Genomic DNA, 57671 nt, shown 5'->3' on the forward strand with positions numbered 1-57671 from the left:
CACCTTTGATATCGGACTGCACCATATGCTGTACAGCATTACCGCCACCACCGCCTACACCAAATACAGTGAAACGGGCCTGACCGTTGCTATCGCTTGGTTCATCTTCTATTAGTTCAAATGAGGACAACATGACCTTTAGATTTCCTAATTAAATTGTGGCAGTCACTTTAGCCCGTATACTGCCTTGATCTGTAAAAAATATTTTTTAGAATGCTGTGCAATGCTCACCTTGTCAAGTACACGGCTTTTCACTTACAACTTCCTAACAATATTCCCAAAAAACCCATACATCCTAGAAGATCGATTTTAGTTTGCTATTCAGGTTAGTCCATCCATTGGCAACCCGACTCCAGAATGGGCGCTTCTCTGTTTCTTCCGGCTCATCAACGGTTGCCTGCATTTCACTTTGGCTAAAAAGTAGCAAGCCTGAAGCAGTGGCATACATTGAGCGACGCAAAGAAGCCTGATGCTGTTCTTCTGCATACACCTGTAAAGGCGGATTACCTAAATGGGCGGATACACCTAACATACGGCGCGCCAGATTTACCATGCCTTCGATCTGGCATGCGTCCCCTGTAAGCACGACACCATGATACAAGCCATGAATTGCACCACTTCGTTCTAGTTCTTCTCGAATTTTAGAAAAAATTTCTTCATAGCGTGCAATAATAATTTCTGCAAGTTCAATGCGACTAATCGTTTGCGGACCATCAATCCCTTGTACCTGAATCATATGATCAGGCTTTACTGCATGCAAATCAACACAACCATGTAATATTTTAATACGCTCGGCTTCCTCAGTCGTTGTTTGCAGCACAGCAGCAATATCCCGGGTAACATGCTCCCCTCCTCGCTGCAAGGTATGAACCAGTGCTAAATGACCATCAAGATAGACCGCCAGATTGGTGGTACCTGCGCCTATATCGACCAGACAGACGCCATATTCTTTTTCATCTTTCAACAGGCTGCCTTCCGATGTTGCCAAAGAAGATACCACCATCTTCTCGACCCCAATATTTGCACCTTTCATGGCCCGGTCAAGATTTTGCATAGTGCTGATTGGCATCATCATTAGCTGATAATGTCCGGTCATACTTTGTGCTGACATGTTAATCGGATTTTGCACCCATTCTGGCGTGTCATCCAGTTCAAAACCTAATGGTACAGCACTGGCCAGATAGTAGTCTGCTGTTACATGGCTTGCCTTGGCTAGTTCCAGCGCACGCACCACTTCATTGGTGCTGATAATACGTTCCGGATTTGTAACAGGGGTACGGCCAGCCGCATAGAAACTTTTTAATTCTGTACTTGGTATAGACACCCAGGCCGAGTGGATACGGCATTCCGCCATATTTTCTGCTTCTGCGACAGCATTTTTTATTGCGGCAATGACTTTATCGAGACTGACAATTTTTCCTTTATTCATACCCCGGTTGCGAGCACTCGCCATACCAATGACCTGAATATTATCCGGAGCATGGACCTTACCAATTAAAACTGAAACTTTGTGCGTCCCAATATCAATCGCAACAACCGAGGGAACAGCTTCACTCATTACTCACTACCATTTTATGTTCGTTGTTTATATTTGGCCCAATGCCTCAATCTTATAAAGCCACGTATTATGGCTTTGCCCTTATTCCGCCTGCAATGCTTGTGTCATCAAACGTTACAACAAACTGACTATTTATAATTTTAGGTGGTGCTGCACTTTTCCACTGAATAGCCAGGCCATTACGATAACGCAGGTCAATTGCCGAGATTTTGTTCCACACTGGTTTTAAGTCAGTTTGTGCCAGATGACTCAAACGTTGCAGTTTACTCATAGTCTGATCTTGGTCCACGATAATACGAAGTCCAGAATCAAATTGCATAAACCAAGTCATACGTTCTGTTAAATAAAGTTCTTTTAAACGCAAATTGACTGGTCGAAATAATTGATTGATCTCATTGTAACGGCGCATCATCACCTTGGACTGACTGGCCGGACCATGAAGTAAGGGCAATTGCTGATGACTGCTATACACCGCCTCAGTAAAAATATCCCCACTGTCACTAAGCAGTCGTCCTGTTCCCCAACGGGCAATTGCGTGACGTGGCATAACACGTACCCGGATGGCATTTGGCCATGCACGTGATACGACGACTCTATCTACCCAAGATATTTCCAAGGCTTCGTCCCGGATCTGTTCCAGATCAGAGGTAAAATAGTTAGCCTGAATTACCGGGTCCAGATGTTTGACCAGCTGCTGCTGTTCAGCATCGGAGCGTGCTCCAACTACCTGAAGTTCAGCTACAGTAGCATCTGTCATAACCCGGTATAAACCATAAACTCCTATAACCAGCACCAAGCAGGCAATTACCAGCATCAGCCACCCACCCAGATTAGTAAGCTTTTCCTTCCGAGTTGGTGGTTTTTCATGAATAGAAGTAATTGCTGCCCGCGGTTTACGGCGCATAGAAGTCGGAAGCTGAGCCATGGCTTACTGGTCTACTCCATGATATTGCAGTGTTTGCTCCAAAATCGTGACACAAAGCTGGTCAAAATCATAACCCACAGCCTTGGCTGCTTTAGGAACCAGTGAATGGCTGGTCATGCCTGGTACAGTATTGACTTCAAGCAGCCAGAAATTACCCTGTTCATCCTGCATGGCATCAATACGGCCCCAGCCTTTACAGCCCACTGCCTGAAATGCACGCAAGGCCAGCTCCTGAAGCGTCTTCTCTTCAGCTTCACTTAAGCCGCAAGGAATACCATATTGCACATCATTACGATTATATTTAGCTTCATAATCATAAAACGCGACATCTTTTGGTGGCTCCAGACGGATAACTGGCAGGGCCTGGCCATTTAGCAATACGATCGTGAACTCACGGCCATTAATCCATTTTTCTGCCATGACTACAGCATCATGTTCAGTGGCCTTGGCCAAAGCTTCAGCAAAGTCTTCAGGTTTTTCTACCTTACTCATGCCAATACTTGAACCTTCATGTACCGGTTTAATGATGAATGGCAAACCAAGACTGGCAATTACCTCATCAGCATCGGCATCTTTGCTCACAATACGGTGTGGGGCTGTCGGCAGTTCACTGCCCTGCCAGACCTGCTTGGTTTTGATCTTGTCCATACCAATCGCAGAACCTTGTACCCCTGTGCCGGTATATGGAATATTTAACCACTCCAGTACACCCTGAATCTGTCCATCTTCACCGCCACGACCATGCAATACAATAAAAGCGCGGTCATAATTCACCAGTTCAGTGACACAACGTTCTTGTGGATCAAAGGCCTCGGCTTCCACCCCTGAACGTATCAATGCTTCAAGCACAGCACGACCACTATCTAACGAAACTTCTCGCTCTGCTGATTTCCCGCCAAGCAATACTGCAACTTTGCCGAATTTTAAAGCATTTGACACGTTGATATCCTTAAAGTTTTATCACTAATATTTTTTAAATGACCCAAAAGTCCTATTTCAGATAGAGCTGGTGATGAGCGAGTTCAAGTGAAATAGCCCCCACGTTACCTGCACCTTGGGTTAATAACAAGTCATTCGGTTGTAACACTTTTTGTATAACATTCTGCAGATTGCCTTCGACCGGATCGATCAGGATTGGTTCAACCTCGCCACGCAGACGGATGCTGCGTGCTAGCGATCGGCTGTCCGCACCCACTATCGGCTTTTCACCAGCAGGGTAAACTTCAAGTAACAGTAACTGGTCAACCTGTGAAAGTACATCGACAAAGTCATCAAAACAGTCTCGAGTACGGCTGAAGCGGTGAGGCTGGAACATCATAACCAGTCGACGGTCAGGGTGGCTCTGCCGTGCAGCCTTGATGGTAGCTTCTACCTCTTTCGGATGATGTCCATAGTCATCGACCAGCTTGACTGTACCCTGTTCCAGCCCAAACTCACCCTGAACCTGGAAACGGCGCCCCACGCCACTGAAACCTTCCAGTGCACGGCCAATTGCCGCATCGGATACACCTTCATCTGTTGCAACACCAATAGCTGCCAGTGCATTTAATACATTATGCAGGCCGGGCTGGTTAATCGTCAGGCGTAATGGCTCACGATCTTTACGTAATACCGTAAAGTGACTGCGCATGCCATCCTGTTCAACATCGACAGCGCGAATGTCATTGTCTGGATTGAAGCCATAAGTTAATAATGGACGCGCGATCCGCGGCATGATTTCACGAATATTGGCATCATCACCGCATACAACTGCCAAGCCGTAAAATGGCAGCTTGTGAAGGAACTGGATAAAGGTATCTTTCAGTACATCAAAACTACCGCCATAAGTATCCATATGGTCAGCATCGATATTGGTCACAATGGCTGCCATTGGCTCAAGATGTAAAAAGGATGCATCTGACTCATCGGCTTCAGCTACAATATAACGACTTGCTCCTAATGCAGCATTTACACCAGTACGGTTCAGCAAGCCGCCAATAACATAAGTAGGATCCATACCTTCTTCTGCCAGCATACAGGTCAGGAGACTGGTAGTTGTGGTTTTACCATGAGTCCCTGCTACTGCAATTCCATGACGGTAACGCATCAGCTCGCCCAGCATCTCGGCACGGCGTACCACTGGAATACGCTGTTCGATCGCGGCTTTGACTTCCGGGTTCTCAGGATCAATTGCGGTAGACACTACCAGTACACTGGCACCTTTAATATTATCAGCCGCATGGCCAATAAATACTTCAATACCATTTTCTTCGAGCTGAGCTGTGGTCTTCGAGGCCTTAATATCTGAGCCTGAAACGCAGTAACCCTGATTTTTAAGTACTTCGGCAATACCACACATACCTGCCCCACCAATTCCGACAAAATGAATTTGCTTGATACGGCGCATTTCAGGAATTTTAATTAATTCTTTAACTTGTTCAGCAGGAATAGAAGGAGACATAATAAACTCTATATTACAATTTTTTAATTAAATCAACCACGTGCTGAGTTGCATTCGGTTGTGCCTGTTGCCGCGCTTTGACTGCCATTTCAGTCAGTAACTGGCGGTTAAGTAAGGGCGCTAAAAGTTCTTTTAAATATTCAGGGCTCATGACGGCTTGCTGACAGATTTTGGCAGCACCCAAATCTGCTAGAAACCGGGCATTGGCAGTCTGATGATCATCTACAGCGATAGGTAAAGGTACAAATATGGCAGCCACCCCAGCAGTTGCGACTTCAGTAACAGTAAGTGCGCCAGCACGACAAATAATTAAGTCAGCATCACTATAAGCTTTGGCCATATCGGTAATGAATGGCTGTACTTCAACTTGTAAACTCGCTGGTGCTCCCTGATAGGCAGACTGGGTAAGTTCCAGCTGTTTTTGTCCACACTGATGAAATACCTTTAAAGGCATATCAAACTGTTTTAATACGGCAGGGACTCGCTCATTTAATGCTTGTGCACCTAGTGAGCCTCCCACAATTAAAATATTTAGCGGTGCCTGTGCAGCTGCACGCTGATCATAGCGCCATTTTGGATTTAGAATTTCAGCAATTTCTTTACGAACCGGATTACCGGTTGTGACCACTTTGGACTGTGGCGAAAAAGTTTCTGGAAATGCCTGACAGACTATTTTTGCAATACGAGAAAGCTGTATATTGGTAAAACCGGCTACGGCATTCTGTTCATGAATAATGACAGGTATACCCAATAAACGAGCAGCCAAGCCACCAGGTCCTGCAACATATCCACCAAAACCAGCCACCGCATCAATTTTTAGCTGCTTCATATAACGCATAGCACTAAAAGTTGCCTTTAAAATTTTAAAGGGGGCCATGAGTTTACGAAGTATGCCATTACCACGTACCCCCTGAATATCAATCTGGTAAATTGGAATTTTCTGATCTTGAAGCAGGCGGTTCTCCATACCCTGAGGAGTTGCCAACCATGAAACCTGAGCACCTTCTGATTGTAATTGTTTGGCAACAGCAAGCGCAGGAAAAACATGGCCGCCTGTGCCGGCAGCCATAATCATGACATGTTTGGAAATACGTTGTTGTGAGTCAGACACGGCTTAATTCTTCAATACTAAAATAATTCGACTGGGAACCAGTTTTTTGACCGCTAATTGTAATCACAAAGTTTAAGCTTCGAAAAGTTTATTTACTTTTTTTCACCAAGCATGTCATCGTTTTTTTCTTGGAATTTTAAAGTTTAAACTAGTTTTATTATTAACCCTATATAAATTCGTATAATTATCGAGAGTTTAATTTAATTAAAGATAAAATATCCCTTCTCGTTCTTTATTATGATTTTTCTCTTGAGTAAAGTTTTGTATAAGAGCTTTACTGATTCAAATATAAGATTAATAAAAATTAAAATTATCATATTATGCAAAAATTATAATTTTTTTATAGAATCTCATTATAAACTATAAAAAAATTCTCTTAATATTCAAAAAAACTCCAGTATTTTCATGGATGAAAAACGTGGCTCTAGCTTCTTTAAAGACTAATTTTTGCATCATTTTCGCAGGTTACCTAGCCGCTATTCACGTAGGTAAACTATCTGCGGGTTTACCCATTCTACAGCAGGAAATTGGCCTGAGTTTAACTCAGGCAGGTTTAGCGCTTTCGCTGGTACAAGCAGCTGGTATGTGTTTTGCTCTAAGCTTGGGTGGGCTTTCACAATATTTTGGTTTAAAAAGATGTCTTACATTGGGTTTAGTCATTCTAGGCTGTGCAAGCATGGGCAGTTTATGGATTAACGATCTTTATAGCCTGTTTATTTTCCGTTTTATTGAAGGTATTGGCTTCCTTTTTATCACTTTATGTGCTCCAGCTTTGCTTAAACAGCTGAGTACGCCTGAATCACTTAACCTGAAAATGGGGTTGTGGGGATCCTATATGGGATTAGGTGTGGGTCTCGCCCTGCTGTTTATACCATTCCTGTTAGAGTTCTGGAGCTGGCAGCAGATCTGGAATATGCTTGGCTTATCTTGCCTGCTGCTGGCGGCTGTCGTGTACCTACAGTTACCGCCTATCAACAAAATACAAAATAGCTCCTTCCCTTTATTCATTAAGCTTTTGAGAACAACCTTAAGTCATCCGCCTGTACTGATCTTGGCTCTTATTTTTGCCTGCTATACCAGTCAATGGCTGACAGTAATTGGCTTTTTACCGACATTGTATCTTGATGAGCAAATTAATCTAAAAGTTGCCGGAACACTGACTGCTCTTGTTTCAGTCTCTAATATTTTAGGCACGTTTACTTCCGGTTTTTTATTACATCGTGGTCTGGCACCTGCACGGCTCATTAGTACAGGTTTTATACTTATGGTCATGATGTGCTGGCTGGCTTTCTCTACTTATTTTAATTTGTCTTTTGGTCTGAAATATCTGGCTATCATGGTGTTTTCAATATTGGGAGGTTTTATTCCCACTACTATTTTTGCCATTAGTCTGCATTATGCACCACAGCCAAATACCACAGCAACCAGTATCGGGTTAGTCCTACAAGTCTCTGCTTTTGCACAACTTACTGTTCCACCACTGACTGCAGCCTTAATTTCTTATACTCAGCTCTGGAGCATGATCGCTTGGGTCAGTACGATTCTCTCTGTACTTGGTCTGATCTTGACCATACAATTATTTCAGCGCTATCCCTATAAAATATAAAGAAGCCCAGATCTGGGCTTCTTTATATTTCCAGTTTTAAGCTGAGGAGCTGTTTTCCAGAGCTTCAAACAGATCATCTGCAATTGAAGTACCAAACTGGTTATCAATTTCGCGAATACAGGTTGGACTAGTAACGTTAATTTCAGTCACATAATTACCAATAACGTCAAGGCCTACAAAGATCAGGCCCTTCTCCCTCAGGTAAGGTCCAACTTTAGCTGCAATTGCTTTATCATTTTCAGTTAAGAGACGGGCCTCACCCAAACCACCTGCTGCCAGATTACCGCGTATTTCACCATTTTGTGGAATACGCGCCAAGCAGTATGGTACAGGCTCTCCGTTGATCATTAAAATACGTTTATCACCATCAACAATTTCCGGAATATAACGCTGTGCCATAATTGGCTGTTGTCCGAGTTGAGTCAGCATTTCTAGTGTGGAACCAATATTGGCTCCTGTCGCACTTAAGCGGAAAATTCCAGCGCCGCCCATACCATCAAGTGGTTTGACAATCACATCCTGATGTTCTGCAATAAATTCACGAATCAGCTGTTGCTGTGAGGTCACCAGGGTTGGCACCTGCAATTCTGGAAACTGAGTTGCAAACAGTTTTTCGTTACAGTCGCGCAGGCTCTGCGGTTTATTGACAATACGTGCACCTTCCCGCTCTGCCTGCTCCAGAATATAAGTTGTATAGACAAAGTTCATGTCAAATGGCGGATCTTTACGCATCAATACCACATCATAGGCTGCGATTGATTCTTTTTGTTTTTCGCCTAACTCGTAGTAATGATTATAGTCTTCAAATACTTTTAAAGGAGAAATCAGGCCCCAGGCTTTACCCTGATCAATGTATAAGTCTTGCTGTAATGCATAACCGAGTTCATGGCCACGACGGCTGGCTGCCCATAGCATGGCCATGGTTGAGTCCTTTTTCAGATTTACATTTTCGATCGGATCCATCACAACAAGTACGCGCATCTGTCTTTGCTCTATCAATTTTTAATCCAGAAAAGTATAGCGGAGATTAACTGTGCTTTTTTCTCAATTTTAGTAAAGCTTTTATTTCATGTTAAATATCTTTATAAAAAGGGTCAGTATATAAAACCCTGTCAGACCTTAATATTATTGATTATTTTTAGATCCTCTATATAGGCTGATTTTTCCAGGTGATCAAAACGAAATAAAGAACTCAAACTGGTCAGGAGTTATAACTTTATTTGATTGAATAGAAGAATAAAGCCCTATTATAAATAGGGCTTTAAAAGGCTTAAACTGTTCGACCGAATATCAGATCCCATATTTCACTCGATAGGCTTCCATTTTTGAAAGTGCCGCCTTATCGCCCTTCGTTTCTAGATAATTCATCAAGTCTTTCATCGTAATCAGTGCATGTACAGGAATCTCCAGCTCCTTCTGCACTTCCTGAATTGCAGAGAGTTCACCCTGTCCTTTTTCTTGGCGATCAAGTGCAACCAGTACGCCGGCAATTGATGCACCCGCATTTTTAAGGATAGTTACTACTTCACGGATGGCTGTGCCAGCAGTAATCACGTCATCAATAATCCAGACTTTTTTTCCTTGTACTGAAGCACCTACCAGTACTCCACCTTCGCCATGATCCTTGGCTTCTTTACGGTTAAAGCCCCATGGTACACTTACACCATGATTTTGTGATAAAGCCACAGCTGTAGCGGCCACAAATGGAATCCCTTTATAGGCTGGCCCGAAAATTACTTCTACCTGATTGCATTCTGTCAGCTTGTCAGCATAACCTGCTGCCAGTAATGACAATGCTTCGCCATCATTAAGTAAACCTGCGTTAAAAAAATAAGGACTCACACGGCCTGATTTTAAAGTAAACTCACCAAATTTAAGCACACCACGTGATAAGGCAAGTTCGATGAAAGCTTGCGGGTTAAATTGCACAGGCGTTGTCATGAGGTGCTCCAAATTTTTAGATTGAGGTAAGACTTGCGCATGATACCAAAGAGTAGCTATCCAGGTGATCAAAAAATTCTACGTGTAGTTTCAATTAACGTAAACGGTTTACGTTCCTCAGTGACTAAAGGCCTGCTGGAATGGTTGGAACAGTCTGATGCTGATGTAATTTGCATGCAGGAGAGCCGGATTACCCATGCGCAGTGGACCGATAAATTTAAACCAGAAGGCTGGTACACGCATCTGTTTCCAGCTGAGCGTCCAGGCTATGCTGGAACTGCGATCTATAGCCGCCTGCCTTTTATTTCAGTTAAAGATGGCCTAGGTTTTGAACTGGCTGACAGCCAAGGCCGCTTTGTTACAGCTGAATTTGATTTAGGACTCGGCTATCCGGTTTATATCTGTTCACTTTACTTACCATCAGGTTCATCTGGTGATGAAGCACAGGCACGTAAAGATCACTTTTTAGAAGAGTATCAAAAAATCCTTAAGCAGTGGCGAGAGGAAGGCAAATCTATCATTATCTGTGGGGATTATAATATCGTACATAAACGTATTGATATTAAAAACTGGTCAAGTAACCAGAAGTCCTCCGGCTGTCTACCTCATGAACGGGCGTGGCTGGACCATATCTATGATGAACTGGGTTATGTAGATACATTCCGTGAAGTTCGTCCAGAAGCAGAACTTTATTCGTGGTGGTCCAACCGTGGTCAGGCCCGTGCTAAAAATGTAGGTTGGCGAATTGATTACCAAGCTTGTTCACCAGACTGGAAAAACCGTACAGTCAATGCCTGGGTATATAAAGAACAATGGTTTAGTGATCATGCACCAGTCATAATCGACTATAAAATAAACTAAATTAGTGTACACTTGTAAACTCAATGTGAGTTTTTGTCCTACATGATTTGTAGTTATTGTTTCTTTTTATTACAGCTGCTTAAGCGCATTATACCGCTACGGCACAAGGATGGGTCAGGATGACACGAAAAGGATCGGAAGCCGTAGGATGAAGAAAATAATCTAAATGATTTAGCTTATTTTTTAAGGACATGACAATGGACGTTAGCTTGAGACCCGCATGATCAGGATGATTAAATGTGGGTTTTCTCTATTTTAGGACCCTCATTTTGTAAAACCCTCTTGATTTATATATTTTTAAATCTTACTTCTTTATTAAATTATTTTAAGTCTTTCATGTGACAGTCCTGTGTCACTTTCATAAAACTTTAATTTCAATCGAATAGCCAATACTAGTAATTTTAGCTAACCTTTAGTCTTGTCGAAAAGGTTAAAAAAGATAGTAATATGCTGAAAATTTATGGAATTAAAAATTGCAGTTCAATGAAAAAAGCGTTTGATCTGCTCAATGAACTAAACTTGCCCTATGCATTTCATGACTATAAAAAACAGGGAATAGATAAAGAAACTCTCAAGGAATGGCTGGACCAGATGGGAGCTGATGTAATTCTTAATAAAAAAGGAACCACCTGGCGAAAACTTTCGGAAACAGAGCAGCAGAAAGCCCTAGAGAGTGAAGAGCAGCTGCTTCAAACCTTAATCACCCATACCAGCTTGGTCAAACGTCCGGTATTAAAAACACCACAAGGCTATGTAGTAGGTTTTGATGAATTTTCTTATCGAACGCTTGCTGAGAGAAGCTAAGTTTAAAATATAAAAATCCCGGCAATTTTGCCGGGAGTTTTATCGAATTTGACTTTAATTCAAGCTTAGTTAGCGCGAACCCAAGTCTGGTTACGGCCTAGAGCTGATACACCGATATAACCACGCAATTTCAGTTTTTTACCACCTTCAGCCAGCTCACCTTTCAGTTTATAGGTTTTACCTGACTGCGGATCAAGAATGGTACCGCCATCATATTTGTTGGTACCTACACTTTTCAGGTTATGAACAATGGTTAAACCTTTAAGTGACTTGTTTTTGTATGGACCTTCACATTTCGTACAGGCATTTTCCTCACCTTTGGTGAGTACATTCTGAATAGATGCTGTCAGAGTTCCATTTTTCTGTTCAGTAAACTTGACTAAGGCTTTCGCTTGATTAGTCTGGTCGTCTATCGTTTTCCATACTGTACCATTAAGCGGATCAGCTGCATTTGCCAAAGCAGTCACACTGAACAGTCCTAACACAATTGCGATTTTTTTCATTTTTCTAGCTTCCCTTGTCCTGCACTAGTCGACCACCCTAGTATTAAAGAAGTCACAACAAGAATTCAACTTTTGAATGTGACCGTTTAGTGTACGCTTGTAAAAACTGTCGGTAAATACACTTCAATAAAAATAGTAAATCACCATAATGGAAAAAGTATGAAGATTGACCCAATTTTTAAACAATTTTTAGCCGAGTCACTGCTGAAATCGCTGGTACGTAAACCAAGCCAATTTGCTCTTCCTCTTCCTGTACTGCGTACTGCGTTTAATCAGTTGGGCCGAGTCTTTCCCAAAAATCCTGAAGTCGAGATCCGGGCACTCCGGTTAGCCGGTGTTCGCGCAGAAGAAATCAAGCCCCAACCTAATGCTACCCAGATGATTCTACATATTCATGGTGGTGCTTTCTTTTTAGGAGGTTTGGCTACTCACCGGTCTTTTATGACTGAGCTTGCTGCCCGAACCCAGATGCAGGTCGTTCATATTGACTATCCTTTGGCACCAGAGCATCCATACCCCGAAGCTCTGGAAGCTGTATATGATATTTACCAGACTCTACTCGACCAAGATATTCAGCCCAAAGATATTATTTTGTCAGGTGATTCTTGTGGAGCTAATCTTGCATTAGCACTGATTTTACGACTCAAGCAGAATGAACAACCATTGCCGAGTGCACTGGTACTTATGTCACCATTTCTGGATCTGACCTTGACCAGTGAATCCTTACGCTACAACCGTAAACTTGATGCATTATTATCAGTCGAATTACTGGAACGGGGTATTGAATACTATGTACCGCCTTCAATAGATACAGCAGATCCACAGGTTTCACCCTTATTTGGTGACTTCAGCGGTTTACCCCCAACTCTGGTTCAAGTCGGTTCTAAAGAAATTCTGCTAGATGATGCACAGCGTTTTAAGGAAAAGGCCGAAGCTGCTGGAGTTGAGGTAGATTTTAAAATTTATACGGGTATGTGGCATAACTTTTCAATGTTCAGCGCCTGGTTTGATGAAAGTAAACAGGCACTCGCTGACCTGTCTGAATTTGCACATCGAATTGATCGCAGCTGATTTTTAATAAAATCAGAAAGATAGTGTCATTTTATTATTCAACAGGACAGTCAATATAGTTTTATATTCTGTTTATTAATAATAACTAATATCAAATATCAGCAGAAGCCGGCATTTAAATAAATGCCGGCTTTTCACTAATCTTATCTGTATTACTTCCTAAAACAGGTAAGAAATACCTAAACCACCCTGATAATCCGGTGTGTCTCCTGCAAGGCCGACCCCGACGCTAGCATCCAGCTGGGTACGATTATTAACCTGATACATCAGGCCTGAAGCTAGAGAGGTTTCATCTGACCGGCTTTCTGCCTTACGATAAACGAATTCAGAAAAACCGGACAACTTGCCAGCAATCTGATATTCAAATGTAGGTACAGCAGTAACTGCCCAGTTACCATCTTGTACTTCATAACGCATTGTGATTGAAGTATTAACCAGATCATTATAAACATAGGCAACAGCAGAACTCAGACTATAAATATCATCTTCATTACTAAAACCACTATTACCGGTTGCCAGAACAGCTTCTGCCAGAATTGCCATCGATAGACGCTCATCACCTAAGTCTATGGCTTTTTTTACACCAATACTGATATCACCCAAACCGTCATCTTCTGTTGTTTTGCCATTATATTTAGTCTGGGTCCAGGCTGGTCCTTGCCAGCCTAGTTGTAATTCCAGGTCAGGCATTAAACCGGTCCGTAAAAGTGTATCGGCATTTAAATTTAATACTCTCTGTTTTTCGCCAGCCTGATAACTTTTATCATAACTTACTGTCGGTAATCCCTGTTCCCATGCAAGCTGGCCTACCGGTGTAATACTGGTGCCAAAACCTGTACCTGGACGGTCAAAAGAAAAATCGGCAGCCATCGTATGTACGGCTACAGTAGAAAGCATAACAAAAGATAAAGTTTTAGATAAATTCATAAGATTACTCAAAATCAGATTAATTCTTTCGACATTTTTGCGCCATTTTGACGTAGCAGTTCCAATGCATTTTTTTCTTCAGGTAGTGACTGTGTCCAGTCTATTTTATCAAAATCGCAGTCAAAGAATAATTCGCTGATCGATGTGAGAATAGTTTGACCTTCCTCATCACGAGTATTTGGATCTACTTTATGGTCAAGTAAACGTTGTATAGCAGGAGTACAGGCAGCACTTGCAGCATCCCAGAGTGGACCATAAAACTCTTCGGCATCCCATAGGTGTAAATTGGCTTTAGCTTCAATTAAAGCATCAAGTATCGCCAAATGTGGTTGTAATTTTTGCTGTTTTTCCTGCTCTGTCAAAGGTTGATCAGAAGCATAAGCTTCTGAAACGTCTTCCCACCATTGAAACAGGCCATCGCATACTACTGAAATAGGAGGACCTTTTTCAGGATCAATAAAATTCGGGTCGAGCCCCTCATTTAAAAGACGCTGTACCTGCTCCAGATCTAATTCTTCTATGGCCTGGATCAAGGCTTGTTGTGGGGCAGTTAACATATCTTGGCACTCTACAGGAAATTTTCTCCTATTATGCCGAAGAATTATTTATTTGTTGAAAGGAAATTGTTGAATAAAAATAATAAGCCATAAAAAAGCCCCTAAGGGGCTTTTTTTCTTACTCAGGTAATTCATCTGGTATTTCGAGAGTACCACCACGCTGAGGTTCATTTTTTTCAATTAAATGCTCGAGACTACGTTTCAATTTGTCTATAGCTCCATGAATGGCTAAATCGACACTCGGTGCTTTATGCTTGACTGCAACAGGTTTTAATCCGGAAGGACGGGCTTCGATCATACAACGGATATCGTCATCTCCACCTTTTAAGCCGTTCTCATCGGTGATATGAACTGAAAAATGAGTAATTCGCTCATTGTGGCGTTCGAATTCTTGGTTTAGTTCTGCACGCACATAGCTAATCAGACGTTCACTGTTTTGAATATTTTTATCTGTACGGATTTCAATGTTCATAATCTCATCCTCTTCTTTCTGGTCGAATCTTACCTGTGCAAAACTTGTTGGAATTGACACATTATTACGGGTGACTTAAACACAATACTTAATGATTTGCCGAGCAGTTTTTTGTGCCTATCCTCCTGTTTTAGCTCAATTCTCGCTAAAATTTTATTCATGCTGTTATCTTCAATATCGGGCTAAGTTTAAAAATATGCAAGTGAATTCTGTAAAAATTTCTAAAGCATACACAACGGTAACAACACATCACGCTTTTCCCTACAAACCTATTTAGATATATGCATAAATCCTGCTTTAATAAGCCATAGTGGTTTTTGAAGAACCTTCTGCTATATTTTCGAACCGGTTAGACATGCTCCCTTTATAAGAAGATTCGTTTTGAGTTCATAGAATACAGAGATTAAGGTTGCAACTTGTTTTATAATCGGTATGATCTAAATATATAATTTTTCAGACCTATTCCAGATAACTAGAGAAGGGCCAGTTTTTTAACCAGAGAGTTTCAGTAAAATTTCAAGAGTTCCGCTTAAAATTCTTGATGCATTCAGTTTCAGCTTTAATTCCGGGTTTATCTTATATTTGTTTTAGCGCGTCCACTTCGGTGGACTTTTTTTCTTTACTGCTTAAATTTTGTCTTTATTTTTAAACAATAGTGTGTATTCTTTATGCCGTCTACGGGGGAGAGACTGACATGAAATTTAAACATATCGCACTGGCATGTGCTCTAGCAGCAACTGCGTCCATGGCTCAAGCCAAACCAGTCTGGCAGGATTTTAGTATTACCGGACTGTACGGTGAAAACTATGAACTTACTACAGAGCCGGAACAAACTACTGTAACCTTTGAATATGCAGCCAAATTACAATATGGTGATGTATTTGCTTTTGCAGACCGTACTGAAAGCGGCGGTAATAAAGGTACCTATTTTGAATTTTCTCCACGCTTAAGCCTGGGCGAAGTTTCAGGTAAAAAACTGTCTGCCGGCCCAGTTAAAGATGTACTGATTTCAACCACTTGGGAAGGTAATAGCGGTGATGGAATTGAGAGTTTTAACAACTATCTCTACGGTATCGGTTTTGATTTAGCTATTCCTTATACTCAATATGCCAGCATCAACTTTTATCGCGCAAATAATGAAATCCAGAAAGATGACTGGCAGATGACACTCACTTATGGAGTACCGTTTAAATTAGGCAGCCAAGACTTCCTATTTGACGGATTTTTAGACTGGTCAACTGCAGAAGATGACGAAGTAGCTCATGCAAGTGAACTGAACTGGACCAGCCAGCTTAAATGGAATGCCGGTAAATATATTTCACCTGAAACCCGTCTTTACCTAGGTATTGAATATTCTCTCTGGAACAATAAATACGGTGTACCAGATGTACGCGAAAATAACGTAAGTGCGTTAGTAAAATACCATTTTTAAACAACGATTAAATGGTTAAAGCAGAGCCACGGCTCTGCTTTTTAATACTTTGATTTTTTAACTTATATCAAAGTTCTACATTGGACAGATTTTTCTTGGCCTACACTACAATATCAGCCAGATTCCCTTTTTGTTCGAGCCAGTGCTTGCGGTCACTAGAACGCTTCTTGGCCAGTAATTTGTCGAGCAAACCCGCTGTCAGTTGAATATCGTCCAGATCAAGTTGTACCAGACGACGGGTATTTGGATCCATGGTGGTTTCACGAAGCTGGCTGGCATTCATTTCACCCAGACCTTTAAAACGGGTAATCTGTGGAGTCTTGGTTTTGGTCTTTTTCAGGATGGCTTCAAGTTCATCCTCATCCAGAGCGTAATGCACATCCTTACCATCATCAATCCTGAATAAAGGTGGCATTGCTACAAATAAGTGACCCTCTTCAACCAGTGCTGGAAAGTGTTTAACAAATAAGGCACAAAGCAAAGTGGCAATATGCAGGCCATCCGAGTCAGCATCAGCCAAAATACAGACTTTCCCATAACGCAATTCGGACAGATCATCACTGCCTGGATCGACCCCGATAGCAATTGCGATATCATGGACTTCCTGAGAGCCAAGCACTTCATCGGAAGATACTTCCCAGGTGTTCAGAATTTTTCCCCGAATCGGCATGATTGCCTGGAAATTTTTGTCTCGCGCCTGTTTGGCACTACCGCCAGCTGAGTCCCCTTCTACAATAAACAGCTCACTATCTTCACGGGTCAAGCCGGCACAGTCGGCCAGTTTTCCAGGTAAAGCCGGACCCGAAACAATTTTTTTCCGCTCGACTTTTTTAGCCGCCTTCAGGCGCCGGCCAGCTTTAGAGATTGCCATTTCTGCCAGTTGCATGGCAATTTCAGAATTCTGATTCAACCATAGGGTAAAAGCATCTTTAGCAATATTTTGCACAATCGATGATGCTTCACGGCTTGATAAACGTTCTTTGGTCTGACCAGAGAACTGCGGTTCCTGGAATTTTAAAGACAGGATATAATTTACCCCATCCCATACGTCTTCAGCCGAAAGCTTGAGATTACGGGGCAATAGATTACGCAGCTCACAGAATTCCCGTAATGCATCGGTAATGCCTGAACGCAAGCCATTTACATGCGTTCCTCCCTGAGCTGTTGGAATCAGGTTGACATAACTTTCCTGAATCTGTTCACCACCTTCGGTATTCCAGCAGATTGCAAATTCAGCACTGGCTCGTTCTGCCTCACCTGTTGCTACAAAAGCAGGCTGTGGAACAATCTCCCGCTCCTGCAGTTCATCCATAAGGTAATCGACCAGACCGTTTTCAAACTGCCATTCTATTTTTTCATTATTAATTTCATCAATATAATTAACTTTCAGACCAGCTGCCAATACTGCCTTGGCCTTCAAATTATGTTTGAGCGCCTTCAAGGCAAATTTTGGGCTGTCAAAATATCTGGTTTCTGGCCAAAACCGAACTGTGGTTCCACTGGCGCGCTTAGGTGCTTTACCTTCTAGAACTTCTAAGGGTCCAACCGGCTCTCCATGTTCAAAAGCCATTTTGTAAAGATTGCCCTGCCGTTGTACTTCAACCTCTACCCGGGTTGAAAGAGCATTCACTACAGAAATACCTACACCATGCAGACCACCCGAAAACTGGTAGTTATCGGTACTGAACTTACCTCCGGCATGCAGTTTGGTCAGAATAATTTCAATGCCACTCTGACCGTATTCCGGATGAATATCAACCGGCATTCCACGCCCATTGTCCTCAACCGACAATGAGCCATCCTTATAGACCTTAACCGTAATCTGGTTAGCATGTCCTGCCAGTGCTTCGTCTACAGCATTATCAATCACTTCCTGTGCCAGATGGTTAGGACGTGTGGTATCGGTATACATCCCTGGACGGCGACGGACCGGATCCAGACCAGAGAGAACTTCAAGTGATTGAGCCGTATATTGAGACACGTTGTACAATTTCCTTTATTTTATGGAATATGATAAAAATTCAAGCACCATGGGAAGTTTTTCTGCAAAATTGTCCATCCCATGGCTGCCATGCGCTTCAGTCATAATTAATGATGAATGTGCAGGCGCACTATAATAACGCTGAGCCTCTCGATAATCCAAAACTTCATCACCTTGTTGCAGTAATACCAAAATTTTTTCGGCATGCCGGGCAAAAGGAATTGCAAGCTGTTCAAGCTGCTGTAACTGGGCATTATCAAGCGTCCAGTGTTCGGTCACTGGATAAGGAACGGATTCTACAGCAAATAGTTTTCGAAAGAGTAACCATGGTCGCATAGCCGGATTAATCAGTACAGCTGGAATATTATGCTTAGCGACCAGTTGTGTCGCATAAAAGCCCCCCAGACTGCTTCCTACCAAAGCCACATCTTCTAAAGCCTCAATCAGCTCAGAAATTTGTTTTAATGCCTCGACAGGCGGCATATTTAAGTCAGGCAGATGGATCTTGATGTCTGGTAAATGCTCTGCACAGTACTGTTTAAGCAGCCGCCCTTTAATAGAGTCCGAATTACTTTTAAAGCCATGTAAATAAATGATATTCATTAAAATATTTATTATCTCTTAATGTGTCCGAAATTTTAGATCCGAGTGTCTTCCTAAAAATTGATCATTACAGGAAAAAGCAGATTGTTGGACAAAAAAATGCAGCTCATCTCTCTATTCACAGTATGTTTAGCTCATCAGGGATGCGTAGTTTTTATACTCTTAAATATTTAAAAAATAAAGAGCTGGCTACATGTAACCAACAGGCTATCAGGACTATAAATATGCCAAGTTTGACGCCACTGCATGAAACCTATTGTAGATGGGACCGCACGCCACCCAGTCAGGCAGATCTCTTAGAGGGACTGGCACAGCTGGCATCCACCAGTTTAAGCGGTATACATGAACTGGTGCAGATGATTCACCGTGAATTATTATTAAACACATTAGGCATGAGTGAACAGCAGTCCAGATATTTTCAGGCCCTGCCCCGTGTAGAAAAGATTTACCAGTTTTCTTACCGGGCCCTGCAACGCTATGGCCATTATTTTCTTGCACCTGGTTTACGTCAAGTTATTGAGCACTTTCCCGGCCTGCATCGCAAAGACCTGACACCGCAATTACATTCTCTAATTGGTATATTGAACGGTGTATTAGGTGATTATCTTTTAGCACAGCAAAATCCGCTCGCACTTCCTATGGTTCTGTATGAACACCATGGTCGGGTACAACAGGGCCGGCTTAAAGGTAAAGTGGTTATTTTTGTACATGGACTCTGCATGAACCACCTGACCTGGGCCAATTCAAATTTTACAGGTATTGGTGCGCATCTGCTGACACAACCGCATCCCGGTACTATGCTTTATTTAAACTATAATACGGGACGGCGAATTTCTGCCAATGGGCGCAGTTTTGCCAATTTACTGAATGACTTGATCCAGCGTAACCCTGACATTAGCCAGATTGACCTGATTGGTCATAGTATGGGAGGATTAGTGTCTCGTAGTGCCTTATTTTATGGCAAGCAAAATATGCAGGGCTGGTTGAGTAAAGTAGGGAATCTGGTTTGTCTGGGGTCGCCGCATCATGGCGCGGTTCTAGAGCGTTTTGGTTTTACCTTGCAGGAAAAGCTCGGACGTTTCCCCCTGATTAATATGATTGGTAACCTGGTAAATATTCGTAGTAATGGAATTATTGACTTGCGCCATGGCAGTGTTCGTGATGACGACTGGGAATATTTAGATGCGCGTATTGGAACAATGGATGACAGCCGTAAACCTGCGCCCCTGCCTTCACATATTCAGGCCTTTTTTGTAGCGGGTACAGTTGAAGCAGAACATATTAACAGCCGCGCTTTAAAGATTATTGGTGATTATTTGGTGAGTATTAAAAGTGCCTTGGGAGAACATCCCAATCCACGTTTCCAGCTCAAGGTACCTGAACACCACAAGGCAGTATTTTTCGGCTTGAACCATTTTGAGATCCAGTATCATACTCAGGTTGCTCAGCAGATTGTACAGTGGTTCTATCCTGATCCTCTGCTTGAAAATACACGTTTAGATTACTACATTCTGCACACAGAAAATATAAAACTTGAAGATATTGCTGAGACATAAAACATTAAAAGTATAAAATAGCCACTGCTACTCTTAAATAATTTATGGCTCATAAATTATTTAATTATCTGAATTTGAAAGGCCAGCTTGATATATTCCAAGCTGGCCTTTCGATATCTTATCAGGTAGAACCAGATTAATATTTTTTCTTGACTGCTTTGCTATAAGGATAATTACGTACCAGCTGCCATAAGCATAGCATTAACAAGATACAGAAAAATACCAGTGACCAAAACGGTAGCGACTGACCTAAAAATGTCCAGTCTACCATGGCACACTCGCCCGAACCGGTCAGAACCTGCTGAAAAACGGTTTTCAATGGCAGGGCATCTACCAGATAGTCCAGTCCCGGCCCACAGCTTGGCACTTGATCTGGTGGTAAATGCTGCAACCAGACGTGTCGCGCAGCAACACCTACAGACCAGATCATGGCTAAGGTCGCCAAAAAAGCGTAAAGACGTTTGACTATATTCGATACCGGATTATGAATTACTGCCACCAAGGCAACCAAGCCCATCGCAATCAGGCCAATTCGCTGGAAGACACATAAAGGGCAAGGTTCCAGGCCTTTGACATGTTCCAGATAAAGTGCAAATGCCATCCCTACAATACTGGCAATCAGCAATAAACCATTTACGAAGCGATAACTACCCCATTGCATGGATCAACCTCTTGTTATTTTCACTATTGATAATGGGCAAGATAATCTTCAAAACTGATACGGGTATCGGCTTCAAGCTGCTGTTGCTGCTCTAGCGATGTCTGTGCAAGTTTTGTAAAGTATTCCTGCTTCTCTGGTGTAAGTGCATGCTGTTCATAAAAATTGGCATGTTCTTGTGCAAGGTGGCTACCCAGATTCCAGGTTCCACCCCATTTTATCGTATCGGCAATTACATGGGCTGATAAGGTCTCATCAACCTGTTGAATACGCTGTTGCATCAGTTGCAGGGCATGGCTATACAGCTGGGTGTGATAGCCCTCATCCAGCAATACCGCCAGAGGCTGCATGGCCACAACATGTGCCTGAGCCCATTGCTCCAAAGATTGTTCCTGGCCACGTTCAGTGATGTGACTGTTGGGAGCACGGCCCCGGTTGACCACTTCAGCCTGATTATTTTCAATCTGGTCCTGTTCTTCTGGCAGCAGGTCTGGACTGTCTTTTAGCAGACAATATAAAGCCAGCACTTCAAGGAAACCAGCAGTATTTTCGTCAATACCAATCGGATTATAAGGATTAATATCGACGGCCCGCAGTTCCACATAACCGACACCACGGTTTGCTAAAGCCTCAGATGGTGTTTCTCCATCTCTTGGTACTTGTTTTGGCCGGACCAGACTGTAATATTCATTTTCAATCTGGAGTACATGATCATTAATCTGGAGCGGTTCACCATCTGCGTCTTTTAGTCCCAGACGGCTAAACTGAGCGTAAGGGGTTTTCACAGCTTTTTGTAGACCATCCAGGTAGCCAGACAGATTGTTATAGTGAATACCAAGTTGTTTTTGTGCCGAATTCTGGTAGCCAAAACGCCCCATGCGTAATGCGGTAGCATATGGAAGATATAAAGTTCCTTTAACCAGTGGCAGCAAGTGATGTTCGCGACCTGTTAAGAAGCATTGACATACTGACGGACTAGCGCCCACCAGATACATTACCAGTGGTGTCAGGCGGATGAAATTGCGGATTAGGCCAAAATAACGATGGCTGCGATAATCTTGCAGACTTAGCTGTGTTAAGGCTTTGTCTTGCTCATGCTGCTGTAACTGTTCAAAGAGCTCATCGGGAAATGAAAGATTATAATGGACGCCTGCAATAGTCTGCATACGCCGGCCATAACGCACCCCTAAGCCACGGCGATATAGGGTTTTAAACCGGCCGATATTAGATGAGCCATATTGTGCCAGCTGAATACTGTCTTCTTCACGGTCCAGCATACACGGCATTGAAAGCGGCCAGAGTTTTTCCTGATGTTCAAGATGCTGGTAAACCAGTGCATGAATATCTGTCAGTTCAGCCAGCATGGCCTGAATATCGGGTTGAGGGGCCGTAATGAATTCCATCAAGGCTTCAGAGTAGTCAGTGGTAATATGCGGATGAGTGAGCGCCGCCCCCAGGCTGTGTGGATGCGGACCTTGAGAGATAAACCCATTACTTTGCATGCGCAGGCCTTCCCGTTCTACCCCGCGCAACATGCCTTTGAAGAGCGAAGAATCTACCCATGTTGGTATCAAAACTTGAGAGATTGATTCGGGTTGACTCATACATGGCTCACTTTTAAAAACTATTAATTCAAATCATCTAAGTCATGCAGTATAACGCGATTTACCCGCTCTACTGTGACAGTCAACTGATTTTCCGGCAATTATACTGCGTTTATCCCGGCAAATATTTATCACAATCTTGCTGTATAAGACACGGAAAATTTGTGATTTTATTGAAAAATAAATCTTGATAGGTATTAAAGCTTATGAATTATCAGGAGATCCTCGATTTCTGGTTTAATCCTGAGCACCAGTCACTATGGTTTTCAAAAAGTGATACTTTTGATCAGAAAATACGGCAGAACTTTAGCAAAGTTCATGCACAAGCAGTTCAGGCAGAGCTCTGGTCATGGCGCAAAACAGCCGATGGACGCCTTGCCGAGATTATTGTTCTAGATCAGTTCTCCCGCAACCTTTATCGTGACCAGCCGCTGGCTTTTGCACAGGACGGGTTAGCTCTGGCTCTGGCCCAGGAAGCGATCAGCCTGAATCTGGATGCCCAGCTCAATCCTGAACAACGTTCTTTTTTATACATGCCATTCATGCACAGTGAATCAAAAATGATGCATGAATTTGCATTAAAGCTCTTTCAGCGTCTGGGTAATCCGGTTAATCTGGATTATGAAAAACGTCACAAGAAAATTATTGAACGTTTCGGGCGTTATCCGCATCGCAACAAAATTCTGGGCCGTGAATCAACTCCGGAAGAACTGGAATTCCTAGATCAGCCAGGAAGCAGCTTTTAACCTTCCTGCACTCCCCAGCCATTGTGCTGTCCTTCCTGATAGGAGGTGTATGATGAAAAATTTATCTATAGGTTTTGCTCTCGGTACAGCTCTGCTGCTTGGCGGTTGTGCTACTACCCCGCACAAGCCTTTGACATTTGACCAGTTGGGACAATTCTCAAGTTATGCTTTAAATGCGCAGACCTATCGTATCAGTTACCAAGCTCGTGACAATATCAGTTATGGGACTGCAGAAGAAATTACCCTGGTTAAAGCGGCACAGACCACAGTACAAAACGGTTTTCGCTATTTTAAAGTACTGGATGATCCGAGCAACCGTACCCAGCAGCCACCCCGTCAGGCAGTCGTCTATCCAAGCCGGTCCTATTATCCTTCTGCTTATTACCGGCGTTATCCCGGCTTCTGGCCAGATCCGTTTTATGATATGCCACAAGTGGTAAATATTGACCCGGTTCAGGTTTCCTATACTATTGAATGTTACAAGGAGCAGAAAAATGTGCCTCAGGAGGCCTTTGATGCACGCCTTATTCTGTCATCTATTGGACAGAAATATGGAGTCAGTCCAACTGGTCAGCTCCTACAACCCCAGACTGCACCAGCCCAGGACACAACCAAATGATAAAAACAAAAATTAAGGACAAATAAAATTTTATGGCTGAACCTGTGACTTCTCCGAGTCTGAACCGTAGTAAACGTTATGCCACAATCGCTCTGGTTGTGGCGGTTATAGCCTGGCTCATACTCATTGCCATGGCCAAGCTCGTGCCAGAGTATGCCTGGCTAATCCAGATCCTGATGCTTGCTGCTGAAGCTGGAGTAGTGGGCGGGCTTGCTGACTGGTATGCGATTACAGTTCTGTTCCGGAATCCTTTTGGTCGTATTCCTATTCCGGCATTTTTAAAAGACCATACGGAAATCATTCCACGCAACAAGGATCGGATTGCCGTATCTATGGGCCGCTTTGTACAGGAAAACTTCCTGTCTCCATCAGTGGTAGAACGCAGTCTGCAAGATACTGATCTGGCCATGGCAGCCGGACGGTGGCTGGCTCAGCCAGATAACAATCTGCAAGTGGTACAGATTATCCAGCAGACTGTACCCAAAATTTTTGAATTTGTCGGGCAGGAGCAAATTGGCCGTTTTATCCAGAATAATAGTGTGCAGTGGGTACGTAATACCCAGATCAACACTTTGGCCAGTGAAATGTTGCGTGCTGTACTGGAAAATGATTTTCACCAGGATGTATTGCAGTGTGGGCTGGATCTAGCTCAGGACTGGATGAAGTCACATCCGGAAGAGACACGTGAGCTGACCCGTAAGCTGTTTAAGGAACTCGGTGTCTGGAAACTGGCAAGAGGCGCCAGCTGGATTGGTATTGATGTACAGCAGCGGACTGTTGATTCGATGCTTGGCCGGGTCGAGTCCATGCTGGCTGATCCCGAGCATCCGTGGCGACAGAGCATTGAACAATATGCAAGCCAGCTTATGCTGGAACTGACAGATGAAAATAGTCTGTCGAGTCAACGTCTGAACAGTGCCAAGGATGCCCTGCTCGACAGTCCGCAAGTACTTAACTTTATTAGTGGCGCGGTGGCTATATTGTGTAATGCTGTCAAGGACGATTTAGAAAAACCGGATTCAGGAATTGCTCTGAATTTAAGAGTTGCCATTCAGCAGGTGGGTGAGAACCTGATGCAGAATAGAGAAGTCCGTCACTTGCTGAATCAGCGGATGAGTAGTTTGGCTGTTAGCTTTAGTGACCAGTACAGTGACCGGGTGATTCATTTTATTAGTGAGCGGATTCATGAATGGGATTCGCGGGAAATGATTGACAAAATTGAGAACGAAGTGGGTGGCGACCTGCACATGATCCGTGTCAACGGCGTAGTCGTAGGCGCTTTTATCGGACTGACTCTCGGCATTATTCGCGCGCTGGTGGACTTTGCTTTTTAAGCTTGAGTTAAATTTAAAACGAGGTTTACGATATGTTTAAAGTAGAGTCTAAATTTGCCACACAGAACGTGACCATATTCAGTGTGATGACAGAAATGGCACAGCGCCTGAATGCACTAAACTTGTCTCAGGGTTTTCCAGATTTTCCAGCACCACCCGATCTGGTCGAGGTATTATGTAAAGCCAGTCGTGACGGCCATCATCAATATGCTCCCGGTGATGGCTTACTGACCCTTCGTGAACAGCTGGCTGCCCAGTTTTATAAACGGGACCAGATCAATATTGATCCACGGGCTCAGCTTACCATTACACCAGGCGCTACAATTGCTATTTTTTGCGCTATTCAAGCAATGATTCGTCCGGGTGATGAAGTAATTATTTTTGATCCGAGTTATGACAGCTATGTACCCAGTGTACAGATGATGGGAGGAAGCTGTAAGCGTATAGCCCTGCAAGCGCCAGAGTTCAAGGTTGACTGGGAGCATTTAAAACAACAGGTCAACTCTAAAACACGAATGATAGTCGTCAATACTCCACATAATCCGAGTGCTACTGTTTGGACACGTGAAGACTGGCAACAGTTGATTAAACTGGTGCAAGACACCAATATCGTGATTCTCAGCGATGAGGTGTATGAGCATCTGGTATTTGATGGCCGTCCGCATTTGAGTGCCCTCAGTTTTCCTGAGCTGGCCGAGCGCAGTTTTGTGATTGGTTCATTTGGTAAAACCTTTCATGTGACAGGTTGGAAAACAGGTTATTGTGCGGCTTCACCGCATCTCATGCGCCTGTTTCGTCAGGTTTATCAGTTTGTAAATTTCTGTGCGAATACTCCCTGCCAGGTAGCCTTGGCCAGCTATATGCAACAGCATCCGGAACATATTGAGCAGCTCGGCAGTTTTTATCAGGCCAAGCGAGACCTGTTTATTGAAGGATTAAAAGGTTCACGCTTCCAGTATGAAGTTCCTCAAGGCACTTATTTTCAGAATCTGGACTACAGCCAGATCTGCCCAGAACTGAATGATATGGAAATGTGTAAATTTTTGGCTGAACAGCATGGTATTGTGGCTATTCCTGTTTCTGCCTTTTATGAAAAACCGCCCTCTGAACTACGTTTGATCCGGTTCTGCTTTGCTAAACAGGAATCTACATTGCATAAAGCCTGCGAAATTTTACGCGGCTGCTAAACAGATACCACTATATTTGGCAGGAAGTTACTTAATTCATAGCGTTTTTCAGGTCAGCCCTATGTTAAGGTTATTTTAAAGATAATACTAAAAACAGGGAGAGTGCGACGCACTGTTATGGCACCACATCAAACTACTATACAGCAGCAGAAACTCTGGAAAACTTTTTTAGTTTTTCTTTTACCGTTAATTGCAACCAATATTCTGCAAAATCTGTCCGGGACAATTAATACGATCTTTGTCGGGCAGATGATGGGCGTCGAGGCAATTGCTGCCGTTTCCGTGTTTTTTCCAATTTTATTCTGCCTGATGGCATTTGTAATTGGGCTTTCAGCAGGAGCCACCGTACTGGTTGGCCAGGCTTGGGGTGCTCAGAATATTCAGAAGGTACGCTGCGTAGTTGGTTCTACCTTATTTATGACATTAATCGGCGGGATTATTGTGGCGTTACTGGGGGTTATATTTGCCGAGCATATTTTGCTTGCACTGGGTACAGACCCGGCTGTGATGCATTTATCACTTCCTTATGTCCGCTGGATGCTAGCTGGTAGTCCCCTGCTATTTATTTATATTATTTATACATCTATTTTACGGGGTGTCGGTGACAGTGTAACGCCACTGATTGCATTGGGTATGACCAGCCTGATCGGCTTAATGATCACTCCTATCCTGATCGCCAGTTATTTCGGCTTACCTAAAATGGGGATTATTGCACCGGCTATTGCGACTATTGTGGGCTATCTTGCGGTGCTGGGCTTTCTTGCAGTTTATCTGAATAAAAAACATCATCCTTTACGTCCAGACCGGGAGCTGTTCAGTTATATCCGTCATCAGCCAAAATTAAGTAAAATTATTTTAAGGCTAGGTATTCCTACTGGCATCCAGATGGTAACCACCTCTGTAGCTGGCCTGGTCATTGTGGGGCTGGTTAACCGTTTTGGTGCCCATGCTACAGCAGCTTATGGTGCAGTTAACCAGGTTTTAAACTATATCCAGTTCCCAGCACTCTCTATAGGTATCGCAGCTTCAATTTTTGCAGCCCAAGCGATTGGGGCGGGTAGAAACGATTTACTGTCACGGGTGAGCCGTACTGCGCTCGGCATGAATTTTGTCATCACTGGCATTCTGGTAATATTAGGCTATCTTTTCTCGAAGTATCTGATGGCACTTTTTATTACCGATCCGGAAGTAGTCGAGCTGGGTCAGCAGTTACTGTTTATTGTACTGTGGTCTATTCTGTTTTTTGGAGCCAGTGCCATTTTCGCCTCCATCATGCGTGCCAGTGGCACCGTAACTGTACCGATGCTCATCAATATCTTTGCTATTTTAGCGATTGAACTGCCATGCGCTTACTGGTTTAGTCAAATCTGGGGCCTTAAAGGAATCTGGTATGCCTATGCACTTGCTTTTGTAAGTCTCTGTATTTTACAAGGTTTGTATTACCAGTTTGTATGGAAGAAAAAAACTGTAGAGGTATTAATTTAAAATAATACCCTCTTCTTTTAGGTATTAAAAAGCCCAGAACCGATAATAGGATCTGGGCTTTTTTTATTTAGTATATTAATAAACAGTTATACGATCTGGTTACGTGGTTTTTTATTCATGCCAGTCAGCAGACCAGTAATATATTGGTATTTGGCCGGCATAACGCGCTGCAAGGCATCCAGAAATTTTGCATCATTACCAATCAATAGACGGCGCTTGTCTTTCAGTACTGCATCCAGAATTTGGCGAGCAGCCTCTTCTGGTGGAATACGGAGCAGTTTGTTGAATGAACTGACTGATTTTTCGGGATGCATGCCTAGTGATTTAAGACTTTGATTGACTTTAGCAGCATTGGCAATATTGGTACGAATACCGCCTGGATGCACACATAAGGCACTTACCCCACATTTTTGCAGGTCCAGTTCCTGACGTAATGATTCAGTAAAACCACGCACTGCAAATTTGGTCGCATTATAGGCAGACTGAGTAGGCTGAGCTGTCAGACCAAATAAACTGGAAATATTGACAATATGCCCATCACCACTCTTTTTCAGATAAGGCAGAAATTCTTTAGTGCCATATACTACGCCCCAGAAATTAATTCCGACAATCCATTCCAGCTCATCATAATTGGCACCTTCGACTGTTGAAGCTAAAGCAACGCCGGCATTATTAAAAATCAGATTTACCGACCCATGATTTCTGACAGTTTCTTCAGCCCATGCTTTTACTGCTTCACGATCTGCCACATCCACTATCTGGGTCGTGATTCGTACATTACTGTCTTTTAACAGTTCGACAGTCTTTTGCAGGCCTTGCGCATTAACATCACTTAAAGACAAATGGCAGCCCTGTTTAGCCAGCAAAACCGCCAGCTGTTGGCCAATCCCTGAGCCTGCACCTGTAATGGCAGCAACTTTATTTTTAAAATTCTTCATGCATGTTCCTTTATTTTTCTCTCTGCAGTGGCAGATAGATAGCAAATTTCCTTTTCAATATAATTTTGACAATTCATATTGTCAATATTTCTTTAAAGTTAAAAATGCATGAAAAATAAACGGCAGTATCTGACAGCACCTTCGTTTAAAAAACTTGTTAAAATGGCTGCCATAGAATTCTATAGATAATAGGTAAAGATGAGTCAGTCAGAATATGCTCAGGAGCCACAGGCAGATACAGTTGCCAGTTCGAGGGAACGTCAGTTCAAGGGATTATCTCTGTCAGAACGTAAACTTGCACGTCGCACCAAGCTGATTGAAGCCGGAATTGAGGCTTACGGTACTCAAGGTTTTTTTTCAGTTACGGTTAAAGATATTTGCCGTGAAGCCGGACTGACTGAACGTTATTTTTATGAATCTTTTAAGAAAAGTGAACAGCTGTTCCAGACTATTTTTCTCCAGCTGATTGAAGAGCTACAGCAAAGGGTAATGCAGGCTATTATGCAGGCTTCGCCTAATCCTGATAAAATGATTGAAGCCGGCTTACGGGCTTTACTCAACATGTTAAAAGATGATCCACGGGTTGCACGTATCATTTATGTGGATGCCATGCTGGTTCAGGAATTGCATAACCAGGCTACCATTCAGGAAACCATGCTGCGTTTTGATCGAATGATTCAGGCTTTTGTGATGTTAATGATGCCGCATCTAAGCCGTAGCCAGCATGAGGTTTCACTGATTGCGACTGGCCTGAACGGTTATGTCACACAGCTGGCAATTCGCTGGGTTATGGGCGGTTTTAAACAGAGTCTTGAAGATATACTGGCAGCAGCCCAAGTGGTATTTATGGCATTATTAGAAAAATTTGAGAAATAGTCTTTCTTTAAATTGTGAGCTGATCGCTTATCTTTCTTAATTTAATATTGTGATAATTTCTGAATTATTAATACCATACTTTCGCAGAGCTGCTATTTGAATGTAATATTTGTCACAAATAATTGCTAAAATAGAGTTTGTCTCCATTTTTGCAATGATACTGTCATAATTTATCTTTGTAATAAGCCTGTCATAAATAAAAACGGTTCACCGTTAATAACGAATAGGGTATTGCGCTGTGAAAGATGATTATATTTTAATTGTAGATGATGAATTACCGATCCGTGAAATGATTCATACCTCTCTGGACATGGCAGGTTTTCAATGTCTGCAAGCTGAAGATGCCAAGCAGGCTCATCAGATGATTGTTGATCAGCGCCCGGCCCTGATTCTTCTGGACTGGATGATGCCAGGCGGCATCAGTGGTGTTGATCTGTGTCGCCGTCTGAAGCGCGATGAAAATCTTTCTGAAATTCCGGTAATTATGCTCACTGCCCGTGGCGAAGAGGACCATAAAGTACAAGGCCTTGATGCCGGTGCAGATGATTACATGACCAAGCCATTCTCAACTCGTGAACTGGTTTCCCGAATTAAAGCTGTACTGCGCCGTGCCAATGCCTTGAGCGGTGAGAAAACAATTGATGCAAATGGCCTGCTATTAGATCCGGTCAGTCAACGTGTCAGCTTTGGTGATTCCATTCTGGAAATGGGGCCAACCGAGTATCGCTTACTGGCGTTCTTCATGACTCATCCAGAGCGTGCTTATACCCGTGCCCAGTTACTTGACCAGGTCTGGGGCGGAAATGTATATATTGAAGATCGTACCATTGATGTACATATCCGACGTTTACGCAAGGTGCTTGAGCCTTATGGTGCCGACCGCTTTGTACAGACTGTACGTGGAACCGGTTACCGCTTCTCGACCCGTGCTGATGTCGCTCTAGGTTAAACTGACTTTATGTATGAACCATATCCGGTTCCTGAGCTGGCCCGGGACTACAAAAAATTCCGATACAGCAGTTTGTGGACTTTTGCTAAACAGGACTTACGGCTGCTGGTCTTTCTACTGCTCGTTGCCAGTCTGATCGGTTTCGGGATCGGCTATTTCTGGAGCTGTATTTTCATTGGCTTTGTCGTGTTTTTTGCTTTTCAACTACGGTCCTTATATTTAGTAAATGAATGGATTTCTAACCGGCCTTATGATGCTCCACCTAATTTAAACGGTATCTGGGGAGCACTCCTGTTTAATGTATACCGGGCCCAGCGTCAGGAACGCATCGTGCAGGCAGAAATGGTCGGACTGATTGACCGGGCGCAATCTTCATTAGTCGCACTGTCTGAAGCAGTAATGCTGATTGATGATCTGAACCAGATAGAATGGTTTAATCCGGCTACTGAAAAACTGCTTGGTATACAGCCCCTAGATCGTGGTCGTAATCTGCTCACGATACTACGCCAGCCTATTTTTATTGAATATTTTCAAAATATTGATCAGGCGCCAGATGGCATCAAGATGAAGTCGCCCGTGCATGAAGACCACTATGTGCAAATCAAGCTAACCCGTTTTGGTGGCGAAAGTCATTTGCTGGTGGCTTATGATGTTACTCGCATGCAAAACCTGGAACAGATGCGTAAAGATTTTGTCGACAATATTTCGCATGAATTACGCACCCCGCTCACTGTATTAAGTGGCTACATTGAGACTTTTACCGATCAGGAAGATTTGAATCCACGCTGGAAACGGGCATTTGACCAGATGCAGGCACAAACCAAGCGCATGAATTCTCTGGTTAATGACTTGTTGCTGTTATCACGTCTTGAAAATAACAAGAAAATTGCCAAGAACCAGATTGTGGAAATGCCCGGTCTAATGAACCAGCTTTTTGATGATGCTCAGGCCTATAATGTCGATTATGGCCATACGCTTAATCTGGACATAGACAGCCATTGTGACCTGATCGGTTCAGATATGGAACTGGCTAGTGCCTTTAGCAACCTGATTACCAATGCCATTAAATATACGCCCAAGGGCGGTACAATTACTATCGGCTGGCATGATGATGCTGAACATGGCTATTTTACCGTACAGGATACAGGCATCGGAATTGACCCACGGCACCTACCAAGACTGACTGAACGTTTCTACCGGGTGGATAGTGCCCGCAGCCGGCAAACCGGCGGTACCGGATTAGGCCTTGCGATCGTCAAGCATGTACTCATGCAGCATAATGCCTATCTGGAAATTGAATCCAAGGAAAATGAAGGCTCGACCTTCAAAGCTGTCTTCCCTAAAGAACGCCTATATCATTTAAACTAGAACTATAAAAAATGCGCCTCAAGGCGCATTTTTTATTATTGGTCTTCTAAAGAGCCTGACCCAGTTTCTGTCCCATAGTCACCACAGAATTAGCCTTAAATTCCGCATCCCAAGCCATTTTATCCTGTTCAAATAAAATTACAGCAGTTGAGCCCAAGTAAAAACGTCCCAGTTCGGCACCCTTTTCCAGTACCACGTTATGCTGGTTCAGCTCAAGACGACCGGACGGTTTTACTTTTCCAGTAACCACTGTTTCAATTCCAGCCACAATCATGGCACCTACCATGACTACCGCCATGCGTCCCAGTTCGGTATCGAACAGACAGACCATACGCTCATTACGTGCAAACAGGCCAGGAATATTCTCGGCAGTAATCCGGTTAACTGAAAACAGCTCACCTGGAATATACAGGGTTTCAGTTAGTGTACCCGTTATTGGCATATGGACACGATGATAATCCCGCGGAGAAAGATAGACCGTAGCAAACTGGCCATGTTTAAATGGCTCTGCCAGTTGTGGATCACCGATGAGTTTCTCGACAGAAAAACTTTGTCCTTTCGCCTGAAAAATATCACCGTCATGGATCGTACCCAGCTGTGAGATAGCGCCATCGGCTGGTGAAACGATACTCTTAGGATCAGCATCTACCATACGCACACCTTCGCGTAGGGCACGGGTAAAAAACTCGTTAAAAGATTTATATTTTAAAGCATTAACCTGCTCGGCAATTGACATATCTACGCCATAGCGGGTTTTAAAGGTCTGAATGACCGCCGCACGTACCAGCGGGTTCTCACTGGCAGCAATTTTACCGACTACCCGGCTTAGCTGATGCTGGGGAACCAGGCGCTGGGCCCGAATAAAGATATTTTTTTTCAGACGTGATGTGAGGCTCAAAACGGCAACTCTCCGGTAATAATAGGGCTGTCGAGGCGATTGCCCCATTCACTCCATGCACCATCATAAGCCTGTATTTCCCAGTCGAGAAGTCGGCCCAGTATATAAGCCAGCCCAGAGCGATGATGCGATTGACAATACACCACGACAGGCTGGTCCAGCTGAAAACCTGCATTCTGCAGATTTTGTCGGGTGCGTTCTAGCGGATGCAATTTTAGATGATTTTGTCGGTCAAGGGCAGTACTCCATTCAAAATGGCGAGCACCTGGAATATGTCCACCACGACGGGCGGCAAGACGCAGGCCTGTATACTCATCAAAGGTTCGGCAATCCCATAGCTGGGTGCTATCTTCTTTAATCATTTGACGAAGCAGATCATATTTTACCCGATATTTCTCAATTTGGCCAAGGTCAACCTGTACCAGTGTATCAGCGGCTTTAATAACCACCTGTTCAGATGAAGTAGGTAAACCGGCAGCCAGCCAGCCATGAATACCACCATTTAGCAGACTGGTCTGTTCAAAACCCAAGCAATGCAGGTTCCAGAGCAAGCGTCCTGCCCATGCCCCGCCTTCATCATCGTAAGCAACTACATGATGTTCTGGAGAAATTTGTAAATATTCAATTAGTGCCTGCAGGCCCAGCTCATCTGGGAGCAGGCCAGAGGCTTGCTCTTCATGACGCACTAATAATTTAGGTTTTAAATGTAAAGCGTGCGGAATATGCAGTTGCTGATAAACCGATTCTCGGCTCAAGTCGACAATACGCAGTTTCGGATGACCCAGCTGTGGCAAAAGTTCCTCGGCTTCGATCAGTAAACCAAAGTTAAAATCAGGTGTCATCATTACACTTATTTCAGGTTATTTTTTATCTAAAGCCAATTTTAGCATAGTCTAATTTAAAGCCATTGCGGTTTTTTATAGGGCCTTTATAAAATAACTGCTATATAAACCAGCTTAAATTTCAGGTTCCTGAATCTCAAAAACCTGTCGTAAATAGGCCAGGAAGGTATCGTTATCGGTCATGGTTTTACCCGGACTGTCTGAAATTTTGGCAACCGATTGTCCATTGCATTCCACCAGTTTTAAGACAATATTTAAGGGTGTTTGGCCCATATCATTAGTCAAATTGGTTCCAATACCGAAACTGACCTGAAAGCGGTCTTTAAAGTACTGATGAAGTTTCCATGCTTTTTCCAGATTGAGGCCATCGCTAAAGGTCAGCATTTTAGTCCGGCTGTCAATTTTTAGCTTGCGGTAATGCTTATAGGCTTTGTCACCCCATTCATAAGGGTCGCCACTATCATGCCGCAGACCATCAAACAGTTTGGCAAAATACAGGTCAAAATCACGCAGGAAGGCATCCATACCCACAACATCAGTTAAGGCAATGCCCAGATCACCACGATACTCCTGTACCCAGGTTTCCAGTGCAGCTTTCTGAAAATTGCGCAGCCGTACATCCAGTGCCTGAAAAGCCTGCAAGAATTCATGTGCCATTGTACCGATAGGAGTAATACCCAGCTCTTTTGCTAATAAGACATTACTGGTACCACGGAAAACACTTGGACTGGCCTTATGGAACTCTTCAATTACATGCTTTTGCCATTCAAAACTGTAGCGACGGCGTGTACCAAAGTCTGACACCAGAAAAGGAGGATCATTTGGCTGCTGTCCACGCTCATAACTCTTGATCAGTTCCAGCTTGGCCTGCAAACGTCGTTCACCTTCAGCCAATACTTCTTCACTGCGAATACGGCGAAAATATAGTTCGTTAACCAGTGCCAGTACAAAGATTTCAAACATCATGGCCTGAACCATTGGGCCTTCAATCCAGACATCCAGTCGGCCTTCTGCATCTATACTGGCTTTAATAAAACGACGCTTGAGCTGAAACAGTTCCAGATAGTCGACAAAATCACTCTTGATAAAACGCAGATTGCGCAGGTACTGTAACTCATCTTCTTTAAATGTGAGCTGGCATAAATAATCTAGTTGCTGATTGAGCTCATCCAGGATATCTGACAAAGGATATACAGTATCTTCCAGATTCCGGCAACGAAAATGATAGACACTGTCAGTTTGCGGAAACTTATGTAATACCACCTGTAGCATGGTGAATTTATATAAGTCAGTATCAAGAAGGGAGTGAATAATTGCAGACATATGCAGAAAATTTTTGCTTTAATCTTTTAATTAAAACATATTTTGATGAGCTATAAGCCAAGTTTTTCATGTAGATACGTAAAGCAAGACTATGGTCTTATACTGTTCAGAATCTACTTGCAAACAGTCCGCTAAATTTTTATCTATATTTTAAAAACTTAGCCAGTATATATTATTCGTTCGATAGCTCTTTAAGAGCCTGTTCCTGTCCAATCACTTTAGCAAATTCTGCTACAGTTTTTTGTCCGGTCTGCTGTGTATTCATATCACAGTCGACCTTACGCAGCTGTCTGGCAATTGCCCATTCCATTTTAAAAATAGCACCCATCAAGGCTGTATTACCTTTATTGTCTCTGGCACAGCGGTCAGCCCCGGATGCCAATAATGTGCTGACAATATTTTGCTGGCCATAGTAAGTTGCCATCATCAAGGGAGTAAAACCTGCATGATTTCTGCTATCGACCGGAAATCCATATTTTAGGAATTCATCAATTACTTCTTTATTTCCTGTTTTTGCAGCAGCGAAGAAAAGATCAACCAGTTCCTGCTGGGCTGGCAGCTTACTGTCTTGCACAGGAGACTCAGCTACTTCGGCCATCACGACGGTACTGCTCAGGCAAAATAGTGAAATCAGGAAAGTGCTTTTTAAAAAACTCATCAGGATTCCCCTTAGTCTTCAAAATAATAAAATATCTCTAACATATTGCTGTAATCACTCCACTTTAAAACTAGTGCACCGTATGAGGTAAAGGTGATTAAGTTAACTCACCTTACCTCACTGAAGGACTGACCGGACTTAGTCTTGCAGTTGCTCTGCTTTTGCCTTAACAGTAGCCAGGTTACCTTTTACCGCCTGGGTCAGCCGTGTACCATACTCTGCATCTGCCTTATAAAAGTAGGACAGCATGATGTGTTTGGTTTCGGTATCTTTTACTGCACCCAAATCAGCTGCCAAGTTACGGATCAGGTCATTTTTTTCAACCGCTGAATAGGAGCGATAGAGTTCACCGGCCTGTTTGAATGATTGCTCTTTCTTGATTGCCTGCTGTAATACACTTCCTTCAAGTGGTGTCATGACTGCTTTGGCATGTGTGGTTGAAGGTTTAGGTTCCTTGCGGCTTGGTTCATAGTTCACATCTGAATCACGTTCAGATACATTCATGAAGCCTTCCTGGTTATTGTTATTGACTTTGACCAGAGGACGGTTTACTGGAATCTGCTGATGGTTTGCACCTAAACGGTACATCTGGGTATCTGAATAAGAGAAGATACGGCCCTGTAGCAGACGGTCCTCAGAAGGCTCAATGCCTGGAACCAGATTACCTGGTGCAAATGCCGACTGTTCAGTTTCATTAAAGAAATTCTTCGGCATACGGTTTAGCGTCAAAGTACCTACTTTAACTTCTGGAATCAGGTGAGTGGGCCAGATTTTAGTAGCATCCAGTGGATTAAAGTCGAATTTGTTCAGATCTTTCGGGTCAAGTACCTGAATATATAAATCCCATTTTGGATAGTTTCCGGCATAAATATTGTTGTACAGGTCATTGGTCAGATGATTAAAGTCCTTACCTTGCATCTCACGAGTCTGTTCCATGTTCATGCCTTTAAGCCCCTGTTGAGTACGGAAATTGAATTTCACATACTTATACTCGCCTTTAGCATTGTACAGTTTGAAAGCATGCACACCGAAGCCATCCAGGTTACGGTAGCTGACTGGAGTACCGAGGTTAGAATACACGTAGGTCAGCATATTTACAGCCCAAGGCTGACTTTGCAGGAAGTCAAACACACGGTTTGGATCCTGAACATTTGTCACCGGGCTTGGCTTCATGGCATGAATAAAGTCGGGAAATTTAATAGCATCGCGAATAAAAAATACAGGCAGGTTGTTGCCGACCAGGTCCCAGTTGCCCTCCTGAGTGTAAAACTTCAGGCCAAAACCGTGCGGATCACGTAATGTCTCTGGTGAACCTTTAGGATGGATTACGGTAGAGAAACGCAAGAAAACCGGTGTTTTGATTCCTGCTTTAAATAGTGATGCAACCGTTAAGTCCGATAAGTCTTTTGTCGCAATAAACTCGCCATATGCTCCTGTACCACGTGCGTGTACTACACGCTCAGGAATACGCTCACGACCAAAACGCTGCAATTTTTGAATCAGCTGTACATCCTGAAGCAAAGTTGAGCCATTCTCGCCGGCAGTGATTGAATTCTGGTTATCCCCTACAGGTGCTCCATTGTCTTTGGTCAAAGGCGCTGCGTAACTTGCTGACATGGTAACACCCAGCATGGCGGCCAGTAATGAACGCTTAAACATAACATCATCTCTTTAATTTTCTGCAGCGGCACTTTACTAGAGTCTTTCAAATAGTTAAAAATGATAATAAAAATAAATATAATCGATTATTCAAATATTTAAAAATAAGATGTTGTATAATATGAATAAAATATATATTCAAGTTTAGAAATCGAGTTCTGATACACTATTAACCCAGTCTTTAAATAAGCAAAAAAGAGAGTGAGATGCGGGCATTATTACAGCGTGTACTTGAGGCCAAAGTCATAGTGGAAGGCAAAACTACCGGTGAAATTGGTCATGGGATTCTGGTATTTTTAGGATTAGGGAAAGAAGACACGCTGGATACGGGTAAGAAATTAATCGATAAAATTTTAAAATATCGGTTTTTTGATGATGAGCAGGGAAAAATGGGTTGGAATGTCAGTCAGGTAGGGGGTGGTATTTTACTGGTTTCCCAGTTTACCCTGATGGCTCAAACCCAAAAAGGGTTACGTCCGGACTTTGGACCAGCGATGCCACCGAGTGAAGCTAAAGTACTTTATGAAGACCTGGTTGCCTACACGAAGTCTCAATTTGAGAATGTACAAACCGGTATTTTTGCAGCAGATATGAAAGTCCATCTGGTAAATGATGGCCCGGTTACCTTCAATCTTGAAATAGAGTAATTTTTAAAAAAATATAAAGAAGCCCTCTATTTTAAGAGGGCTGGGTTTTACTATTTACCCGTTTTTTCCTTTAAAAACTGGCGAGCCATTTTAATTTTTTCTTTAACCGGCTTTGGCAGTTTAGGTGGAAGCAGTTTTGCTACCTGGTTAAACCAGACCAGTAAACCAAAATCACCTTCCATTTTAATACTGCCATTTTGCATCCCTGTCATAAAAGCAGTTGGATCACCTTTAAGCAGCGTCTTCACCCCCTGCTCACTATCTGCAAACTGTAAAATAAAGTCAGCTTTTTCAGCAGAACCAGATACAGTTTCTACTTGCCCATGATTAATGACAAACTGACGTGCCATCCCCTGTTCTGTCCCAATCTGGATACGGAACTGGCGATCATGGGTCAGTTCAATAAACTTTGGACTGGTACGGGCCAATTGCTTCATACGTAGAGCTAATCCCATCAGGAGTAAATCGAGAGGATCAGTACTCAGGTCAACCAGAGGCAAGTGAACAACAGGAATTGAAGAGAGTTTCATGACATGCGCGCCTATTATATTCTTATAAAAAATAATCTTATGATCGTAGCATAAAAGCTTATTTTTAAATAAAGTCTTTGTATATTAAAAATTATCAAACGTAAAAAAAGGTGTACGGACAGGTACACCTTTTTTGTTAAGTCAGCTTATTTTTAGCGACTTGAACACTGTTGCTGGTCGTCTTCATAAACTGGAGTATGCTCAATGTACTGGCGTTTAGCCAAGGCTTTTTGTGCACGGTGGTCTTCACGCAGCAAGAGCATGGTAATCGCCAGCATGGCCAGGCTGAGTGCACATAAATAACTGTAAGTGAGTGGAATAATAAAAACTGATTGAATACCAAAACGTACCATTTCCAGTAGACCCCAGAATACCATACCGGCAAGCATAAAACTCAGCCAACGACGGTAAGGCGAAAAGAAAACAGCAACAAGTGCAGCAACAATTAAACCAAATCCCATGATGGTTGCATAATTCGCTGTCCACATACCAATCTCCGTCATTAATGATGTCGTTAGGCCCTTTCTTAGACCATCATGTTATTCCCCAAATGCCCTGCAAAATTGATTATTCTGCTTAGCCTGTTTTGTACTTGTTGGCATTATGAAGAGTTTTCTATAGAAAAAAAGCCCTGAATTCCGATTACACGACATACCTTGTCGCAACATTCTTTTGTCATTACATTAAAAAAAAATATAGAAATGTCTTATCCCAAGCTGTATCAATCTTGGCGCGTCATTACAAAAAAATATGTTGCTTTTTTGAGCAAAAAATAATTTTTTTAGTTTAATCTACACATATACAAACCAAGATTATTTTTTATTAACTATCTGTTTATCAGAAGTTTACCAACAAAAAGTGCGACTCCTGAGTCGCACAAGTTGTAACTGTATTTACGCATCAGGCACGATTCAAGTCCTTATCGTGTACACCCAGTAAATAAAGAACACCATCTAGGCCTACACTCGAAATTGCCTGATTAGCATTTTGCCGTACTAGAGGTTTGGCACGAAAAGCCACCCCTAAGCCCGCGATTGAAAGCATAGGCAAGTCATTAGCACCATCTCCAACAGCAATTGCCTGTTCCAGGGAAATACCCATTTTTTCTGCCAGTTCACGCAGTAAGAAGGCTTTGCGGGCACCGTCGACTATATGTCCTTTCACTTCACCAGTGACACGGCCATTTTCTACATCAAGTATATTGGCATGTACTTCGTCAATCCCGAGTTTGGCCTGTAAATATTCTGCGAAATACTGAAAACCACCCGAAAGAATAGCAGTTTTATAACCCAAAGCTTTTAACGTTGAAATCAGACGTTCTGCACCCTCTGTCACTGTCAGTCGCTCAGCAATTTTTGGTAGAACTTCGGCATCTAGCCCTTTAAGCAGAGCAACCCGTGCACGGAAACTCTGCTGGAAATCGAGTTCACCCTGCATGGCACGCTCGGTAATTTCAGCAACCTGTGCACCAACACCAGCTTCTATTGCCAATTCATCAATGACTTCCTGTTCAATCAGGGTGGAATCCATATCAAAACAGACCAGGCGTCGGTTACGCCGATAAGCATTATCTTCTTGTACAGCAACATCAACATTAAGCTCAGTTGAGAGCCTCAGACAGGCAGCTCGCATAGCTGCGGCATCAAGCATTTGTCCGCTCAAGCCAAACTGTATGCAACTACGCTTAGGTTCTACCTGTTCATGATTCAGATGAGGCCGTCCCGATAGACGGGTGACTGTTTCGATATTAAAGCCTTGCCCTGAGACAATATTCGTAACAGCTTGTAAATGCGAAGCTGACAGTTCAGGTGCTAAAGCCGTGACAATATAACGGGTTCGGCCACCTTCATTCACCCATTGTTCGTATTCTGTGCTTGAGATTGGTTTAAAGCGCACAGTTAAACCAATATCATGTGCTAAAATCAAAATCTCTTTCATTGCCAGAGCTGTTGCAGTCTGGTCGTTTGACGCGACTACAATACCTAAGGTGAGCTGATTGTGAATAACGGCCTGCCCCACATCCAGAATTTGCAAGGAATGTACGGACAATACCTGCATTAATCGCGTAAACTGGTTGGGTTGATCAGGTCCTAAAAATGATATAAGAATGATTTCTCGCATGAATTGACTCGGGTCTGAGCTACAACTATTGTAAGAATCATAATCGAAATCAAATATAATTGCCTTGGAAGTTTACGTTGAATGCGCCTAGACAAGGGCTATTTGCTAGCCTGCTGATAATAAGTTTTGCATTGCATACCTTTTTACTGGTTCTTGCAACAACCCATCAACTCAATGAGAATCGGGCCAGCCAAGGCCAGCTGATGACCAGTCAACTGGTCAGCGACTCTCTGGCAGAGCTGGACCCCCCCAACCCGGTTTCGCTGGCATTGGTCGCCAACCGTTATGCGACCAATCCGAGTGTGGCATCTATTCGCATTCTGGATGCCAATAACCAGCTTTTAGCATCAAGTGGTATGGCTAAAACCCGTCAGGGTGAAGTATTTGTGCGTGATGCGCTGCAGAATGAAAAGAAAGTGGGCAGTATTGAAGTCAGTCTGATTAAACCCAGTATTGGTGAAATTTTACGGACCCAATGGCTGGCAATTCTGGCATCACTGTTTATACATATGCTGTTATGGCTGGCTTACCGGGCAGTTGCGCGTCCAAGCCGTAGCGAATATCTGGCACGGATCAATAATGAGTCACGCCTGAAACATGAAATTCAGCAGTTGACCCAGGCCCTTGAACTAGAGAAACATAATTCTGCCCTGATGGTGGCCCAAGTCCAGCAGCAGGCTAAAGCCCAGCCATTACCTAAAGCCAGAACTGCCGAAACAACCTCAGATAATGATCAGCGAGTGGCTTTAAACATTCAGTTCTATGATCCAAAACAGTTGCTTAGTAGCGTAAACCAGTCCGTTTCTGTGCCTTACTTTAAGCTTTGTCAGATTTTTTTGAATAAAAGTATTGAGCTGTGTGCACAGCAGTATCATCTACGCAGTAGCAATCTGGAAATTCGACAGGAATTTAACCAGAATGGTGCAGTCGTTTCTGTCTCTGCTGACTCCAAACCGGCAGTTGAGTGCCTGCTTATGGTAGGTACGGTATTCCAGTTACTCTCAGATGTACTGTATAAACGTTACCGTGAAGACAAACGCTTTGCCCTGCAAACACGGAGTGCGGTTGCAACCGCGGTTGAGGCAATGCAGCTCAACGCCCAGCAAGCTGCTGAACGTCTGGCCCAGCAGCTCAACGCCAAGGAAACTGCTTTATATCTCAATAATGAACAGCTTAAAGACATCAGCCAGAATTACCAGCTGATGCCAATGCCAAATCCGAGTAATGTCCTTACCCGAAATGCATTTATGCTCAATGGTTTAAATATTGAGTCTGCTGAACTTGCACAGCAAATCCGTACTGAAATCCTGATGGGTAAAAAAGTACGTTCAGAACAAGTCTAGTTTCTCTGAAAACACAAACCTGATCTGTATATAGGTCAGGTTTTTTTATTTCAGTCTAAAACCCTTGGCACACTGGCCCAAAATCTTCCAGGTGAGCAAAGATTAAGCATATTCAGCTCTGTTTTAAAATCTTCACTCTTTTCAAAGGGCTATTAGGGTGTGTATAACAGAGAACCGGAACATCCATACTATAAGCATAGGCAAATATAGTTAAAACACGTTAGACTATGGCTTATCAATGCAATTTATTGTCAGCAAGACAAAAAAAGAGGGTCTAGATAGATGCCGCTCAATACTGTAGAAGAGCTCGTTGCAGATATCCGTGCAGGAAAAATGGTCATCCTGATGGATGATGAAGATCGTGAAAATGAAGGCGATTTAGTGATGGCCGCCACGCACGTACGCCCTGAAGATATTAATTTTATGATTACGCATGCGCGTGGTCTGGTTTGTCTGACTTTAAGCCGCGAACGCTGCAAGCAGTTAGATCTGCCACTGATGGTGGATTCTAACGGTGCCCAGCACGGAACAAACTTTACGCTGTCCATTGAAGCGGCAGAGGGTATCACAACCGGTATTTCAGCAGCTGAACGAGCTCATACGATTCGTACTGCCGTAGCTGCCCATGCCAAACCAAGTGATATTGTCCAGCCAGGGCATATTTTTCCATTAATGGCTCAACCGGGAGGTGTTTTGCACCGCGCCGGACACACAGAAGCAGGCTGTGACCTGTCAAGACTGGCAGGACTGGAACCAGCTTCAGTCATTTGTGAAATTATTAAAGAAGACGGTACAATGGCACGCCGTCCGGATCTGGAAATTTTTGCTGAAAAACATGGGCTGAAAATCGGTACAATTGCAGACCTGATTCATTACCGCATGACCAATGAACAGACTATCGAACGTATTGACCAGCAAAGTATCGACACTGAATATGGAACTTTTGACCTGTATCGTTATCGTGAAATCGGTAACCCGGATATTCATCTGGCGCTAGTAAAAGGTGAGCCTAAAGAAGGGGTCACTACGGTTCGTGTGCATGGTTTTAATCCAGCTCGTGATCTGCTGAAACTTAACAAGCAGGAAGGCGAGCCGGCCTGGAATCTGGACCGTGCCTTAAAAACCATTGCTGATAGCGAACGTGGTGTACTGGTCTGGATCGGACAGCGTCACTTGCAGGACTTGGGCCCTGCGCTTGAAAGCCTGAACAAGCCTAAACCGATAAAATCGAACGCAGCGTTATCGCAGCAGTATCAGACTATTGGGGTAGGGGCACAAATTTTACGGGATCTGGGGGTAGAGAAAATGCAGCTACTTAGCTCGCCATTACGCTTTAATGCCCTGTCCGGCTTTAATCTGGAAGTGGTGGAATATATCACCGCAGATCAAACTTTAGTTAAATAATCGAGGTTGCTATGGCGATTCGCCGTATTGAAGGTTTATTACATCTCGCGAGCGAAGGCCGTTACGCGATTCTGGTCGGCCGTTTTAACAGCTTTGTTGTAGAACATCTGTTAGAAGGTGCGATTGATACACTGAAACGTCATGGTGTATCTGAAGAGAATATTACTGTTGTTCACGCACCGGGTGCTTGGGAACTGCCAGTAGTTGCAAAAAAACTAGCTGCAACAAACAAATTTGATGCGATTATTGCGCTAGGCGCAGTGATTCGCGGCAGTACACCACATTTTGACTTTGTAGCCGGTGAATGTGCCAAGGGCTTGGGCGTAGTTGGACTAGATACTGGCTTGCCAGTGATCAACGGTGTATTAACTACGGACAGTATTGAACAGGCGATTGAACGCTCTGGTACAAAAGCAGGTAATAAAGGTAGCGAAGCTGCCCTGACTGCTATTGAAATGGTTAACTTGTTAAAGGCAATCTAAAAGATGTCGCAAACTCTTCAAGCAACTTATGCAGCAAAACGCAAAGCACGCCGTTTTGCTGTACAAGGTATATATGAATGGCAAATGAGCCATAATCCAGTGCATGAAATTGAAGCTCGTACCCGTGCTGAAAATGCCATGCATAAGGTCGACCTTGGCTATTATCATGAGCTGCTTACGCAAGTTGTTGCCCAGCATGAAGCACTCGATACCTTATTGGTTCCGGTACTTGACCGTGAGCTTGGTGCACTTGATGGTGTAGAACTGGCTACGTTACGTCTGGGCGCTTACGAGCTACGGGATCATCTTGAAATTCCTTACCGGGTCGTACTGGATGAAGCGATCGAACTAGCCAAGCATTTTGGTGGTGCAGATAGTCATAAATACATTAATGGTGTACTTGACCGTCTGGCACAAAGTCTGCGTGCGGCAGAAAAACAGCAAACTGAATAAAAGCTGTTGACGATGGCCGAGTTTTCCTTAATTCAGACCTACTTTAACCGTGATCATCATAGTCAGGTTGATTTAGGTATTGGAGATGACTCGGCTCTGGTCTCCCCTCCTCCTGGCCAGCAACTGGTCATTTGTGCTGATACACTCGTGGCCGGCCGTCATTTCCCGCTCTCGACCTCTGCCCATGCCATTGGCTGGAAAAGTGTCGCGGTAAATCTTTCTGATATTGCTGCCATGGGTGCCAAACCACACAGTATTTTACTGGCATTAACTTTGCCACAGGTAGATCACAAGTGGTTGCAGGCCTTTAGCCAAGGCCTATTTGACTGCTGCCAGCAGTTTGGTGTCAGCCTGATTGGTGGTGATACCACTCAGGGTCCACATCTAACTATCAGTATTACTGCATTGGGCTGGGTTGAAGCCGGACAGGCCATTACACGTAGCGGAGCCCAGGCAGGTGATTATATCTGTGTAAGTGGGCAGGTTGGAGATGCAGCTTATGGTCTGCAACATCCCGGACATCCTCTGCAAAAACGGCTAGATTATCCAACACCACGCTGTGAACTTGGCCAGCAGCTTAAAGGCATGGCCTCAGCCATGATCGATATTTCAGACGGACTGGCACAGGATTTAGGTCATATTTTACAGGCATCGCATGTAGGCGCACAGATCGAACTCGAGTGTCTGCCACTTGATCCTGTACTACAGCAGCTCTCTTTAAATGAAAAGTTCCAGTATGCCTTAGCTGGTGGCGATGACTATGAGCTTTGCTTTACGCTGAGTCCGACAGCTTATGAAAAACTTTTACAACAACAAAGTCATGTAAAAATTAGCAAAATCGGGCATATTACTGAGCGGCTCGGCTTAACTTTTGAAAAAGATGGCATAGACCATCCGTTTCAGTTTCACGGATATCAACATTTTGCATAAACCTTCCATCAAATTTAAACAGATGACCTGGACACAGCGCTGTATTGTATTTTGTGGCGTAGGTTTCGGTTCAGGTCTAGCACCTAAGGCTCCGGGTACGTTTGGTTCTGCTTTTGCCTTGCTGTTTATACCCGCTTGGCTGGCACTAGGTTTTTTTAACAGTGTCTTGATCATTGTACTGATGTCACTGCTAGGTATTTATCTGTGCGGGCGTACTGCTGAACTCATGGGTGTACATGACGATGGCCGCATTGTCTGGGATGAATTTGCTGGACAGTCTATTTCATTTTTACCACTGGTGTATCTAGGTCAGATGAATTGGCTGTGGGTTCTTATCGGTTTTGCCCTGTTCCGTTTGTTCGATGTCTGGAAGCCTTGGCCAATCCGGGTAGTTGACCGCCGGGTACATGGTGGCTTTGGTATTATGCTTGATGATATTATCGCGGGTATCTGGGCTGCACTCTGTATATTAATTTATTTATATTTTTCCAGGATTTAACCCTATTTTTTAGGATTACTCATGTCTACAAGCGTTATTATTCTTGCGGCAGGTAAAGGAACCCGAATGCGTTCCCATTTACCTAAAGTCTTACAACCTCTGGCAGGGCGTCCATTGCTTGGTCATGTGATTGAGACCGCAAAAAAACTACAAGCTGAAAATATTATTACGATTTATGGCCATGGTGGCCAACTGGTTCAAGATGCATTTGTTGAAGAAAAAATTCAATGGGTAGAACAGGCAGAACAGCTCGGAACCGGACATGCGGTTCAAATGACGCTGCCAGTATTACCTAAAGAAGGTATTTCCCTGATTCTATATGGTGATGTGCCGTTAGTGCGCCAGCAGACATTAGAACAGCTGCTGGAGGCATCCAGAGAAACCGGTATTGGCATGATTACTTTAACTGTAGACAATCCAGCAGGTTATGGCCGAATTGTACGTGAAAGTGGCAAAATTCAGGCAATTGTCGAGCACAAAGATGCGTCGGATGAGCAGCGTCTGATTAATGAAATCAATACCGGTATTTATTGTGTTAGTAATGCCAAGCTGCATCAGTGGCTGCCGCAGCTTTCCAATGACAATGTACAGGGTGAATATTACCTGACTGACATTGTAGCGATGGCCGTGGCAGACGGTCTGGAGATTGCATCAATTCAACCAGAACTGGCATTTGAAGTTGAAGGAATAAATGACCGCCTGCAACTTTCTGCACTGGAACGCGATTTTCAGCAGCAGCAGGCGAAAGATCTTATGCAGCAAGGGGTGCATTTGATTGATCCTTCACGCTTTGATTTACGTGGAACATTAAAAGCCGGCCAAGATGTGCGAATTGATATTAATGTCATTATTGAGGGCGACTGTGAACTCGGTGATTTTGTCGAGATTGGCGCAGGCTGTGTTCTCAAAAATACTAAAATTGCGGCTGGAACCAAAGTCCAGCCATATAGCGTATTTGAAAACGCGGTAGTGGGTGAAAATACCCAGATTGGGCCATTTGCCCGCCTTCGTCCGGGCGCAAAACTTGGCAATGATGTACATATTGGTAATTTTGTTGAAGTGAAAAATACCTCTATCGGTACAGGCTCGAAAGCCAATCATTTTACTTATTTAGGGGACGCTGAAGTCGGCGAAAATTCCAATATTGGTGCAGGCACAATTACCTGTAATTATGATGGTGCCAACAAGCATAAGACCATTATTGGTAATGAGGCCTTTGTCGGTTCAAATAGCTCACTGGTTGCCCCGGTCAGAATAGGTAATGGCGCAACAGTTGGTGCAGGCTCAGTCATTACCTGTGATGTTGAAGATTATTCTCTGGCTTTTGAACGTGCCAAACAGCTCTCCAAAGAAAACTATCAGCGTCCACAAAAAATTAAAAAATAGAGGAATAAACTATGTGCGGTATTGTTGGTGGCGTTGCTGAACGTAATATTATTAATATTTTAATTGAAGGCCTAAAACGCCTTGAATACCGGGGTTATGACTCAGCCGGTGTTGCCCTGCTGCATAATGGCCAGATTGTACGCGAACGCCGTGTCGGTAAAGTAGCCATGCTGGAAGAAGCAGTTCGTGACAGCCAGATTAGCGGTTCGGTCGGTATTGCTCATACGCGCTGGGCCACTCATGGTAAACCGACTGAAGATAATGCTCACCCGCATATCTCTGGTAATGTTGCAGTTGTTCATAACGGTATTATTGAGAATTACCAGGAACTCAAAGATGACCTGGAAGCTCTCGGCTATGTCTTCACCTCACAGACCGATACCGAAGTAGTGGCGCATCTGGTTAATGATGCCCTTAAATCAACCTCAAATCTGCTAGAAGCAGTTAATCAGGTGGTTCCACAGTTAAAAGGTGCCTATGCACTGGGAATTATCCATACTGATCATCCGGATGAGTTAATTACAGTACGTGAAGGCTCACCTCTTGTGATTGGAGTAGGTATTGGCGAGAACTTTATTAGCTCTGACCAGCTGGCATTGCTTCCGATCACCAACCGTTTTATCTATCTGGAAGAAGGTGATATTGCACGCCTCACCCGTAACAGTATTGAAGTTTATGCTCATGGCCAGCGTATTGACCGTCCGGTAAAAGAACTAGACGCTACAGTAAGCAATGCATCTAAAGGTGAATATAAGCACTATATGCTCAAAGAAATTTATGAGCAGCCGGAAGCGATTCAGCAGACAATATCTCAGGCTCTAAATAGTGACCACCTGCGTGAAGATTTTCTGGAAAGTGCTGAAAATGATTTCAAGAATATCCAGCAGGTACAGATTATTGCCTGTGGCACCAGCTATCATGCCGGTATGATTGCCAAATACTGGTTTGAACAGATTATCGGGCTATCCTGCCAAGTCGAAATCGCCAGCGAATTCCGTTATCGTTCGCCGGTAATTATAGCAAATACCCTATATATCTGTATTTCTCAGTCTGGTGAAACTGCCGACACACTTGCTGCCCTGCGTGATACCAAAAAACGGGCTGCCGAGAAAAATATCCCTATTACCACCATGACGATTTGTAATGTTGCAACTTCATCAATGGTACGTGAAACAGATCATTATCTGCTGACTTTGGCAGGGCCAGAAATTGGTGTCGCCTCAACCAAGGCCTTCACTACCCAGCTGGCGGCATTAATGCTGTTAATATTAAAAGTCGGTCAGGTCAAGCAAAGTATTAGTGCTCAGCAGATTGCTGAGATTACGGCAGAGTTATGGCACTGTCCAAAAGTAATACTGGATACCTTGCAACATGACAGTGAGATTTTACGTCTCTCTGAGTTGTTTGTAGAAAAACAGCATTGTCTGTTTTTAGGCCGGGGAATTCATTATCCAATCGCGCTAGAAGGCGCGCTTAAATTGAAAGAAATTTCCTATATCCATGCTGAAGGCTACGCAGCGGGAGAATTAAAACACGGCCCACTGGCATTGGTAGATAACGATATGCCAGTAGTTATTCTTGCGCCACAAGATGACATGCTCGATAAATTAAAATCGAATATGGAAGAAGTACAGGCACGTGGTGGAGAATTATTTGTTTTTGCAGATGAGAACAGTGGTATACAGGAAAAAGAGCGTCAGCATGTGGTCAGCATTCCTACTGTAACTGCCTGCTTGGCACCTATTGTATATAGTGTTCCAGTGCAGTTATTGTCTTACCATGTTGCAGTGCTACGTGGTACTGATGTGGACCAGCCGCGTAATTTAGCCAAGTCCGTTACTGTTGAATAATTTAATATCTGATAATAAAAAAGAGAGTTTATCACTCTCTTTTTTATTATTTAAAAGAAATGATCATCTTCATAATTAAGATTGTTTTACATTGTTTATAGAATTAGTAGACGATGGATATACCGAAAATTTTTTAGCTCCTGCTACGCAAATGACAACCATGAGTGAAATCCCCCACATTATCGGGCTTACGGTTTCATTCAATAACCAAGCAGACAAGCCTAAACCTAAAAACGGTTGTAGCAGTTGTAATTGTCCTACTGCCAGTACCCCACCTTGTGCCAAGCCTTGATACCAGAAAATAAAACCGAGAAACATACTAAAGAAAGCGACATATAACAGCGCCAGTAGCTCAGAAATAGTAATCTGGCTAAAACTTTGTGGTAGATAGACATAACTCAGCATGAGCATAAGCGGTAAAGAAATTACCAAAGCCCAAGAAATTACTTGCCACCCGCCAAGCTGTCTCGACAGTTTTCCTCCTTCAGCATAACCCAGTCCACAAACCGTAATGGCAGCTAGCATCCAAAGGTTTCCAGACATGCTATTTTCACCCTGTACTTTAAGCAGCATAAAACTCATGACACCACTGCTCCCCAGAAGTGCAAATAGCCAAAATAAAGGCTGGGGCCACTGTTCACCACGTATTACCCCAAAAATAGCTGTAGATAGGGGCAGCAGAGCAATAAAGACAATTGAATATGATGCACTAATGTATTGCAACGCAAGTGCAGTACATAAAGGGAAGCCTATAACAACGCCTAAAGATACAATTACCAGAGAGCTCACATAAGTACGTTTAGGCCATTTCTCTTTCAATATTTTTAAGACCAATAAGGCCAGCAATCCGGCAATTGCTGCACGGGCAACAGTTAAAAACTCTGGGGTAAAACCTGCTACAGCGACTCGGGTTGCAGGCAGGGAGCCTGAAAAAATAATTACGCCAATCAGCCCATTTAACCAGCCTCTAGATGACTTATAAATACTCTATCTTCCTATAACGGTTGATGTGTTATAAGACATCTTATAGTTGTACTAACAGATACAGCCCCATACAATTTAAACATACTGTATTGCTCTAGAAATTGGCACTGTTATGGAAAATAATGTAAAGAAAACAAAAATAGAAATAGTCATGCAAAGTGTGCGTGAAAAAGTGGCAAACCGCCATCTGGTCTCAGGGGCACGCTTACCTTCAGTACGGGCAATGGCCCAGGAATTTAATTTTTCGGTCTCTACCGTTGTAGAGGCTTATGAACGGCTGGTCACGGAAGAACTTATAGAAGCACGTGCCGGAGCGGGCTATTTTGTTTGCTCGTCGGTCAGGGCTTATCCTTTAAATACGGTTGAACCTTGTTTGACCCGGGAAATAGATCCGCTCTGGATCTCACGGCAATCTCTTGAAGCAAAGCCAGATTCTCTTAAACCAGGATGTGGCTGGATGCCGGCAAACTGGATGCCAGAAGCTGCTTTACGAAAAGCACTGAGAAAAACCTCACGAACTGAACCTGATGGTCTGGTCAGCTATTCTACACCTGCCGGTTATGCACCCTTACGCCATCTGATTGCCAGACGTATGGAGATGACAGGGGTATACAGTCTACCTGAGCAGATAATTTTATCTGATAGCGGTACACAGTCAATCGACCTGATCTGTCGGCTCTTTTTAAATCCAGGTGATGTTGTCCTGATTGATGACCCTTGCTATTTTAATTTTCACGCGTTACTCAAGGTGCATAAAGTCGAAACCATAGCAGTTCCTTTTACAGCTCAGGGTCCAGATATAGCAGCATTTCAAGCTGCACTGGCTAAACGGCCGCGACTTTATATTACTAATGCCGGTATACATAACCCGACTGGGGCCAGCCTCTCGATTTCTACTGCATACCAGATACTCAAACTGGCCGAGGCAGCTCAACTGATTATTATAGAAGATGATATCTTTGCTGATCTTGAATTAATTCCGGCACCTCGTTATGCAGCATTAAATGGCTTTCATCAGGTAATACAGATTGGCAGTTTTTCTAAAACCTTGTCAGCATCTATTCGCTGCGGTTATATTGCTGCCAAACCAGAATGGGTTGAACGCCTGATCGATCTTAAGATCGCTACCTGTTTTAACAGCAATCATTTAAATACTGAAATTATTTATCATGCCTTGACAGATTCAGCCTACCGCAAGCATCTAGACTGGCTGCGCCTACATCTGGCAGAGGCTATGAGTAAAACTGCAGGAAACTTAAAAAAACTGGATATTCACCCTTGGTTGTTACCTAAAGCAGGTATGTTTCTCTGGTGCCAGTTACCTGCGGGCTATCAAGCAGATAAAATTTCTAAAGATTCGCTCAAACATGGCGTAATTCTCGCACCAGGTGGAGCATTCAGCTCATCACCAACCGCTAACCAGTTCCTAAGATTTAATGTGGCACAGTCCAATCATAAGAAAATCTACCAGATCCTGGAGAAAGTCTTAAACAAACAATCCAGAGCTGGCAGCACCGACATTTAACTGCAGGATTATTCCTGATTAGTATAGATGTCTAGTATATCCATCCTATAAGCCGATTAGAAAAGTTAGTCTCTGGGTGATCAGTTATATTTGTACCACTGACAGCTTCAATACTCATGAATTTTCAAGATTATGCGTAACGTCTATTTTCCAATATTATCGCTCGCTACATGGTATGGCCGGGTGAAGACTATAAGTTGTACCTGTTTTATCTGGTGGTTTAAAGCCAGGTAAATTTTATATTATACCGGCTAAAGGGCATGTAGTGCTTAAACCGGTCTGGTCACCAATCTATCTTATATTGAGCTTAATATTGCGCACTCTTATTGAACACTACCACTCTAGCTCTTTAAATGATCATCTCTGAGAAAAGCTGGGTTCACAGTTTAGATACAACCAGATTTATTCCTCATGCCGCTGTGGGGCTACTTCCTGCCGAGTTCGGCTGGCCCAGTAAGTTGCCAATGCCGGGCCGGAAATATTATGCCAGAGGCTAAAGATAGCACTTGGTACTGCTGTAACTGGTGAAGCAGCAAAATGTACGGCGGCAAGTGCAACACCCAGTCCTGAATTCTGCATGCCAACCTCGATTGCCACCGCTTTACTGTCTGCATAAGGTAACTTAAACAGGCAACTGGCCCAGAATCCCAACAAATATCCCAAGGTATTATGCAGCATGACTACTCCTAGAATCATTAACCCGGATTCCAGTATAGAAGCCTTGCTGCCACCAATGATCGCAGCCACAATGGCCACAATAGCAACCACTGAAACCAGAGGCATGACCTGAATATACTGTTCTACCTTTTGCTTAAGTAAGCTACGGACAATAAGCCCTAGCAGTATTGGAAATAGCACCACCTGCAAAATAGAAACCAGCATAGAAGCAGCATTAATTTCAATCCACTGGCTGGCCAATACATAAAAAATTGCTGGTGTAAAAATAGGTGCTAATAAGGTAGATACCGAGGTACAGGCTACTGATAGCGCCGTATTGCCCTTGGCCATATAAGTAATTACATTAGAAGCTGTACCTCCCGGGCAACATCCGACTAGAATGACACCAATGGCAATTTCAGGCGGTAACTGGAATAATTTACATAAAATAAACGCCAGGCCCGGCATGACTACGAACTGGGCAGCTACTCCAATGATTACTGCTCTTGGGCTTTGTAATACGCTTTTAAAATCATTTGGTGTCATGGTCATGCCCATGCCAAACATAATAATACCCAGCATCCAGGTAATATAGGCCTTGAGCCAGACAAAAGCCTCAGGCACTAATAACGCAATCCCTGCAAACAGGACAACCCATAATGCAAAAGTTTTCTGAATAAACTGGGTCAAGCGTAACAAGGCAGCCATAAAATTCATCCATGTATTGACAGAGAAAATCAAACTTTAAAGTTTTACTATAAAAATATTCTTTTTCTGTTGAGGTAAGCGGGTTTAAACACCCATTCTGCCATATTCTTTGAGCACATCACTCATCTTGAACTGTGACTTTAAATAAATCATCTGATTGGATACGCTGTACGCCCCTATCCAGCATCTGCTGCCAAGCTTGTTCAAGTGAACCCTCAAGATCAATTGCCTTGGTGGCATCTTCAATTACAAAAGTATTAAAACCGAATTGACGTACATCCATTGCTGTCCAGGCCACACAGAAGTCTGTAGCAATCCCTGCAATATATACTGTATCAATTCGGCGTTCTTTTAAATAACCTGCCAGACCGGTTACAGTTTCCTGGTCTGCTTCCAGAAAAGCTGAGTAGCTGTCAATGTCAGGATGAAATCCTTTTCGGATTACTAGCTGTGCAGCTGGAACATTAAGCAAGGGATGTAATTCAGCATCGTCAGTGCCTTGAACACAATGTGCCGGCCACAGTACTTGTGTCCCGTAAGCTAGCTCAATACTGTCATAAGGCTTTTTATTTATATGGTTTTTTGCAAATGAAACATGATTTTCCGGATGCCAGTCCTGAGTCAGAATAATATTTTTAAACTTTTGAGCCAGCCGGTTAATTAGCGGAATAATCTGGTCCGCCCCATTGACTGCCAGATTGCCACCGGGACAAAAACCATTTTGCACATCGACAATAATCAAAGCACTGTTTTGCGGAAGCATGCGGTAGCTCCTCTAAGCTGTATCTAAAAATCAAAATAGTGTAGCGTGGTTTCAGTACAGTTTAACCAGACAAATTAAATTTCTGTGGTTTTCTCGTCACACCAATAAAAAAGCCCGACAGATGCAGGCTTTTAAGTGATCAGATTCAGGTCTGTGCAGGCAAGCGACGTACTAACAACAACATGAGTATTGCTGAAATAATAATACAGGGAATAGCTGCAGAAATGACTCCAACAGCACCAAAACCGGCAGATAGCAACTGACCTGCAATTGCTGGCCCAAGCATAGCTCCAACCCGTCCTACAGCAGATGCCATACCTACTCCACTAGCCCGGATATTAGTCGGATAAACAATACTGCCAAACGCATACAGTACCCCTTGGCAACCAATGACAAAAGCACCAGTTAAAGCAGCTGCCCAGTACATCTGCTGCAAGGAACCCGCTGCACTTAAACTAAACAGCCCGGCAGCAATACCGCCATACATGAGGAGTATGACATAGGCCTTTTTCCAGCGATCTGTCAAAATACCCAGAATAATTGTACCAACGGTAGCTGCGACCATGAAGAAGAACTGTGCAGTGCTGCCTTCTTTACGCGAGAAACCGAGTTCCATAAACAGGGACGGTAACCAGCTTAACATGATATACACCACCATCAGGGTCAAAAAATAACTGCCCCATACCAGCAAAGTCCGTAATAAATTTTCTTGGTTGAACAGTGGTTTAAATGAACTTGGTGTTTCGATTCGGGGTTGTAATTGTCGGGATTGCAAAAATTCATGTGATTCTGGCAAAAATTTAACCATGATCGGAATAACAATAATCGGTAGCAATCCACCCAGGTAGAAAATATTTTTCCAGTCAGCCCCAAACTCCAGACTGGCGATATAGGATAGTGCGGCAGCGCCGACCGGCATACCGCAGTACATTAAACCTACAGCACGGCCACGCTGGGCAGGGCTCACGGCTTCTGAAGCCAGAGTAATCAGATTCGGCATAGCCGCGCCTAGCCCTGCACCTGCCAGCAACCGTACCACTAGCAGGCTATAGAAACTGTTGACCCATACCGTGCACAAAGTAAATACCGCAAAGGTTGCAACTGACCAGATCAGAACTTTTTTACGGCCAATCCGGTCTGCATAACGTCCCCCGATTAATGCGCCCGGTAACAGCCCCAGAATACCAGCACTAAAAAATATGCCTAACTGTGAGCTATCTAGCCCAAAATGTTCACGGATACCGGCAGCTGCAATTCCCGCAGCCTGAATATCTAGCCCTTCAATGACAGCAATTAAAAAACAGATAACCACCGTAATAATGGAATGCTTTTTATTTGATCCACCCATCTAGCGTATCCTTAAAGTAGAGGTGATGACTTAGCCTCACATCATCCAGAAGGCCAACATTTAATATAACTATCCATAAGTTCTAGAAATTTCTGTTTTTTTATTGATTACTGGACTTTTCTTCTAATATAAAAATACTGAGATAGTGATAAAAACAATAACTGGCAAATAATACTGACTAAAAAACTCAGCAATAGAGCTGTAAATACTATATTTTTTTGATTTTTTAGCCTAACTTCTACTAATTTTCTGATAGCTAAAACTAATAACTTATTATTTTTTGAGTAATTTTAGCACATCAGGTTTTAAATTTTTTTATTATATTCCTCTATAAGCTCATCACAATTAGCTCTTAATCAGGTGAGTTTTATCTTTCTGGCTCTCCAGACTATTAATTTTAATATTTGATTATTTACCTGGTCATTTCACTGTCCTGAACTACAGGTTTTCTAAATTAAAATAATTCGGTTCAATTCATTATCAGACTGGAAATTAAAAATTTTTGGTCGCCTGAATATGTTTCATCAAAGTTTTTCATCGCTTTGGCGAAAGTATATTGTTCTTCACCAGATGTTCAGTCATAATTTGCATAAGCATTATGCAATGGGCTACGCCTGTTCATATTTTGCTTACACTCAAAATACTGCAACCATCCAGACACTTAATTCTTAAACTATCCGGATGGACAACAAGGATATTTTTTTAAAATGACTCAGCAAGCACAGACCATTCAAGGCTCAATTGTCGCCATTGTCACTCCAATGTTTGAAGATGGTAGCGTAGATTGGAAGGGTCTTGAAAAGCTGGTTGAGTGGCACATAGAACAAGGCACTAACAGCATTGTTGCTGTTGGCACAACAGGTGAAGCATCGACTTTAAGTATGGCTGAACATACACAGGTGATTAAAGAAATCATTCGTGTGGCCAACAAACGTATTCCTATTATTGCCGGCACTGGTGCGAACTCAACACGCGAAGCCATCGAACTGACTAAAGAAGCCAAGGAATTGGGTGCAGATGCTGCCCTGCTGGTGACTCCTTATTATAATAAACCGACACAAGAAGGTCTTTATCAACATTATAAAGCGATTGCTGAAGCTGTCGATTTACCACAGATTTTGTATAATGTACCAGGTCGTACTGGTGTAGACATGCAGAATGAAACTGTAATCCGTCTGGCCGATCTTCCACAGATTGTTGGTATTAAAGATGCTACCGGCGATATTATGCGGGGCTGCAAACTGATCGAAGGGCTGAAAAACAAGATTTCAGTATATTCGGGTGATGATGCTACAGCATGCGAGCTGATTCATGGCGGGGCTCAGGGGAATATTTCTGTAACTGCCAATATTGCACCTAAGATCATGAGTGAAATTTGTGCAGCTGCAATCAAGGGAGATAAGACTTTAGCTCTTGAACTTAACAATAAAGTATCAAATTTACATAACATTCTATTTTGTGAATCGAATCCAATTCCTGTGAAATGGGCTCTTCATGAAATGGGTCTGATTGGCACTGGTATTCGCTTGCCGCTGACCCCACTTGCAGAACAGTATCGCACCCCACTGCGTGATGCCCTCAAAGCAGCGGGTATACTTGAATAAGAGCACAAAGATTATGCAGTTACGTATTGGTTTAGCCCTGACCCTTTCAGCCTTAAGTCTGGCTGGTTGCAGTTCCATGAGCATCAATAATGGTTCTCTTGACTATAAAAATACAACCACACTAGAACCACTTAAATATCCTGAAGGTTCTCTGGTACGACCAGCTACGCCGCTGTATCCGGCACCTACAGTTGAACAGCTCGCCATTGATAATGCGCCTAAACTTGAAAATAAGCGGGGCAACCGTTTTGCCCTGCCTCGTCCAGAATCAGCTCAGCAAGGTACAAATCAGTCTGCTACAGCTCAGAATGTGACTGAAACTGGGCGTCCTCAAGTAGTGATGGATGGTAACCGCAATCCGTTACTTAAAATTGAGGGTAACTCGGCAACGATCTGGCAATATACTCTTGCCACGCTGAGCAGCCTTAACTATAGCGTGGTTGGCCAGAGTAAAAATGGTCATGAAGCCACTATTAAAGCTGATAACCGGACATATGTTTTAAGACTAACCTCCGTAGGTGCAAGTCATACACTTGCTGTGTTTAATGCCGATAATAGTTTTGCAGATCCACAGCAGGCTGCAGAGCTGTTAGCTCAGATTTACCAAAATTGGCCAGCCTAGTCGTACTAGGCATTTTTTTTGTAAAAAGGTTCCTCCATGTTAAAACAAACCTTGCTTTATACGGGTAAAGCGAAATCTGTATATGAAACAGATTCTGCCGACCATCTGATTTTAGTCTTTCGTGATGATGCCTCTGCGTTCAATGGCGAAAAAATCGAACAACTAGATCGTAAGGGCAAGGTGAATAACCGTTTTAACGCCTTTATCATGGAAAAACTTGCTGCTGCCGGGATCGAAACTCATTTCGAGAAGCTGCTTTCACCTACAGAAGTTCTGGTCAAGAAACTGAAAATGATTCCGGTAGAATGTGTGATCCGTAATTA

56 protein-coding genes (2 of these 56 cut by a window edge) are annotated in these 57671 nt (G+C 43.2%); 27 read left to right on the forward strand and 29 right to left on the reverse strand.

From position 1 onward, the window contains the following. The 6 genes from ftsZ to murG all read right to left on the reverse strand — a co-directional run. Window positions 1–130, reverse strand: the 5' portion of a protein-coding gene (gene ftsZ / locus N518_RS0104295; RefSeq protein WP_005404658.1) for a cell division protein FtsZ. The gene continues 1055 nt to the left of window position 1, outside the view; the window shows 130 of its 1185 coding nt (coding positions 1–130); the start codon lies at window positions 128–130; the stop codon falls past the left edge of the window. 165 nt (window positions 131–295) lie between these two features. Further along, complete coding sequence (ftsA, locus tag N518_RS0104300; RefSeq protein ID WP_005017834.1) at window positions 296–1558, reverse strand: cell division protein FtsA; 1263 nt, start codon at window positions 1556–1558, stop codon at window positions 296–298. A 67-nt stretch (window positions 1559–1625) separates the two neighbouring features. Next, complete coding sequence (locus N518_RS0104305) at window positions 1626–2483, reverse strand: cell division protein FtsQ/DivIB (RefSeq protein WP_005405196.1); 858 nt, start codon at window positions 2481–2483, stop codon at window positions 1626–1628. Between the two features lie 3 nt (window positions 2484–2486). After that, window positions 2487–3422, reverse strand: a complete 936-nt coding sequence (locus tag N518_RS0104310) for a D-alanine--D-alanine ligase (RefSeq protein WP_005405197.1) — start codon at window positions 3420–3422, stop codon at window positions 2487–2489. Between the two features lie 52 nt (window positions 3423–3474). Beyond that, entirely contained in the window at window positions 3475–4923 is a 1449-nt protein-coding gene (murC, locus tag N518_RS0104315; RefSeq protein WP_005017818.1) for a UDP-N-acetylmuramate--L-alanine ligase, read from the reverse strand. 13 nt (window positions 4924–4936) lie between these two features. After that, on the reverse strand, window positions 4937–6034 hold the full coding sequence (murG, locus tag N518_RS0104320; protein ID WP_005024035.1) for an undecaprenyldiphospho-muramoylpentapeptide beta-N-acetylglucosaminyltransferase: 1098 nt from the start codon (window positions 6032–6034) through the stop codon (window positions 4937–4939). A 409-nt stretch (window positions 6035–6443) separates the two neighbouring features. Between murG and N518_RS0104325 the strand changes: the two genes are divergently transcribed. Then, window positions 6444–7640 (forward strand): CynX/NimT family MFS transporter, encoded by a 1197-nt coding sequence (locus tag N518_RS0104325; RefSeq protein ID WP_005024033.1) that lies wholly within the window; start codon window positions 6444–6446, stop codon window positions 7638–7640. A 36-nt stretch (window positions 7641–7676) separates the two neighbouring features. On the opposite strand, the gene gshB is transcribed toward N518_RS0104325, so the two are convergent. After that, window positions 7677–8621, reverse strand: coding sequence for a glutathione synthase (gshB, locus tag N518_RS0104330; RefSeq protein WP_005024030.1), 945 nt, complete (start codon window positions 8619–8621; stop codon window positions 7677–7679). 309 nt (window positions 8622–8930) lie between these two features. Beyond that, window positions 8931–9581 carry an orotate phosphoribosyltransferase gene (pyrE, locus tag N518_RS0104335; RefSeq protein ID WP_005024028.1) on the reverse strand — a complete coding sequence of 217 codons (651 nt, stop codon included), beginning with the start codon at window positions 9579–9581 and terminating at the stop codon, window positions 8931–8933. 39 nt (window positions 9582–9620) lie between these two features. Here pyrE and N518_RS0104340 point away from each other — a divergent pair, with 39 nt between their 5' ends. Both N518_RS0104340 and N518_RS0104345 read left to right on the forward strand, forming a co-directional pair. After that, entirely contained in the window at window positions 9621–10442 is an 822-nt protein-coding gene (locus N518_RS0104340; RefSeq protein WP_026444015.1) for an exodeoxyribonuclease III, read from the forward strand. 447 nt (window positions 10443–10889) lie between these two features. After that, window positions 10890–11246 carry a Spx/MgsR family RNA polymerase-binding regulatory protein gene (locus N518_RS0104345; protein WP_016801229.1) on the forward strand — a complete coding sequence of 119 codons (357 nt, stop codon included), beginning with the start codon at window positions 10890–10892 and terminating at the stop codon, window positions 11244–11246. A 65-nt stretch (window positions 11247–11311) separates the two neighbouring features. On the opposite strand, the gene N518_RS0104350 is transcribed toward N518_RS0104345, so the two are convergent. Beyond that, complete coding sequence (locus N518_RS0104350) at window positions 11312–11749, reverse strand: DUF2147 domain-containing protein (protein WP_005017798.1); 438 nt, start codon at window positions 11747–11749, stop codon at window positions 11312–11314. Between the two features lie 159 nt (window positions 11750–11908). Here N518_RS0104350 and N518_RS0104355 point away from each other — a divergent pair, with 159 nt between their 5' ends. After that, on the forward strand, window positions 11909–12820 hold the full coding sequence (locus N518_RS0104355; RefSeq protein ID WP_005017796.1) for an alpha/beta hydrolase: 912 nt from the start codon (window positions 11909–11911) through the stop codon (window positions 12818–12820). Window positions 12821–12979: 159 nt separating this feature from the next. Here N518_RS0104355 and N518_RS0104360 read toward each other — a convergent pair whose 3' ends face one another. The 3 genes from N518_RS0104360 to N518_RS0104370 form a co-directional block, all read right to left on the reverse strand. Continuing rightward, window positions 12980–13747, reverse strand: coding sequence for a transporter (locus N518_RS0104360; protein WP_017400576.1), 768 nt, complete (start codon window positions 13745–13747; stop codon window positions 12980–12982). A 14-nt stretch (window positions 13748–13761) separates the two neighbouring features. Beyond that, window positions 13762–14304, reverse strand: coding sequence for an ankyrin repeat domain-containing protein (locus N518_RS0104365; protein ID WP_005017789.1), 543 nt, complete (start codon window positions 14302–14304; stop codon window positions 13762–13764). A 118-nt stretch (window positions 14305–14422) separates the two neighbouring features. Then, window positions 14423–14776, reverse strand: a complete 354-nt coding sequence (locus N518_RS0104370) for an HPF/RaiA family ribosome-associated protein (RefSeq protein ID WP_005017781.1) — start codon at window positions 14774–14776, stop codon at window positions 14423–14425. A 694-nt stretch (window positions 14777–15470) separates the two neighbouring features. Between N518_RS0104370 and N518_RS0104375 the strand changes: the two genes are divergently transcribed. Then, entirely contained in the window at window positions 15471–16208 is a 738-nt protein-coding gene (locus N518_RS0104375) for an outer membrane protein OmpK (protein WP_017400577.1), read from the forward strand. Window positions 16209–16308: 100 nt separating this feature from the next. On the opposite strand, the gene parE is transcribed toward N518_RS0104375, so the two are convergent. Both parE and N518_RS0104385 read right to left on the reverse strand, forming a co-directional pair. Next, entirely contained in the window at window positions 16309–18189 is a 1881-nt protein-coding gene (gene parE / locus N518_RS0104380; protein ID WP_017400578.1) for a DNA topoisomerase IV subunit B, read from the reverse strand. A 15-nt stretch (window positions 18190–18204) separates the two neighbouring features. After that, complete coding sequence (locus tag N518_RS0104385) at window positions 18205–18792, reverse strand: YqiA/YcfP family alpha/beta fold hydrolase (RefSeq protein ID WP_017400579.1); 588 nt, start codon at window positions 18790–18792, stop codon at window positions 18205–18207. A gap of 224 nt (window positions 18793–19016) precedes the next feature. Between N518_RS0104385 and N518_RS0104390 the strand changes: the two genes are divergently transcribed. Continuing rightward, window positions 19017–20348 (forward strand): alpha/beta fold hydrolase, encoded by a 1332-nt coding sequence (locus tag N518_RS0104390; RefSeq protein ID WP_005404662.1) that lies wholly within the window; start codon window positions 19017–19019, stop codon window positions 20346–20348. A gap of 136 nt (window positions 20349–20484) precedes the next feature. On the opposite strand, the gene N518_RS0104400 is transcribed toward N518_RS0104390, so the two are convergent. After that, a complete protein-coding gene (locus N518_RS0104400) occupies window positions 20485–21009 on the reverse strand; it encodes a disulfide bond formation protein B (RefSeq protein WP_005024008.1) in 525 nt (174 codons plus the stop codon). Between the two features lie 23 nt (window positions 21010–21032). After that, window positions 21033–22610 carry a glutamate--cysteine ligase gene (gshA, locus tag N518_RS0104405; protein WP_005017771.1) on the reverse strand — a complete coding sequence of 526 codons (1578 nt, stop codon included), beginning with the start codon at window positions 22608–22610 and terminating at the stop codon, window positions 21033–21035. A gap of 206 nt (window positions 22611–22816) precedes the next feature. On the opposite strand from gshA, the gene N518_RS0104410 reads away from it, so the two are divergent. The 5 genes from N518_RS0104410 to N518_RS0104430 all read left to right on the forward strand — a co-directional run bounded on the left by N518_RS0104410 (window position 22817) and on the right by N518_RS0104430 (window position 27981). Beyond that, window positions 22817–23356 (forward strand): DUF924 family protein, encoded by a 540-nt coding sequence (locus N518_RS0104410; protein WP_005017768.1) that lies wholly within the window; start codon window positions 22817–22819, stop codon window positions 23354–23356. A 52-nt stretch (window positions 23357–23408) separates the two neighbouring features. Continuing rightward, window positions 23409–23975, forward strand: coding sequence for a CC0125/CC1285 family lipoprotein (locus N518_RS0104415; RefSeq protein ID WP_005024005.1), 567 nt, complete (start codon window positions 23409–23411; stop codon window positions 23973–23975). A gap of 32 nt (window positions 23976–24007) precedes the next feature. Then, a complete protein-coding gene (locus tag N518_RS0104420; RefSeq protein WP_026444016.1) occupies window positions 24008–25309 on the forward strand; it encodes a DUF445 domain-containing protein in 1302 nt (433 codons plus the stop codon). Window positions 25310–25341: 32 nt separating this feature from the next. Beyond that, complete coding sequence (locus N518_RS0104425; RefSeq protein ID WP_005024002.1) at window positions 25342–26496, forward strand: methionine aminotransferase; 1155 nt, start codon at window positions 25342–25344, stop codon at window positions 26494–26496. Window positions 26497–26613: 117 nt separating this feature from the next. Continuing rightward, a complete protein-coding gene (locus N518_RS0104430) occupies window positions 26614–27981 on the forward strand; it encodes an MATE family efflux transporter (RefSeq protein ID WP_005024000.1) in 1368 nt (455 codons plus the stop codon). Window positions 27982–28067: 86 nt separating this feature from the next. On the opposite strand, the gene N518_RS0104435 is transcribed toward N518_RS0104430, so the two are convergent. Next, window positions 28068–28919, reverse strand: coding sequence for an SDR family NAD(P)-dependent oxidoreductase (locus tag N518_RS0104435; RefSeq protein ID WP_005023998.1), 852 nt, complete (start codon window positions 28917–28919; stop codon window positions 28068–28070). Between the two features lie 198 nt (window positions 28920–29117). On the opposite strand from N518_RS0104435, the gene N518_RS0104440 reads away from it, so the two are divergent. The 3 genes from N518_RS0104440 to phoR all read left to right on the forward strand — a co-directional run bounded on the left by N518_RS0104440 (window position 29118) and on the right by phoR (window position 32112). Then, a complete protein-coding gene (locus N518_RS0104440; RefSeq protein ID WP_005023996.1) occupies window positions 29118–29795 on the forward strand; it encodes a TetR/AcrR family transcriptional regulator in 678 nt (225 codons plus the stop codon). Between the two features lie 238 nt (window positions 29796–30033). Continuing rightward, window positions 30034–30744 carry a phosphate regulon transcriptional regulator PhoB gene (gene phoB / locus N518_RS0104445; RefSeq protein WP_005017756.1) on the forward strand — a complete coding sequence of 237 codons (711 nt, stop codon included), beginning with the start codon at window positions 30034–30036 and terminating at the stop codon, window positions 30742–30744. A 9-nt stretch (window positions 30745–30753) separates the two neighbouring features. After that, window positions 30754–32112 carry a phosphate regulon sensor histidine kinase PhoR gene (gene phoR / locus N518_RS0104450; RefSeq protein WP_005023994.1) on the forward strand — a complete coding sequence of 453 codons (1359 nt, stop codon included), beginning with the start codon at window positions 30754–30756 and terminating at the stop codon, window positions 32110–32112. Between the two features lie 46 nt (window positions 32113–32158). Here the strand turns inward: phoR and asd are convergent, their stop codons facing one another. From asd to N518_RS0104475, 5 genes are all read right to left on the reverse strand, one after another. Next, the gene (asd, locus tag N518_RS0104455; protein ID WP_005023992.1) at window positions 32159–33010 is read right to left on the reverse strand and encodes an archaetidylserine decarboxylase; all 852 of its coding nucleotides are present in this window, start codon (window positions 33008–33010) and stop codon (window positions 32159–32161) included. After that, window positions 33007–33855 (reverse strand): sulfurtransferase, encoded by an 849-nt coding sequence (locus N518_RS0104460; protein WP_005023990.1) that lies wholly within the window; start codon window positions 33853–33855, stop codon window positions 33007–33009. Before N518_RS0104460 ends, asd begins: the two co-directional genes overlap by 4 nt. Window positions 33856–33966: 111 nt before the next feature. Further along, window positions 33967–35175: a nicotinate phosphoribosyltransferase gene (pncB, locus tag N518_RS0104465; protein ID WP_005023987.1), complete on the reverse strand. Its 1209-nt coding sequence runs from the start codon at window positions 35173–35175 to the stop codon at window positions 33967–33969. A 172-nt stretch (window positions 35176–35347) separates the two neighbouring features. Further along, a complete protein-coding gene (locus N518_RS0104470) occupies window positions 35348–35773 on the reverse strand; it encodes an ankyrin repeat domain-containing protein (protein ID WP_373865822.1) in 426 nt (141 codons plus the stop codon). 198 nt (window positions 35774–35971) lie between these two features. Beyond that, the gene (locus N518_RS0104475; protein ID WP_005023983.1) at window positions 35972–37492 is read right to left on the reverse strand and encodes a catalase; all 1521 of its coding nucleotides are present in this window, start codon (window positions 37490–37492) and stop codon (window positions 35972–35974) included. A gap of 206 nt (window positions 37493–37698) precedes the next feature. Here N518_RS0104475 and dtd point away from each other — a divergent pair, with 206 nt between their 5' ends. Next, the gene (gene dtd / locus N518_RS0104480) at window positions 37699–38139 is read left to right on the forward strand and encodes a D-aminoacyl-tRNA deacylase (protein ID WP_005023981.1); all 441 of its coding nucleotides are present in this window, start codon (window positions 37699–37701) and stop codon (window positions 38137–38139) included. A 50-nt stretch (window positions 38140–38189) separates the two neighbouring features. On the opposite strand, the gene N518_RS0104485 is transcribed toward dtd, so the two are convergent. From N518_RS0104485 to serB, 3 genes are all read right to left on the reverse strand, one after another. Continuing rightward, the gene (locus N518_RS0104485) at window positions 38190–38669 is read right to left on the reverse strand and encodes an SCP2 sterol-binding domain-containing protein (protein WP_005023979.1); all 480 of its coding nucleotides are present in this window, start codon (window positions 38667–38669) and stop codon (window positions 38190–38192) included. A gap of 152 nt (window positions 38670–38821) precedes the next feature. Beyond that, window positions 38822–39157 (reverse strand): ciprofloxacin tolerance protein AciT, encoded by a 336-nt coding sequence (gene aciT, locus N518_RS0104490; protein WP_005017736.1) that lies wholly within the window; start codon window positions 39155–39157, stop codon window positions 38822–38824. 412 nt (window positions 39158–39569) lie between these two features. After that, window positions 39570–40790 (reverse strand): phosphoserine phosphatase SerB, encoded by a 1221-nt coding sequence (serB, locus tag N518_RS0104495; RefSeq protein ID WP_005017734.1) that lies wholly within the window; start codon window positions 40788–40790, stop codon window positions 39570–39572. 59 nt (window positions 40791–40849) lie between these two features. Between serB and N518_RS0104500 the strand changes: the two genes are divergently transcribed. From N518_RS0104500 to glmS, 8 genes are all read left to right on the forward strand, one after another. Then, window positions 40850–42133 carry a hypothetical protein gene (locus N518_RS0104500; protein ID WP_089041191.1) on the forward strand — a complete coding sequence of 428 codons (1284 nt, stop codon included), beginning with the start codon at window positions 40850–40852 and terminating at the stop codon, window positions 42131–42133. A 282-nt stretch (window positions 42134–42415) separates the two neighbouring features. Then, window positions 42416–43537: a bifunctional 3,4-dihydroxy-2-butanone-4-phosphate synthase/GTP cyclohydrolase II gene (gene ribBA, locus N518_RS0104505; protein ID WP_005017730.1), complete on the forward strand. Its 1122-nt coding sequence runs from the start codon at window positions 42416–42418 to the stop codon at window positions 43535–43537. 11 nt (window positions 43538–43548) lie between these two features. Then, window positions 43549–44019 carry a 6,7-dimethyl-8-ribityllumazine synthase gene (ribE, locus tag N518_RS0104510; protein ID WP_005023974.1) on the forward strand — a complete coding sequence of 157 codons (471 nt, stop codon included), beginning with the start codon at window positions 43549–43551 and terminating at the stop codon, window positions 44017–44019. 3 nt (window positions 44020–44022) lie between these two features. Then, window positions 44023–44472, forward strand: coding sequence for a transcription antitermination factor NusB (gene nusB, locus N518_RS0104515; RefSeq protein ID WP_005023971.1), 450 nt, complete (start codon window positions 44023–44025; stop codon window positions 44470–44472). A 12-nt stretch (window positions 44473–44484) separates the two neighbouring features. Further along, window positions 44485–45402, forward strand: coding sequence for a thiamine-phosphate kinase (gene thiL / locus N518_RS0104520; RefSeq protein ID WP_005023969.1), 918 nt, complete (start codon window positions 44485–44487; stop codon window positions 45400–45402). A 22-nt stretch (window positions 45403–45424) separates the two neighbouring features. Beyond that, entirely contained in the window at window positions 45425–45901 is a 477-nt protein-coding gene (locus N518_RS0104525; protein WP_005404828.1) for a phosphatidylglycerophosphatase A, read from the forward strand. A 21-nt stretch (window positions 45902–45922) separates the two neighbouring features. After that, the gene (gene glmU, locus N518_RS0104530; protein WP_026444017.1) at window positions 45923–47287 is read left to right on the forward strand and encodes a bifunctional UDP-N-acetylglucosamine diphosphorylase/glucosamine-1-phosphate N-acetyltransferase GlmU; all 1365 of its coding nucleotides are present in this window, start codon (window positions 45923–45925) and stop codon (window positions 47285–47287) included. A gap of 11 nt (window positions 47288–47298) precedes the next feature. Then, window positions 47299–49137, forward strand: coding sequence for a glutamine--fructose-6-phosphate transaminase (isomerizing) (gene glmS / locus N518_RS0104535; protein WP_005017717.1), 1839 nt, complete (start codon window positions 47299–47301; stop codon window positions 49135–49137). Window positions 49138–49212: 75 nt separating this feature from the next. Here the strand turns inward: glmS and N518_RS0104540 are convergent, their stop codons facing one another. Further along, complete coding sequence (locus N518_RS0104540) at window positions 49213–50121, reverse strand: DMT family transporter (RefSeq protein WP_026055451.1); 909 nt, start codon at window positions 50119–50121, stop codon at window positions 49213–49215. 112 nt (window positions 50122–50233) lie between these two features. On the opposite strand from N518_RS0104540, the gene N518_RS0104545 reads away from it, so the two are divergent. Further along, window positions 50234–51646, forward strand: coding sequence for a PLP-dependent aminotransferase family protein (locus tag N518_RS0104545; protein ID WP_017401143.1), 1413 nt, complete (start codon window positions 50234–50236; stop codon window positions 51644–51646). A gap of 402 nt (window positions 51647–52048) precedes the next feature. Here the strand turns inward: N518_RS0104545 and N518_RS0104550 are convergent, their stop codons facing one another. From N518_RS0104550 to mhpT, 3 genes are all read right to left on the reverse strand, one after another. After that, window positions 52049–53011: a bile acid:sodium symporter family protein gene (locus N518_RS0104550; protein WP_005023961.1), complete on the reverse strand. Its 963-nt coding sequence runs from the start codon at window positions 53009–53011 to the stop codon at window positions 52049–52051. 118 nt (window positions 53012–53129) lie between these two features. After that, window positions 53130–53774, reverse strand: a complete 645-nt coding sequence (pncA, locus tag N518_RS0104555) for a bifunctional nicotinamidase/pyrazinamidase (protein WP_005023959.1) — start codon at window positions 53772–53774, stop codon at window positions 53130–53132. Between the two features lie 145 nt (window positions 53775–53919). Further along, a complete protein-coding gene (gene mhpT, locus N518_RS0104560; RefSeq protein ID WP_005023956.1) occupies window positions 53920–55122 on the reverse strand; it encodes a 3-(3-hydroxy-phenyl)propionate transporter MhpT in 1203 nt (400 codons plus the stop codon). Window positions 55123–55829: 707 nt separating this feature from the next. Between mhpT and dapA the strand changes: the two genes are divergently transcribed. The 3 genes in view from dapA to purC are tightly spaced (at most 36 nt apart) and all read left to right on the forward strand, a layout consistent with a single transcriptional unit that may run on beyond the window. After that, entirely contained in the window at window positions 55830–56726 is an 897-nt protein-coding gene (dapA, locus tag N518_RS0104565) for a 4-hydroxy-tetrahydrodipicolinate synthase (protein WP_005017708.1), read from the forward strand. A gap of 13 nt (window positions 56727–56739) precedes the next feature. Next, window positions 56740–57348, forward strand: coding sequence for a hypothetical protein (locus N518_RS0104570; protein WP_005023954.1), 609 nt, complete (start codon window positions 56740–56742; stop codon window positions 57346–57348). Window positions 57349–57384: 36 nt separating this feature from the next. Then, window positions 57385–57671, forward strand: the 5' end (the start) of a protein-coding gene (purC, locus tag N518_RS0104575; RefSeq protein ID WP_005023952.1) for a phosphoribosylaminoimidazolesuccinocarboxamide synthase. 433 nt of this gene lie beyond the right edge of the window; the window shows 287 of its 720 coding nt (coding positions 1–287); it begins with the start codon at window positions 57385–57387; its stop codon lies beyond the right edge, outside the window.

The organism is Acinetobacter sp. UNC436CL71CviS28, assembly GCF_000620525.1.
Classification (GTDB): domain Bacteria; phylum Pseudomonadota; class Gammaproteobacteria; order Pseudomonadales; family Moraxellaceae; genus Acinetobacter; species Acinetobacter radioresistens.

Excerpts from the sequence above, each read along its gene's own strand:
- glmU (WP_026444017.1), top strand. The coding sequence starts at position 45,923 with ATGTCTACAAGCGTTATTATTCTTGCGGCAGGTAAAGGAACCCGAATG.
- N518_RS0104470 (WP_373865822.1), bottom strand. The coding sequence starts at position 35,773 with ATGGCCGAAGTAGCTGAGTCTCCTGTGCAAGACAGTAAGCTGCCAGCC.
- N518_RS0104545 (WP_017401143.1), top strand. The coding sequence starts at position 50,234 with ATGGAAAATAATGTAAAGAAAACAAAAATAGAAATAGTCATGCAAAGT.
- N518_RS0104525 (WP_005404828.1), top strand. The coding sequence starts at position 45,425 with ATGACCTGGACACAGCGCTGTATTGTATTTTGTGGCGTAGGTTTCGGT.
- N518_RS0104460 (WP_005023990.1), bottom strand. The coding sequence starts at position 33,855 with ATGATGACACCTGATTTTAACTTTGGTTTACTGATCGAAGCCGAGGAA.
- N518_RS0104435 (WP_005023998.1), bottom strand. The coding sequence starts at position 28,919 with ATGAAGAATTTTAAAAATAAAGTTGCTGCCATTACAGGTGCAGGCTCA.
- N518_RS0104365 (WP_005017789.1), bottom strand. The coding sequence starts at position 14,304 with ATGTTAACTGCCCCACAACAAGCCTTGATCCAGGCCATAGAAGAATTA.
- N518_RS0104340 (WP_026444015.1), top strand. The coding sequence starts at position 9,621 with ATGATACCAAAGAGTAGCTATCCAGGTGATCAAAAAATTCTACGTGTA.
- N518_RS0104475 (WP_005023983.1), bottom strand. The coding sequence starts at position 37,492 with ATGTTTAAGCGTTCATTACTGGCCGCCATGCTGGGTGTTACCATGTCA.
- N518_RS0104385 (WP_017400579.1), bottom strand. The coding sequence starts at position 18,792 with ATGAATATCATTTATTTACATGGCTTTAAAAGTAATTCGGACTCTATT.
- N518_RS0104420 (WP_026444016.1), top strand. The coding sequence starts at position 24,008 with ATGGCTGAACCTGTGACTTCTCCGAGTCTGAACCGTAGTAAACGTTAT.
- N518_RS0104440 (WP_005023996.1), top strand. The coding sequence starts at position 29,118 with ATGAGTCAGTCAGAATATGCTCAGGAGCCACAGGCAGATACAGTTGCC.
- gshA (WP_005017771.1), bottom strand. The coding sequence starts at position 22,610 with ATGAGTCAACCCGAATCAATCTCTCAAGTTTTGATACCAACATGGGTA.
- pyrE (WP_005024028.1), bottom strand. The coding sequence starts at position 9,581 with ATGACAACGCCTGTGCAATTTAACCCGCAAGCTTTCATCGAACTTGCC.
- N518_RS0104345 (WP_016801229.1), top strand. The coding sequence starts at position 10,890 with ATGCTGAAAATTTATGGAATTAAAAATTGCAGTTCAATGAAAAAAGCG.
- murC (WP_005017818.1), bottom strand. The coding sequence starts at position 4,923 with ATGTCTCCTTCTATTCCTGCTGAACAAGTTAAAGAATTAATTAAAATT.
- ftsA (WP_005017834.1), bottom strand. The coding sequence starts at position 1,558 with ATGAGTGAAGCTGTTCCCTCGGTTGTTGCGATTGATATTGGGACGCAC.
- N518_RS0104390 (WP_005404662.1), top strand. The coding sequence starts at position 19,017 with ATGCCAAGTTTGACGCCACTGCATGAAACCTATTGTAGATGGGACCGC.
- N518_RS0104410 (WP_005017768.1), top strand. The coding sequence starts at position 22,817 with ATGAATTATCAGGAGATCCTCGATTTCTGGTTTAATCCTGAGCACCAG.
- N518_RS0104430 (WP_005024000.1), top strand. The coding sequence starts at position 26,614 with ATGGCACCACATCAAACTACTATACAGCAGCAGAAACTCTGGAAAACT.
- N518_RS0104350 (WP_005017798.1), bottom strand. The coding sequence starts at position 11,749 with ATGAAAAAAATCGCAATTGTGTTAGGACTGTTCAGTGTGACTGCTTTG.
- pncA (WP_005023959.1), bottom strand. The coding sequence starts at position 53,774 with ATGCTTCCGCAAAACAGTGCTTTGATTATTGTCGATGTGCAAAATGGT.
- N518_RS0104400 (WP_005024008.1), bottom strand. The coding sequence starts at position 21,009 with ATGCAATGGGGTAGTTATCGCTTCGTAAATGGTTTATTGCTGATTGCC.
- N518_RS0104305 (WP_005405196.1), bottom strand. The coding sequence starts at position 2,483 with ATGGCTCAGCTTCCGACTTCTATGCGCCGTAAACCGCGGGCAGCAATT.
- N518_RS0104355 (WP_005017796.1), top strand. The coding sequence starts at position 11,909 with ATGAAGATTGACCCAATTTTTAAACAATTTTTAGCCGAGTCACTGCTG.
- gshB (WP_005024030.1), bottom strand. The coding sequence starts at position 8,621 with ATGCGCGTACTTGTTGTGATGGATCCGATCGAAAATGTAAATCTGAAA.
- N518_RS0104425 (WP_005024002.1), top strand. The coding sequence starts at position 25,342 with ATGTTTAAAGTAGAGTCTAAATTTGCCACACAGAACGTGACCATATTC.
- N518_RS0104550 (WP_005023961.1), bottom strand. The coding sequence starts at position 53,011 with ATGGCTGCCTTGTTACGCTTGACCCAGTTTATTCAGAAAACTTTTGCA.
- N518_RS0104485 (WP_005023979.1), bottom strand. The coding sequence starts at position 38,669 with ATGAAACTCTCTTCAATTCCTGTTGTTCACTTGCCTCTGGTTGACCTG.
- N518_RS0104415 (WP_005024005.1), top strand. The coding sequence starts at position 23,409 with ATGAAAAATTTATCTATAGGTTTTGCTCTCGGTACAGCTCTGCTGCTT.
- thiL (WP_005023969.1), top strand. The coding sequence starts at position 44,485 with ATGGCCGAGTTTTCCTTAATTCAGACCTACTTTAACCGTGATCATCAT.
- N518_RS0104375 (WP_017400577.1), top strand. The coding sequence starts at position 15,471 with ATGAAATTTAAACATATCGCACTGGCATGTGCTCTAGCAGCAACTGCG.
- ribE (WP_005023974.1), top strand. The coding sequence starts at position 43,549 with ATGGCGATTCGCCGTATTGAAGGTTTATTACATCTCGCGAGCGAAGGC.
- nusB (WP_005023971.1), top strand. The coding sequence starts at position 44,023 with ATGTCGCAAACTCTTCAAGCAACTTATGCAGCAAAACGCAAAGCACGC.
- pncB (WP_005023987.1), bottom strand. The coding sequence starts at position 35,175 with ATGTCTGCAATTATTCACTCCCTTCTTGATACTGACTTATATAAATTC.
- dapA (WP_005017708.1), top strand. The coding sequence starts at position 55,830 with ATGACTCAGCAAGCACAGACCATTCAAGGCTCAATTGTCGCCATTGTC.
- N518_RS0104570 (WP_005023954.1), top strand. The coding sequence starts at position 56,740 with ATGCAGTTACGTATTGGTTTAGCCCTGACCCTTTCAGCCTTAAGTCTG.
- glmS (WP_005017717.1), top strand. The coding sequence starts at position 47,299 with ATGTGCGGTATTGTTGGTGGCGTTGCTGAACGTAATATTATTAATATT.
- dtd (WP_005023981.1), top strand. The coding sequence starts at position 37,699 with ATGCGGGCATTATTACAGCGTGTACTTGAGGCCAAAGTCATAGTGGAA.
- aciT (WP_005017736.1), bottom strand. The coding sequence starts at position 39,157 with ATGTGGACAGCGAATTATGCAACCATCATGGGATTTGGTTTAATTGTT.
- N518_RS0104370 (WP_005017781.1), bottom strand. The coding sequence starts at position 14,776 with ATGAACATTGAAATCCGTACAGATAAAAATATTCAAAACAGTGAACGT.
- N518_RS0104360 (WP_017400576.1), bottom strand. The coding sequence starts at position 13,747 with ATGAATTTATCTAAAACTTTATCTTTTGTTATGCTTTCTACTGTAGCC.
- N518_RS0104325 (WP_005024033.1), top strand. The coding sequence starts at position 6,444 with ATGAAAAACGTGGCTCTAGCTTCTTTAAAGACTAATTTTTGCATCATT.
- ribBA (WP_005017730.1), top strand. The coding sequence starts at position 42,416 with ATGCCGCTCAATACTGTAGAAGAGCTCGTTGCAGATATCCGTGCAGGA.
- mhpT (WP_005023956.1), bottom strand. The coding sequence starts at position 55,122 with ATGGGTGGATCAAATAAAAAGCATTCCATTATTACGGTGGTTATCTGT.
- serB (WP_005017734.1), bottom strand. The coding sequence starts at position 40,790 with ATGCGAGAAATCATTCTTATATCATTTTTAGGACCTGATCAACCCAAC.
- phoR (WP_005023994.1), top strand. The coding sequence starts at position 30,754 with ATGTATGAACCATATCCGGTTCCTGAGCTGGCCCGGGACTACAAAAAA.